This window comes from Corynebacterium sp. HMSC055G02, assembly GCF_001809065.1.
GTDB classification, from domain to species: Bacteria; Actinomycetota; Actinomycetes; order Mycobacteriales; family Mycobacteriaceae; genus Corynebacterium; species Corynebacterium jeikeium_D.
This window is the reverse complement of sequence record NZ_KV795633.1, coordinates 57672-114883: the sequence shown is the minus strand read 5'-3', so window position 1 is coordinate 114883 and position 57212 is coordinate 57672. Positions and strand designations below refer to the sequence as shown.

The window sequence follows — 57212 nt, the reverse complement described above, 5'->3', positions numbered from 1 at the left end:
AAGCGCTTGCCGACGAGGAGCTGGATGCACCTGCTCCTGCTGTCATTAACGTCCGTGCGGAAGCGGCCAACCCGTCCGGATTGAACCGCCTGCTCGGTTCGAAATAATTAGCCGCGATCGCGTCTGCCGAAGCGGTAGGTGACCATCGCAATCAATGCGATGACACCTACGATGGCAGCGCTGACAGTAATTTTTAGCCCGGTTCCTGTTGACTCGTTGTCCAGGATATCGGGCAATTTTTCTACCAACTTATCCTCAGTCGCTTCCGCTTCGAGGACACCGACAGAGCTGTCCTGCGGTGCCGCGAAGCCGGCGTCGAGAAGCGATGCCGCCTGCTCCCAGGGGCGCGGTGAATCCTCCACAGTGACGTCGAGAACGATGACGCCGAGACGACGGCCATCGCGCTCAGCCACCCCAGCGAAGGTGTGACGGGCATCGTCGGTAAAACCAGTCTTGCCTCCAAGGGCGCCGGGGTAGTCCTGGGCAATCAGCTGATTGTCGTTGGCGATTTCGAAGTCATCGACCTCGAGAGCCTTGTCTCCGGGGATGGTGGCCAGGCGGGTGGCCGAGAGCTTGCGATAGGTCTCATTGTTGAATGCGTGCTGGAAGAACAGTGACATGTCGTATGCCGACGTCATCTGTCCCGGAGCATCGAGACCAGTCGGGTTGACCACTCGCGTATCCGTCGCCCCCAACTTCTTTGCCAGGGCATTGACCTTCTCTGTGGTCTTATCCATGCCACCAAGTTCGCGAGCCAAGGCGTGGCCGGTGTCGTTGCCGGAGTTAAGCAACAGACCAGTCAGGAGCGTTTCTACCGAGTAGTTCACGTCCTCGACGATGCCGACACGAGAGCCCTCCATGTTCGCGTCCTCGAAGGTCGCCTTGACTGGGGTGTCGAGCTTCAAATTCTCGATTGCCTCCATCGCCAGCAGCACCTTAATAATCGATGCCGGACGGTAGCGGCCGTGCGGGTCCTTCGCCGCAAGGACATCGCCGGATTTCAAATCGAACACCGTCCATGCAGAGGCGGAGAGGTCCTTCGGAACGTCAAACCCCTCACCGCTGACAATGCCGCAGGCGGACATCTTGCTACCTCCAGCCGGCTTTTGAGGAACCGGAAGTGGAGCGGGAGATGTTTCGCCGGGAGCCGGAACCTCAGAGGAATCCACTGGTGCTGGTGGAAAGGTCTTGTAGGGGCAGCCCTCCGTGTCACGGATATCAGGTGCGGGACCGACAATCGGGGCGTCGTCGGTAAGCGAGGTGCTCTGCGCCATGGCTGCGGGGGCGGTGCTCGGCAGAAGCAGAGCGCTGGTAGCTAGCAGCGTAACGGCAGATGAGAAGCGGCGAGAGGGAAACATGATGAGATAAGGGTAGTAAAACGTCACCCGAAATGACGTATTCGTCGTGTGTGGATGGGGGAAAACGGGGGAGCGGAAGCCTTTGTACAAAGCAGAATTACGATTCACCGGCAGTGAAGTAGAAGCGGAGGGCACAATACCGATAGTCTGGCCATTATGACTAATTCTTTGCACAGTGATGCTCAGTCTCTGGACACACAGTCTTCGGCATCGAATCTCGATGAGATGCGCAAGGTTGTCGCCAGCCTGCCCAAGGTACTGCTTCACGATCACCTCGATGGCGGCCTGCGCCCGCAGACCGTTATCGACCTGGCCGCGGACTGCGGTTACACCGATCAGTTGCCCACCACCGACGTGGATGAACTGGAGAAGTGGTTCATTGATACCGGCAACTCTGGCTCGTTGCCGAGCTACCTGGCCGCCTTCGCGCACACCTGCGCCGTCATGCAGACCGCTGAGTCGCTGACGCGCGTGGCGCGTGAGGCCGTCGAGGATCTGGCCGCCGACAACGTCGTCTACGCTGAGCTGCGCCTGGCTCCGGAAAACCATTTGGAAAAGGGCCTGGATATGCAGGCTGTCATCGACGCGCTGGTCGAAGGCCTGGCGCAGGGTGAAGCCCATGCCGCCGCTGAGGGAAAGCACATCACCGCACGTCTGCTGGTCTGTGCGATGCGCCAGAATGACAATTCCAAGGAAGTCGCACAGCTGGTCATCGACAACTACGGGAAGAACTCCGACGGGTACGTTGTCGGTTTTGACATCGCTGGACCGGAAAACGGCTTCCCACCGGCTAACCATGCCGAAGCATTCACCATGCTGCGGGAAAACCTCATTCCGGTCACCATTCACGCAGGTGAAGACGCCGGTGTGGATTCGTTGCAGGACGCTGTCGTGCAAGGTGCTCGCCGCCTGGGTCACGGCGTGCGCATCTACGAGGACTTCGGTGCTTCCCTCGAGGGCATCGAATGCCAGGAGGTTGCCTCCGCTATTCGTGACCGCCAGATTCCGCTGGAAATCTGCCCGACCTCCAACGTTCAGACTGGTGTCTGTGACAGCGTTGCGGATCACCCGTTCTCGCTTCTCGACGATATGAGTTTCGCCTGCACGGTCAACACGGATAACCGTCTGATTGGTGCGACTTCCATGACCCGGGAGTGCATGGAGTTGGTGGAGAACTTCGGTTACGGCTACAGCGAGCTGTTCGAACTGACCTCGAATGCGCTAAACAATGCATTCGTGGATCTGCCGACCCGCGAGCACATCATGGACACCATTATTTACCCCGCTTACCTGCAGCTTATCGACAACAGCGACGAGGACATCGAAACTGATGTCAACGGTGCGGGTTTCGGTGCCGAAGATGAGCTGAACCTGACGCTGGACTAGCCAGCGCCGGCCAGCTTTGCTGGGAGGAGCTAGATCTTGGTCGTGAACCGAGCGGCCAAGTCCTTCTCCAGCTGCCTCCAGCCCTCGGCCTCATCGTCGTAAGGCGGAACTGGCTCGGACATTTCTCCGGTGTCCAGCAGGAAGTTCAGCAGCCACTGCAGCTGCTGGTTGCCCGCCAGTACCTCGTTCACGGCATCATCTCCAGCCCAGTCAGCGGCGTCTGCGAGTAGCTCGTACGCGCGGGCGAGCTGGGCGGTGTCCACGGCGTTCGGGCCCTTTTCAATGTCCTCGGCCAGACCGGTAAACGAGTACTCATTGTCCTCGTGCACTACGGCCTCCAGTTCACCTGCGTTGGCCGCGGTGATGATTTCATCCCACGTCGTCAGCGCCGACATGTCGTGATGCTTGTGCTCCAGCAGCCAACGCACCATCGTGCGGGGCTGTGAGAACGTGTGAATCTCACCGGCGCTGCCCAGGAATAGCGGGCGACGCCCCATGTAACAACGCAAGGTGTAGAGCGTGCGGCCAGCGATGGAGATCTTGATCGGGTCGATGCCAGCGTTGGCCCACACCGTCTGGTCGTACGGATCGCCGGCGGTCTCCTCTGCGGACTTCTTTTCCTCTTCGCGCTTCTTCTCCGCTGCTTCACGACGCTCACGCTCCGCGGCCTCCGCTTCCTTTAATGCGGCTGCAGCAGCGGTTTCAGACTCTTCATCGATGCTCGGAGTATTTGCGCCGATGGCGTCGATAGCGTCAATGCAATTGTCCCAGTTGGTCAAGATGACATTGCCGATAGCCGACCACTGAGCGGCGCCACTGCCCTGGAAGTGATCAGCACCATTTTGTGTGGCAGCCAGGACAGAGTGAGAGGCGAACATCTGGTTGATTGGAGTGAGATCCGCGATTGCACCAATCGAGCGAGTGATGGCAAGAATGCGATCTGCGCGCGAAACATGGTCGTAGTCGGCCCGGCCGGCCAGAATCTCTGGCAGCCCAATCAGGTCATAGCGGTGGCGTGGCGCCGCGATGGCAGCTCCCGGTAGCTGCTGGTTGAAGTTGCGCCAGCTGGGGTGCTGCGTGAAGTCGTGAGGAGCATCCGACTGTAGGAAAGCCAGGAGCTTTGCCGCCGATGAGAACAAATAGATGTCATCACCGCGGCCGAGCAGAGCCTGCCACTCGGAGCCACCCTCACGCCAGCTTGGAGCCCACAACGTGTAAAAGGTGCCCGAGGTCAGCTCGAGTTCGATAGGAACGATGCCTTTCCTGGCCATAGTTTTCGTCGCAGCCCTTCTGCTTGTCGGTGATTATTAAAACTCAAAAATTGTCATACCTGCAGCGCCCCCACGGGTGGCAAGTTTGCGTATTCCTATCTTAGAAGTTTTACGACGCAGATACCCACCGCACTATCCGGTCGGACGGTAGAACCCCTTAAACGGCATGCCGATGTTGGTCGTACGCACGGGGTTTACCTGCACCGGATCGCCCGCTTCGACCATCTTTCCGTCACCGATAACCATGGCGACATGGCCGTCCCACACTGCAAGATCGCCAGGTAGCAGTTCATCCTGGCTCACCTGTCTGCCGACGGCCTGTGCTTCTGCCGTGCGGGGAATATCAACACCAGCTTGCCCGTAGGCCCAGTGCGTTAAGCCTGAACAATCGAGCGCCTGCCCCGGAGTATTTCCGCCCCAACCATAGGGCGTTCCGACGGCACTGAGTGCAGCCTTCACCGCAGCTTGGGCCTCTGGTGTGGGCGCGCCAGCTCCAGCATCCGCAGGTACCGGCGCGCTGCCCGAATCGGACGACGCCTCCGAACCATCTGCAGCGTCGGTAGCGCTAGCCGATCCTGGGGTGTTCGTAGACGTAGAAGCGAGGGCGGCTTGAGTGATACCTGGGGCCTCCAACTGTGCCGAGTGAGGTGGGGTAGGGGTGTCCACCGCGGTACTCGCTTGCTGTATCAGCGACTGCACCAGAGGTCGCAGTTCTTGCTCTAGTTTCATGAGCCGCGCAATGGCCTGGGAGATCGCGGAACTGGCCGCTGAGGCTAGGCTGGCGCCGGTCGCGGCGAGACCAGCGGGCCCCGCAGCCGTCGCAGTCAACGAGCCCATGGCGGAAGTGACAAAATCCATGGCAATCCGGGCCAAATCAGTGGCCGCTGACATTACTGCGGCCAGCCCCTTGGCAATGTCACTGTCAATGGTTCCGGCGCGAGTTTCCAAGTCGGCTGCCGCATTTGCAGCCCGTTTGAGACTTGTTCCCGCGGCCCCTGCTCCGGAACCAGCACCATCGCCCCAGTTGCGGTCAACGGAATCTGCCACTGAGCGCCAGGCGGTACTCGCGGCGGGTATTGCGGCCCCAGCAAGTCCTGCCAGTGCGGGTGCGATGGCAGGACTTAGCTGTTGTGCAATCGCGGTGGGGACCTCCGTAAGTAGATTGGTGGGAAGCATCACGCACCGCCCATTCCGCGAGTTGCAACGGCTCCCATTTTCGGTGAGATGGACTGCAGCGCATATGCGCCGGCATCTTCAGCAGTGGACACCGCAGAGACAAGAGCGTTCAGTGCACGAGCAGCGCTGGTGCCGTACTCATTCAGCTCAGCTACATGCTCGTGTTGGCGCTGTAGAGCAGTGGCTACAGCGTGACAGAAGGGCCCAGCAAACGGGACGTCGCCAAGCGAGAGCAGTGCGCTGATGCCCAAGTCAGCGCCGCTGACCTGCTGCGACAACGCGTCAAGGCGAGTGGCATCGGCAGAAATAAGCTCTGGCACCAGCGTAAAGACTGAGTCATTCCCGCTAGTGGCCGGAGAGAGAAACGATTGGCTGTGGGAACTGTGTGGTGATGGACGGGACAATGTTGACGGCCTCTCTAGGAAATTCGCGTGTAGTTAAACACTCAGTGCTGTGGCAGAACGGCTAGCGGGGTTCGGACGGCGGCTGAGTGGCAAGTGGTTTGGTAGTAGGCGGGCTTGCGCAAATAGGGCGCAGTAAAAAGCCCTCGTATTGTTAGGCGCGAAAAAGGCCGATTCGGTTCCATCTTTTTGGGGAACGCGTTTTCAGAAACTTGCGATGCCGGCACCAGAGCAGCAAAAGCAAAGCAATGTATTTTGGAAGGCATGGAGATTACCGTTGTCAACCATCCCTTGGCACAGTCACGTTTGACCATTCTGCGCGACGCGCGCACTGATAACGCGGGCTTCCGTGCGGCACTCGCCGATCTGGGCGCAATGCTGATTTACGAGGCAAGCCGGGAGCTGCCCGTCGATAACTTCGATGTTCAGACCCCAATCACTACCGCGCCGGGTTACCGTCTGCAGGATCCGCCGATTATTGTTCCCGTCATTCGTGCGGGGCTTGGCATGATCGATCCGTCGCTGTCGATGATTCCGGATGCGCAGGTGGGCTTTATTGGCTTGGCTCGTAATGAGGAAACCCATGAGCCGGTGCCGTACCTCGAGGCGCTGCCGGAGGATCTGTCCGGGCGCACTGTCTTCCTGGTCGACCCAATGCTGGCAACCGGCGGTTCACTGCTGCATGCCCTGAAGCTGTTGGTGGATCGCGGAGCGGACAACATCACGGCCGTGTGCATCATTTCTGCACAGCAGGGTGTCGACGCCTTGAAGGAATCCGGTTTCCCGGTGCGTCTTGTCACCACTGTGGTGGACCCGGATCTCAACGAGGATGCCTACATCGTGCCGGGGTTGGGAGATGCGGGCGACCGCCTCTACGGTCCCCGCAACATTGATCTTTAAATTGATCTCTTAGGCAGTTCCCCAGGCTTCTGCCGCGTACTTCTTGACGACCTCGTTGTCCTTGGTCACAAGAACTCCGTCGGGGGACATCTGGTACTTGTACGAGCCGTTTTGTGCAACAACGCGGTCGCCCTCATCGACGATGATGTCCATCGATCCGGAACCCTGTGGTGTATCCGAGCGGTAGTACTTCTCGCCGGAGCGCGTCTCACAAGCAGCAGCCTTAATTCCCTGTTCAGCGGCGATAACAGCAAAGGCGCGGTCACCGTTGTCGCAGCGTGCGGAGCTGCCCACGAAGCCCAGGCCGTCTAAGTCGGAGCGGCCAGTGCCGAAGTCCTGTCCCTCCGGAGCTGTTGTCGGCTCTGAGCTCGTCGTCGTGGATGGCGAAGACGTGGTGCTCGGCGTGCTTGACGACGAGGACGATGTCGAAGTGCTCGGCGTGCTTGACGACGTCTCGGAGGACTTCGACGTAGTTGTGGTCGTGGTGGTCGACTTGCTCGTAGAAGTCGAACTCGTCGAGGACGGCGGTGTCGAACTGGGCGACGTCGGCTGCGAGGAGGAGGGGACCTCCGGACGCTGGGGCTCATCACTATTGTTCAGCGACAGGCCGATGGCGATGCCGATGACGACCACGAGTGCGGTGGCCACGATGATGATGGGGATGCTGAGAGACTTAGGTGTGCCATTGCCGGACATGCCTATTATCATCGCAGACTTCCTCAAAATGTGAAACATCTGATAATTGAAGAGGCCAAAGTTAAAGAAGTGACTCCTGGTCATGCGTACGTCTGGCGCTGACATTCAAGCGCTTGCCGGCCACTGCTGTCGCTGGCGCAGTCGTCGGTAGGCCTCTTGTTACGGCCTGTCGGTGGAGCGCTTACACTGGAGAGTTGTGATTGAGGAGTTTATTAAGCACTGGTGGGCCGAGCACGCGAACGAGATTCTCGAGTGGCGGCGGCATCTTCATGCGCACCCAGAGCTATCTCACATGGAGCACGCCACCACGGCTTTTGTGGAGGAGAAGCTGCGTGCTGCAGGGCTGAAACCAGTGCTGTTTCCCAACACCGGCCTGATGGTCGACATTGGTGAAGACGAACTCGCCGGTAGCGAAGCCGGAGGTGAACTCCCGGGACGTCTCGCTTTCCGCGGCGATATAGACGCGCTTCCAATTACAGAGACCACGGGGCTGGAGTTTGCCAGCACCAACGATGGCGTCATGCACGCCTGCGGGCATGATTTTCACACCACGATTACGCTCGCGACGGCTCTGGCTATGGCTGAGTACCACGAGAAGCACACGTTGCCGACGCCGCTGCGTTTCATTTTCCAACCCGCCGAGGAGGTCATGGTTGGCGGTGCACCCGAGGTTATCGCTGCCGGTGCGCTCAATGGCGTTGAGCGTATTTTTGCCGTCCACTGTGAGCCGAAGCTGCGCGTCGGTCACGTCGGCGTTCGAACAGGTGCCATCACCTCTGCGGCCGACACGTTGGAGATTCAGGTGCATGGCCCGGGCGGGCATACTTCCCGTCCGCAGATGACAGCCGATGTTGTCTATGCGCTGGGCAAATTGATTGTCGATTTGCCCGGCTTGCTGTCACGACGCGTCGACCCACGCACTGGCACCGTGCTCACGTTCGGCTCCGTTCACTCCGGGTATGCACACAACGCGATTCCGTCGGAAGGCAGCGTCAGCGGCACCCTGCGCACCGCGGACATCAAGACCTGGCGCGACATCGATCCACTGGTTCGCGAACTCATTGAACAAGTCCTCGCCCCGACCGGCGCAGAGTGCACCATCAATTACGAGCGTGGCGTGCCGCCTGTGCTTAACGACGAATACTGCACCGCCCTGATTGCGGAAGCAGTGCGACGAGTGGACGAGAATGCTGTCATTCAGGCCCCACAGTCGTCCGGTGGCGAGGACTTCGGTTGGTATCTCGAGCACGTCCCGGGCGCGATGGCCCGCTTGGGCTGCTGGTCCGGCCGCGGCGACAAGCACGATTTGCACCGAGATGACCTAATCGTGGACGAGCGTTGCCTGGGCGTTGGTGTGAAACTCTTCGCTGGCATTGTTGCTCGCTATGAGGACGGCGCGCAGTCAACCATGACTGTCCGTTAGACTATGGGGGCAAAGCGGGGAAAATGCCTCCCGCGGTAGTTACATTGTGATATCCACGGCAACTTTGGAGGATTTGTGGCACAGAGGATCGTAATCATTGGCGGCGGCCCAGCCGGCTACGAAGCAGCGCTGGTTGGCGCCAAGTACGGTGCTGAAGTCACTGTGGTTGAGGATGCCGGGATGGGCGGTTCTTCCGTCCTGTGGGATTGCGTTCCCTCTAAGGCCTTCATCGCGGCGACGGGCGTTCGTACCGATATGCGTCGTGCGGACGAGATGGGTCTGCGTCCGGACTTTTCCCAGCGCAAAATCGACTTCACTGCGGTCAACGAGCGCGTTAAGCGCCTGGCTCAGCAGCAGTCCGACGATGTTCGCGCGCAGATGGAGCGTGAGGGCATCAAGATGCTGCAGGGCCGCGGTCGCCTCGATGACCACGACCCGGGCCGTGTAACTCACTACGTCACCGTCGACTTGCTCGAGGGCGGCGAGGTCACTCTTGAAGCCGACCTGGTGCTGGTCAGCACCGGTGCGTCCCCGCGCATTCTGCCGGGTGCGATTCCTGATGGTGACCGTATTCTGACCTGGCGTCAGGTCTACGAACTGGAGGAGCTGCCGGAGCACCTCATTGTGGTCGGTTCCGGTGTGACTGGTGCTGAGTTCGTATCCTCGTTCACCGAGCTGGGTGTGAAGGTCACCATGGTCGCCTCGCGTGATCGCATCCTGCCGCACGAGGATGCCGACGCTGCAGATGCCCTAGAGGAAGTCCTACTGGAGCGCGGTGTGGACGTTGTTAAGAACGCCCGCTGTGATCTTGTCGAACGCACGGAGGATGGCGGCGTTCGCGTCGTCACTTCCGACGGCCGTGAGGTCTTCGGTTCCCACGCGTTGATGACCGTCGGTTCGATTCCGAACACCGCGGATATGGGCCTGGAAGCAAGTGGCGTAAAACTGACTCCTTCTGGCCATATTCACGTCGACCGTGTTTCCCGTACCAACGTGCCGGGTATCTACGCTGCCGGTGACTGCACCGACTTGTTCCCGCTGGCTTCCGTTGCAGCTATGCAGGGCCGTATTGCGATGTACCACGCCCTCGGTGAAGGCGTATCTCCGATTCGCCTGCGCACCGTTTCGTCGGCAGTGTTCACCCGCCCAGAGATTGCGACTGTCGGTGTTTCCCAGGCTCAGATTGAGTCCGGTGAGGTCTCCGCTCGCGTTGAGGTTTTCCCACTGGCAGGTAACCCGCGTGCGAAGATGCGCTCGCTGCGCCACGGTTTTGTCAAGCTGTTCTGCCGTAAGAACTCCGGCATGATTATCGGTGGTGTGGTGGTCGCTCCGACTGCCTCGGAGCTGATTCTGCCAATTGCGGTGTGTGTTTCCAACCAGCTCACCGTCGATGACCTGGCAAGCTCCTTCTCCGTCTACCCGTCACTGTCTGGCTCGATTACTGAGGCTGCTCGTCAGCTGATGGCACACGACGATCTGGACTAATGCTGGTATCGCGACTGGCAGCATGACCGGTCGTATTCATACTTAAAAAGCCGAGCCCCGAAAGTGGGGCTCGGCTTTTTAAATACTTAGCTTGTTAATTACTTGCCGGAAAGCTCAGCGTACTTAGCGGTGACTTCCTCAACCGACGGATTCGTGGCGTGCACACCATCGGAGTACAGCACGGTCGGAACAACGCGGTTGCCATCATTGACGGACTCAACCCACTTCGAAAGGTCGTCGTGCTTTTCGACATCCCAGGCCTCAAACGGAGTGCCGTTTTCCTTCAGGCCAGCAATAAGGTTCTGGCAGAAAGGACACCAGGCTGCAGCGTAAATGGTCACGTGTTCGGTGGTCTGTGGAGTCTTCACATCAGTCATGCTTCGTTCAACGCGCGGACCAAGGCCGATATTCCATTGGTATGCCGCGGATAACGAATTGCCAAAGAATCTAATCCTCTAGCCGCCGCCACGTGCAGAAGCGGTAGCGTAGGCCGGTCGTTGACGTCTGCCACGGACCATCCTCGACGCGAACCCAGTCGTAGAGGTCGGGAGCCATGACCGGTACCGGGACGCTGACATCAGTATCAATGTCGGTGACCACGCATTCGTCGGCAAGCGAAAGTGCGTCACGATAGACGCGCCCGCCTCCGATTACCCACGCTGCAGGTTCGTCGGCGACGGCTGCGAGCGCGGCTTCGAGGCTGGTTGCGGACTCGGCGCCGGGGAAATCGGACACGGAGCGTGAAAGGACGATGTTTCGACGACCGGGGAGTGGTCGGAACTTGGGATTCAGCGAGTCCCACGTGCGACGCCCCATGATGACCGGTGCGCCCATCGTCGTTGTTTTGAAATGCTGAAGATCTTCAGGCAGATGCCAGGGCATAGTCGCACCGTCGCCGATAATGCCGGCTCGAGACTGCGCCCAGATCATCCCTACAAACGGGGGTCTTGCGCTGGTGGAAGCGGTGGACTCGTTCATGTCGACACTCACCTTTCGCTGACTTAGACAGCCACCTGACCGCGAATCAGAGGATGCGGGTCGTAGCCGATGACCTCAATGTCCTCGTAAGCGTAGTCGAAAATGCTGTCGGCCTTCCGAAGCTTCAGCGTGGGGTAGGGGCGCGGCTCACGGGAGACCTGCAGTTCGCACTGTTCAATGTGGTTGTCGTAGATGTGGCAATCACCACCGGTCCAGATGAACTCACCAACATCCAAGCCCGCCTGCTGCGCCATCATGTGCGTCAACAGTGCATAGGAAGCAATGTTAAACGGCACGCCCAGGAACATGTCCGCGCTGCGCTGGTAGAGCTGGCAGCTGAGCTTGCCATCTGCGACGTAGAACTGGAACAGCAGATGGCACGGCGGCAGCGCCATATTGGAAATCTCGGAGACATTCCAGGCGCTGACGATGTTGCGGCGGCTATCCGGGTTGGACTTCAGAGTCTCCAGCGCTTGTGCGATCTGATCGATGTGGTGCCCATCTGGAGTGGGCCAAGAGCGCCACTGCACGCCATAGACCGGACCGAGGTCGCCGTTGTCGTCTGCCCACTCGTCCCAAATAGTCACCCCATGATCCTGGAGCCACCGGACGTTTGAATCGCCGCGGAGGAACCACAACAGCTCGTACACGATGGACTTCAGGTGCACCTTCTTAGTGGTGATCAGTGGGAAGCCCTCGCTCAGATCAAAGCGCAGCTGGCGGCCGAACACTGAGCGAGTGCCCGTGCCAGTGCGGTCTGATTTAGCTGCTCCGTCAGCGAGAATTTCGCGTAGCAAATCCTCGTACGGAGTCTTAATGCCCTGATGAGCCTGTGTCGTGATGTCAGTGGAGTCGGTCATAGCCGCCCTAGCTTACCTACTTCTGCTCTTGATCCTTGAATTCCTTTACCAGTGCCAGAATCTCCTCCGACAGGTCCGGTCGGCAGAACAGCATATCCGGCAGGAAAGTATCGACATTATTGTAGGTCGGCGCGGAGCCGTCTAGGCGGCTGACAAAAAGCCCTGCGGACTTAGCGACACCAACCGGCGCTGCCGAGTCCCACTCGTACTGACCACCGTCGTGGATGTAGGCGTCGTAGTCACCGAGCAGCACGTGCATTGCCTTCGCACCAGCGGAGCCCATCTCCACCAGCTCCATGCCTAGCTTGTCAGCGACGTACTTCGCCACAGCCGGTGGGCGAGTACGCGATACGACAATCTTGCCCGCACGCGGCCCCTGCACAGCTTTGGCCTCACCCGTGTGGAAAACCTGGCCGTGATCCGGCAGACCAACAGCAGCGTGGGTCGGCTGACCGTCCTCTACTAGAGCGACATGAACTGCCCAGTCCTGGCGCCCCGAAGCGAACTCACGCGTGCCATCGAGTGGGTCAATAATCCACACCCGCTTTGAGTCCAGGCGCTCACGGTTATCCGCGGCTTCCTCCGACAGCAGTCCGTCGTCCGGACGGTGCTGCTCTAGTACGCGGGCAATCCACTCCTGTGCCAGTGCGTCGCCGGCATCTCCCAGAATGCGGCCACGCAGCAGGCCTACGTTGCGGACACCCTTGAGAATTTCACTGGCGCCCACGGCAAGTCGATAGGCAAGAACATCATCTTCAATGTAGGCAGACATGACTTAGATACTATTCGCTTTTTCCCGACCCCGCTTTACGACGGGATGCCGCGCCCCATCCTCACTGCAACCGAATGGTCATATAAATAACAAAAGTCCGCCCGCAGCGAGAATCAGTTCAAGCCGAAGGCGGACTCTTAGCTATCTAGGCCAATTGGCCAGAAGACGTTAGCGCTTGTCGCGGTACCACGTCAGCAGCGCATCGGTAGAAGCGTCGCCAGAATCAGGCGCCACTTCACCGGTAACTGCAGGCAACAGGTCACCAGCCTGCTGCTTGCCCAGCTCGACGCCCCACTGGTCGAAGGAGTTCAGGCCCCAGACAATGCCCTCGACAAAAGTAATGTGCTCGTAAAGTGCAATCAGCGCACCGACAGCGTCCGGGGTCAGTTCCTCAGCCATGATGGTCGTAGTCGGACGGTTACCCGGCATGACTTTGTGCTCCACGAGCTCCTCAGCAATGCCCTCTGCGCGAATTTCTTCTGCGGTCTTACCGAAGGCCAGCACCTTGGTCTGTGCGAACAAGTTACTCATCAGCAGGTCGTGCATGGAACCTTCGCCAGATGCCGTCGGCAGATCCTGGCGTGGGCGGGCAAAGCCGATGAAGTCAGCCGGAACCAGGCGAGTTCCCTGGTGAAGAAGCTGGAAGAAAGCGTGCTGGCCGTTCGTTCCCGGCTCACCCCAGAAGATTTCTCCGGTGTTGTAGTCCACCCTCTTGCCGTCGGTACGCACGGACTTACCGTTCGATTCCATGGTGAGCTGCTGAAGGTACGCCGGGAAGCGAGAGAGATCCTCGGAGTAGGGCAGTACGGCATGCGACTGGGCGTCGAGGAAGTTTGAGTACCAGACATTCAGCATGCCCATCAGTACCGGCACGTTCTGCTCCAGCGGAGCGTTGAGGAAGTGCTCATCCATTGCTCGGAAGCCCTGCAGGAAGCGCATGAAGTCCATCGGGCCAACGACTGCCATGATGGACAGGCCGATGGCGGAGTCGACGGAGTAGCGGCCGCCGACCCAGTCCCAGAAGCCAAACATGTTCTCAGTGTCGATGCCGAATTCGGCGACCTTTTCGGCATTCGTGGAAACGGCAACGAAGTGCTTGGCGACGGCTTCTTCGCTACCCAGTTGCTGGATAAGCCAGCGGCGAGCTGCGTGAGCGTTGGAGAGCGTCTCCTGCGTGGTGAAGGTCTTGGAAGCGACAATAAACAGCGTGGACTCCGGATCGACCTCATCCAGAACCGCCTGCAGGTCAGATGGGTCAACATTAGAGACAAAGCGGGCATCAATGCCGGCAGTGGCGTAGGTGCGCAGCGCCTTGGTCACCATTGCCGGGCCCAAGTCGGAGCCACCGATGCCGATGTTGACCACAGTCTTAATAGTGTGACCCGTGTATCCCAGCCAGTCTCCACTGCGGAGGCTGCGAGCGAAATCGCGCATGCGGCCGAGCACCTCATGCACGTCGGCAGCGACATCCTGGTCGCCGACGGTCAGATTTTCCTCTGCTGGCAGGCGCAGCGCTGTGTGCAGCACGGAGCGGTTTTCAGTGGTGTTGATCTTGTCACCGCGGAACATCTTCTCGCGTGCTTCTTCGATTCCAGCTGCACGAGCGAGCTCAACCAGCTCGGCAAAACCGTCGAGGCACATCAAGTTCTTGGAGAGGTCAACGTGGAGAGTGCCAGCATCGAAAGTCAGCTTCTCAGCGCGGCCTTCTTCAGTTGCGAAGAGCTCACGCAGCGAGGTGCCGCGGACGTTGTCCACGCGCTTAGCCAGCTGAGCCCACTGCTCGGTTCCAGTGATATCTACAGTCATTCCTGCTCCCAGGTAATTTTTGACGAAATGCACTTTATACATCCCCAGACTAGTTGCGTTTTGGCGCTCTCGCCGGGCGGCTGGATTCGACCAGGCGTGACCACAATCTGCCAACAACTCGAGTCCGCTGTGCTTATGCGTCGCCCCATCCGCCACCTACGAGCCCCCCTAGCCCGCTTCAGCAAAGGCACCTACCCTGGAAAATATGACTGATTTCACTCCCGATTACGACAACATCCTCAAAGACGTCCCCACGGGTCTTCTCCTCGGCGGTGAGTTCCGTCCTGCGTCGAATGGCGAGACCTTCGACGTAATTAATCCCGCCACAGATAATCCGCTGGTCAAGGTCGCTTCTGCCACTGAAGAGGACGCGAAGCGGGCGCTTGACGACGCCGTCGCCGCCCAGAAGGAGTGGAAGGCAACCCCGCCCCGCAAGCGCAGCGAGATTCTTTACCGCGCATTTGAACTCATCCGTCGGGATGCAGACAAGTTGGCCCAGCTGCAGTCCCTGGAGATGGGCCGTGCGCTGCCGGATTCCAAGGCCGAGGTCGGCTACGGTGGCGAGTTTTTCCGTTGGTTCGCTGAGGAGGCCGTGCGTATCTCCGGCGATTACCGGATTTCTCCGAGCGGAACCTCGCGCGTCGCGGTGATTAAGCAGCCGGTCGGCCCGGTTTTGGCTATTACGCCGTGGAATTTCCCGCTGGCTATGGGGGCCCGCAAGATCGCCCCGGCACTCGCCGCCGGCTGCCCGGTCATTATTAAGCCCGCGTCCAAAACTCCGCTGACCATGCTCTACCTGGGCAAACTGCTTATCGAGGCCGGTGTCCCCGCAGGCGTGATCTCCGTGCTGCCAACAGGACACTCAGCAAACGTTTCGGCCCTGCTTTCCGATGACCGCCTGCGCAAGTTCACCTTCACCGGTTCCACCGAAGTTGGCCAGATGCTCGCTGCGAAGGCCGCGGAGACCTCGATGAAAGTCTCCCTTGAACTCGGCGGAAATGCTCCGTTTGTCATTCTCTCTGATGGCGATGTCGAAAAGGCTGTGCAGGCAGTCAGTGACGCCAAGCTCCGCAATGGCGGCCAGGTGTGCATCGCCCCGAATCGCTTTATTGTTCATGAAGCCAAGAAGGATGCGTTCGTCGAGGGCGTCGTCAAGCGTTTTGCGGAACTGAAGTTGGGCGAGGGCACCGACCCTGCGACGGACCTTGGGCCACTCGCGCTGCGCGATCAACAGGAAAAGGTTCGTGATCTGGTTGATGATGCGATCAAGCGCGGTGCGAAGGTCGAGTGCGGCGGCAAGATTCCAGATCTCGGCGGCGCGCTTTCCGACGGCTACTTCTTCGAGCCCACAGTTCTGACAGATGTGCCCGAGGATGCGGATATTGTCCGCGAAGAGATTTTCGGTCCAGTGGTTGCGGTGACGACCTTCACAGACGACGACCGTGCGATTGAGCAGGCAAATGACACCATCTTTGGCCTGGCTGCGTATGTGTTCAGTGAGAACCTGACCAAGGCGCTTAGTGCGGCAGAGGCGCTGGAGTCCGGCATGGTTGCGGTCAATAAGGGATCGCTGTCGGACCCGTCGGCGCCGTTCGGTGGTGTCAAGCAGTCCGGCCTTGGCCGCGAGGGTGGCTTCACCGGTATCGATGAGTTCCTAGAGGAAAAGCTGATTTCCCTGGAAGGCTAGACGGGCGAGTAGCTGGCGAGGGTTAGCCCAGGCGACCGCGTCCCATGCGCAGCAGCGCCGACGCGATCGCCGGGCCCTCTGGGCCAAGTGCGTCGCGGAACTCGTTGATGATCTGCACCTCTCGGCCGTGCACGAGACGTGTGCCGCCAGATCCCAGGCGGGTTTTGCCGACGGCCTTACTGATTGCGGTGCGGCGTTGAATGGCATCGATAATCAGCCCGTCAAGGCGGTTGATTTCCTTGCGGTACTGTTCGATCTCCGCGGAGCTCAACGGGTCATCGGTGCCGGTGGGGGTGCGGACTTCAAAAGGGGATACTGCCGCAGCTTGCTGGCTGTGCTCAGCGCCGTCGGTGTTATCGGTGTGTGCGGCGGGAGTGTCCGCAGGGTTTTCGCTCATAGTTCTTATTGTGCCAAAGGATTCGAACAGTCCAATCCGGGGGCTCGGCTACTGTAGTAGCCATCATGGGAAATGAAACTGGAATGCTGTTCGGGTCCTTCAATGCTGACGATGGCCGCAGTGGCGATAGCCATGCTGGTTCGAACCACGGTGAGTCGGGCGGTGCTACGCCTGGCCGCGGTGGTTTCGGCCACTTCGCCGGCGCTGGTAGCAATAGCGCGCCGAGTGGCGCTGCCAGCTTTGGCGGCGGTTTTGGCGGCGGCTTCGAGCCCAGTTTTGATTCAGAGTCGCTGCTAGAGGGGCTTAATCCGCAGCAGCGCCAAGCAGTGGAGCACATTGGTTCACCACTGTTGATTGTGGCTGGAGCTGGTTCGGGAAAGACGTCTGTGCTGACGCGCAGGATTGCATACCTAATCGGTGCGCGTGGAGTGCTGCCAAGCCAAATTTTGGCTATTACCTTTACCAATAAGGCCGCTGCCGAGATGCGCGAGCGTGTGGCCGGTCTGGTCGGTGACCAGGCGCAGCGTATGTGGGTGTCCACGTTCCACTCCATGTGTGTGCGCATCCTGCGCATGCAGCATGCGCTAGTACCGGGGCTTAATTCCAATTTCTCTATTTATGATTCGGACGACTCCCGGCGTTTGCTGTCCATGATTGCTAAGGACATGGACCTGGATGCCAAGAAGTTCACCGGCCGCGTGCTCTCGTCGCGTATCTCCAATCTCAAGAATGAGTTGATTGACCCGGAGAAGGCCATCGCGGATGCCTCGACGACGCGCAATCCTTTTGATGACGTCGTTGCACGGGTTTACCTGGAGTACCAGACCAGGCTGCGGGCGGCTAATGCCGTGGATTTTGACGATCTAATCGGTGAGGTCGTTCGGATCTTCACCAGTCACCCGCAGGTTGCAGAGTATTACCGTCGCCGCTTCCGGCATGTGTTGGTGGACGAGTACCAGGACACCAACCATGCGCAGTATGTTTTGGTCTCGACGCTCGTCGGCAAGCCCGGTGGAGATGTGCCTCCGAGTGAGCTGTGTGTGGTGGGCGATTCGGACCAGTCCATTTATGCCTTCCGTGGTGCGACTATTCGCAATATTGAGGAGTTTGAGAAGGACTATCCGGAGGCCACGTCGATTCTGCTGGAGCAAAACTATCGCTCGACGCAGACGATTCTGTCGGCGGCCAATGCGTTGATTGCGCGCAATGAGAATCGCCGGGAGAAGAAGCTGTGGACCGATCTCGGTGAGGGCGGCAAGATCAAGGGCTACGTAGCGGACAATGAGCACGATGAGGCTCGGTTTATCGCTAACGAGATTGAGCAATTGGTCGATTACGGGCCGTACTCGTACTCGGATGTGGCGATTTTCTACCGCACCAATAATTCCTCCCGTGCTCTAGAGGATGTCTTCATTCGTATGGGCGTGCCGTACACGGTGGTTGGTGGCACCAGGTTCTATGAGCGTAAGGAAGTACGCGATATTGTCGCCTACCTGCGCGTTATTGAGAACTTCGACGATGATGTTTCGCTGCGTCGCATTATCAATACGCCGCGGCGTGGAATCGGTGACCGTGCGGTGGCGCATGTGTCGCTCTATGCCGAAGACGAGCGGTGCTCGTTTGGCACGGCGCTACGTGCCGTAGCTGAGGGCAAGGTTCCGGCGGTGGCGGCGCGGAGTCGAAACGCGATGGCGGCGTTCGTCGAGATGATTGATGCTCTGGCGGCGGATATGGCATCCGGTGAACTGGCCGATATCGGTGACTTGGTCAACGGGATTATTGACCGCAGTGGATACAAGTCGGAGCTCGAGCGCTCCAATGATCCGCAAGATGCCACGCGCCTGGATAACCTCAATGAGCTCGTCAGCGTTGCGCGGGAGTTCTCTGCAGAGGCGCGGATGATGTCGTCGGTGGATATTAGCGCTGATGTAAATGAAGGCTCTGGCGCTGCAGCTGATGCTGAAAGCGGTGCTGATACTAGTGGCGAGTCCGCGGTGGAATCGGAGATCGCGAATGACCTCGCGCGTGATTTCACGGCCGACTTCGACAACGATGGGGAAGCGGAGCCGGGAAGTCTGCAGGCATTCCTCGAGCGAGTTTCTCTGGTGGCGGATGCGGACCAGATTCCGGATGATGACACCGGTGTAGTGACGTTGATGACGCTACATACGGCCAAGGGCCTGGAGTTTCCGGTGGTATTTCTCATTGGCTGGGAAGACGGACTGTTCCCGCACCTGCGCGCCCTGGGCGATCCGAAGGAGCTGGCTGAAGAGCGACGTCTGGCCTATGTGGGTATTACCCGAGCTCGCAAGCAGCTGTATCTCACGCGCGCTGTGACTCGGTCCTCGTGGGGTTCGCCGCAGAATAATCCGCCTTCACGTTTCCTGGGGGAAGTCCCAAGCGACCTGATCGATTGGCTGCGCGAGGCTCCGGCTCGCAGCTGGGGCGCCGGTTCTGGTGGTTTTGGTTCTGGTGGCTACGGCGCGGGCAGCGCGTTTGGTCGTGGCCATGGTGCCTCGTCGGGCTTCGGTTCCAGCTCGGGCTTCGGCTCTGGTGGATCCTCTAACTCTGGTGCGCCATCCCGAAAGAAGAATCAGGTCTTGCACCTAGAGCCCGGTGACAAGGTTGTTCACGACAAGTACGGCTTAGGCACTGTGCTTGAGGTCCAAGGGGCCGCGCCCCGGGCAACTGCGATGATTGACTTTGGATCCGCAGGTAAGGTCCGCATGATGCTTATCGGCGGCGTGCCCATGGAGAAGTTGTAAAAGAACAACCACCGCCCGACTGGCCGTCCCTACCCGCGGCCGTGCACGTGCCACTATCGCGTGGAGGCTACTTAGGCTTCTTCGCTGTCACCCAGCAGTTGATGGTGGCATCTTGTACTTCGGTGCCGTTGGCATCGGTCAGCACGATGTGGACGGGAAAATCTACCCCACCAGTCTCCGGTGTGATGGTGGAGAAGTCCGGCAACTCAGCCTTGGCCACAGCCGTCAGGCCACCAACGGAGATGCGCTTGTAGTTCGTCGTCATGCCCTTTGGAACCCAGCGATGCGTTGTCGGTACGCTGGCCTCACAGAGCATGCCCATCGCGAATTCAGCGAGGTTACACGCAGCAATCGCATGCACGGACTTAATGTGATTACGCACGCCCCACCAAGCGGGCATGCGCGCTACCGCCAGTCCAGGCTGCATCGTCTCTAGCTTGGGACAGATTGTGCGGAAATATGGCGCCGTCAATGCGGCGGTTAAGGAAAATAGACGCTTGCCGACGACTGGAGTCGCAGCCAACTTCTTCCACATGCGGAATGTTTGAGTCTCTGCCATGTGTCAAGAGTAAAGCCCCAGTACCGGCGGCGATGCCGGTTTCTGAAAAATTTAATCAGGGGAGGCTTGCAGCCGCGGTCAAACAGGGGCCGGTGCACAGGTAGGGCCTTCGCAGAGCGGCCAGGCTTGCTCGTACCTGTGCCGATACCTGATTAGTTCAGGTTCAGACCACGCTGGATGAACCAGGTCACCGGGTCGACCGGAGTGGTGCCATCCGGGTGGATCTCGAAGTGGAGGTGCGTACCGGTGGAGAAGCCGCGGTTGCCCATACCGGCGATGACCTGACCAGCTCGGACAGCTTCTCCGACAGCAACGTAGATGGACTCGATGTGGCCGTAGACGGAAACAGAGCCGTCGTCATGGCGAACGCGAATCCACTGGCCGTAGCCCTGAGCCGGGCCTGCATCGATAACAGTGCCGTCCATGACGGACATGATTGGGGTGTTGGTGACGTTAGCCAGGTCGACACCGTAGTGGAAGGTTCCCCAGCGTGAGCCGAACGGTGAGGTCAGCAGCCCCACGGTCGGGATGGAGAGTTTCGGAGCGCGGGCAGCCTGGTCGCGAGCAACGCGCTCCTGGTTGTACTGCAACGCCGTAGCGAGGTGGTCGCTGAGGTTAGTGCTCGGATTGAAGGAGCTGGAGGCCAGCACCATCGGAGCGTTGTTCTTCGGCTGAGCAGCGCGGGTCTGAGTCGAAGCTGAGTTCTCCGGAGCCTTATTCTCGGTCTCAGCTGCGTGGGCGACCGCGTTGGAGGAAGCGATCGTCGATGCGGACAGTGCGACCAGTGCTGCGCGAGAAGTTGCGGAAACCTCTACCTTGCGGTGCTTTCCGCCTCCGCGACGAGCATTGAAAAACGTCACTTCAATCTCCCTGCCAACGAAACTCTTTGTAACCCAACTGTTATCTAACTTCTGCGATAATAACGGTTCGATATAGGGCAAGCAACTTGTTTTTAGAGAACTTGTTCGCTGATTCGTCAGTTTCAGTTCAATAGGGCCGTGCTGTGGCCGTGGGGCTGTTGTCTTGTATCACGGATCCGGTGAAGCGCAACCGGTGTGTTGCCAGGGGATTTATGGCGGATGCCCCTTAATCGAGGGGCTGGGTAGGGGGATCGGCAAGTAGTTTCCGGGTGAACTAAGGGTGTGGTCGCGGGGGTGGCAAAAAGTAACCCATCGGCGTTGACAAATGGAAACCAAAGGTGAAGCCACTTTGGGGGGAGGGGGCAAAAGGAGATCGGACTCAACGGATACCGTCCGTCCTGGGATCCGTACCTTCAAATTAGACTCTGCAATGCCTAAACAAAGAGGCGTTGTATGTATGGCACTATATGGCCATGGCTGTGACGCACCCTTGCGTGGCACCCTATCTATATAGGTGGGCAATCAGCTGTCAATGATTAGACGCGGGAAGGACGATGTCACTGTGAAAGGCGCGGATTCGCGGAGAGGTTCCTCCGGTAGCGATCGAAATCGGCGAAGCCGCACCGGTGCCGGTGGCAGCGGCGGGGGTTCCCGTAGCGTCCGCAGCGAGCGCACTGCCCGCGCATGGCAGAATACGCAGGCCGGTCAGACTGGCGGTGCGCGCAGCGTCGGTGCCGACAGCAATCGAGCCGCCACGACGAAGATGAAAGCGGGGGGCTCCGGAACGTCGTCACGCAAGGGGCGTCCCTCGGGGTTCCGTCGTTTCATTAACTCGCCTCGTACACGCCGGTTTGGGCTGTCTGTTGCCGGTTCTTACGGCGTCGTATTGCTGTTCATCATCTCGGTAGCTCTGATTGGCGTCATCGTCAGTGGCGCTGGAATGTCTCCGCTTCCAGCGAGTATCGCGTCGATGTGGATGATCTTTAACCTCGCGCCGTTCCGTTTTAACGGCACGACGCTGGGGCTCACACCAGCACTGCCCGCGGTGCTGATGGTGTTGTTCATCGCCTGGCGTGTACGCCGCGAAGTCGCTGACCGCATCAGCATCAAGGATGTCCGCGCGTTGGTCGGCGCGTATCTGGGCACGCCCATTGTTCTCACCATCATCGCGTGGCTCATGCTTTACGACGCGTCGAAGGTGTTTCCCCGCGTTCAGACCCCTAGTTTCGGCCTTGCGATTGCAGCCGCGCTGCTTGTAAATCTCGTGGCCTTGGTGCTGGGAATGGGGCAGCGGTTGCTGCGTGCACTACTGCTGCGCCGGAAGCTGCCGGAGTGGTTGCTCGGGTCGGCCCGTCTGGCGGGCAGCTACGTGGCATGGCTGTGGCTGGCCGGTGTTGTGGTGACACTCGTTTCGCTGATTTGGCATCGAGAGTTGCTGGCAGAGACATTTGCAATCACGGATACCGTCGGTGAAAGTGTTGCGGTCAGCGGCCTCTCGCTGCTGTACCTGCCAAATGTGGCCTTCGGTGCTGTCGGTGTGCTGGTGGGCGGAAAATCGACGTTTGGGCCAGCGGAGGCTGGGCTGTTCGCAGTGCACCCGGCTCAGCTGCCACCGCTGCCGATTTTGGCTGCCATGCCTCAGTCGCTGGTGCACTGGGCTTTCGGAGTGCTGATTGTGCTACCGCCAGCCGTTGCGGCTTGGCGCGTCGTGGCATTCCTGAAGAAATCTGCACCGAAGCAGCCCTACCTGGTCGTCGTTCTCGCTGCCGTGTGGTCGATCATCTTCCTCATGGGGCTGGCTTGGCTGCTCGGCGGTGAGGTTGGCATCTTTGGGTGGGCCGGTGCCTCCTGGTGGCTGACTGGACTGCTCGGCTCGATGTGGCTGGTTGTTCCGGGGGCCATCGTGGTTGTTGCGATGACCGGTGTGCCGTCACTTGGTAGGAACAAGGGAGTCTCGGAAGTGGCCGCCGAGAAGTTCCCGCCGAAGCCTGCGGGAGATGGAAACGGTCATGCTGAGGCTGAGGATGCCGGCGACGCCGATAAGTCCGACAATGACGGGAGCGGTTCGGAGGAGTCGGAGGAGATTGTCGACGGGGAAGTCGTAGCGACCTCCGAAGATGAAGCGACCTCCGAAGACGAAGCCGAGTCCGACACAGAGGAGGAATCAGAGTCCGGTGCTGAGTCTGAAGACACTTCAGAAGACGCTGAGGAATCGGACGACTCTGAAGAGGATTCAGAAAGCGCCGCAGGCGGAGAAGCATCGGGCGAAGTAGATGCGACCGACGAGGACGAATCCGATGAGGACACCGAAGACTCGGAGGAAGGCGGCGACGGGGAACCGTCGTCAAGCCAAAAGAGCTAAGCCAACTTAGGGGGAGCGGAATTTGGGGTCTCTGCCGGGCTGGGTAAGCTAAACGCCGTGACTGAAGCACAGCCCGTCGCAGAAATTTCGCACAATAATTCCTCCAGCAAGCAGCTCCGCATCGTAGTCCTGGCCTCTGGCCTGGGCTCCCTTTTGCAGTCGATGCTGGAACTGCTGGACGCTGAAAAGGTTCAGATTGTCGCGGTTGGTTCGGACAAGGATTGTCCGGCGCTGGAGAGGGCTCAAAACCTCAATATCCCAACTTTTCGGGTGCCTTTCGATGCTGAGGCAAAGAAGGACCGAGAAGGTTGGGATATTCGTGTTTTAGAGGCCGTGAACAGTTTTTCGCCGGATATCGTTGTCTCGGCGGGTTTCATGCGCATTCTGGGGCCATCATTTGTGGAGGCCTACAGCAATCGCATCATTAATACGCACCCAGCGCTGCTGCCGTCCTTCCCAGGGGCGCGTGCGGTACCGGATGCACTTGACTACGGGGTGAAGGTCACCGGCACGACCGTGCATATCGTTGATAATGGAGTGGACACCGGGCCGATTCTGGCGCAACAGCCAGTGGCCGTCGAGGACGACGACACGGTGGAGACCCTGCACGAACGAATCAAGGTTGTCGAACGCCGACTCCTGGTTGATGTATTGCACTCGATTGCCGATCACGGAATTGAGCGTGACGGACGAAAGGCTTATCTGAAATGACCAACGACAACACGCAGCGTAAACCGATCAAGCGCGCTCTGATTAGCGTCTACGACAAGACTGGGCTCGAGGAGCTGGCTCGCGACCTGCACGAGGCTGGCGTGGAAATCGTTTCCACCGGTTCCACGGCTGGCAAGATTGCTGCAGCTGGCGTGCCTGTGACCCCGGTTGAGGATCTCACTGGTTTCCCGGAGTGCCTCGAGGGCCGCGTGAAGACGCTGCACCCGCGTGTTCACGCCGGCATTCTGGCTGATACCCGCAAGGAAGACCACCTGGCTCAGCTGAAGGAGCTCGGTGTGGAGGCTTTCCAGCTCGTTGTCGTTAACCTGTACCCGTTCCGGGAGACCGTTGCCTCGGGCGCTTCCTACGACGAATGCGTGGAGCAGATCGACATTGGAGGCCCGTCGATGGTTCGCGCTGCGGCGAAGAACCACCCGTCGGTTGCCATCGTCGTCGACCCGGCTCGTTACGGCGATGTCGCTACCGCCGTGAAGGAAGGCGGCTTCACCCTCGAGCAGCGCCGTGAGTTCGCTCGCGACGCATTCCTGCACACCGCTGATTACGACGCAGCTGTGTCCAACTGGTTTGTTGAGCAGCTCGGTGGCGCTGAGGGATCCACTCCGACTCCGCTGCGCTACGGCGAGAACTCTCACCAGTCGGCAACTCTGACCCGCATTGGTACCAAGGGGCTGGCAAACGCCAAGCAGCTGAACGGCAAGGAGATGTCGTACAACAACTACCAGGATGCCGACGCCGCATGGCGTGCCGCCTGGGATCACGAGCGCCCGTGTGTGGCAATCATCAAGCACGCTAACCCGTGCGGCATCGCAGTCTCGGATGAGTCCATCGCCGCAGCTCACCGCGCAGCTCACGCATGTGACCCGATGTCCGCATTCGGCGGTGTCATTGCCGTCAACCGCGAGGTCTCCGTTGAGATGGCCGAACAGGTCAAGGACATCTTCACCGAGGTCATCGTCGCTCCGTCCTACGAAGACGGTGCCGTTGAGGTGCTGAAGGCCAAGAAGAATCTGCGTATTCTCGTCGCCGAGTACGAAGCACCGACCACCGAGAACAAGTTTATCTCGGGTGGTCTGCTCACCCAGGATCCGGATACTTACCAGGCAGAGGGTGATAAGCCGGAGAACTGGGAGCTGGCCACCGGCGAGGCATTGAATGCTGAAGAGCTGGCTGAGCTCGAGTTTGCATGGCGCTCCGTCCGCGCTGTGAAGTCCAACGCCATCCTGCTGTCCAAGAACAACGCCACCGTCGGCGTCGGCATGGGCCAGGTCAACCGCGTGGACTCCGCAAAGCTCGCCGTTGAGCGCGCAAATACGCTTGCCGACGGAGAAAACCGTACTCAGGGGGCCTACGCTGCGTCCGATGCCTTCTTCCCGTTCGCTGACGGTCTGCAGGTCCTGATTGATGCCGGTGTGAAGGCAGTTGTCCAGCCAGGTGGTTCCATCCGTGACGAAGAGGTCATAGCTGCTGCCAAGGAAGCTGGCGTCACCATGTACATGACAGGTACTCGTCACTTCTTCCACTAATTCCTTACTGGATTAGGGGCTAACCGCCGCGGTGCTAACTGTCACCTCGGCGGTTTTTCTCTACCCGGACGTGTGGGGACCTGTGGGCGAGGATGTGTGTCTGTTGTCGAGCCGTGGTCTATGTGAACACACGCTGAGGGCAGGCGCTGGTGATAATTATGCAGACGAAATGGCTCCAATGCGTTTAACATAAGGGCTTATGTCACGTAGAACCGAAGCGCGACGGCGTCGAGAAGCAGAGATTCTCTCCGCTGCTGCTGCGATCCTGGCCGACCGAGGGTTTCATCAGACTCGGTTGGAGGATGTTGGCTCCGCTGTCGGCATTTCTGGCCCAGCTCTTTACCGTTACTTCAGCGGCAAGGAAGAGCTGTTGGCGCAGATCCTCATCGATATTTCTATCCGACTTGTCGATGGTGCGCGAGCAGTTCTCGATCGAGCAAAGAGCAATGATTGGGAGCCAGAGGAGACTCTTCGGGGCCTCCTTGCGCATCACGTGCATTTTGCAGTCACGGAGCCCGATCGCATTCGTGTCCAAGAGCGCGAAGGGGGAAATCTGGCGCCAGAGCAGAGCGCAAAAGTGCGTTCCTTGCAGCGTCTTTACATGGTCTTATGGGTGGACGCTCTGCGTGAACTACAGCCCGAACTCACCTCCGACGAGGCGCAGCTTAAAGTCCAGCTCACCGCTGGGTTGATTAACTCTTCCAGGCATGTGCTCAAATGGGCGGGCCCCGAGGCGACAAGGGAAAATGCCTTTGAGATGGCCCTCGCTGCGCTGGGCATTAACAACCAATAATCCGTATTCATTCTTCTGCCGTCTGGCCTCACTGTGCTCAGCAGTGTGAGGTCAGGCGGCTTTGTTGTGCGGTGCAGGGCGCTCACATTCAGTTGAATTCACCCCCGAAACAGATTTCTAGGGGAAACATAAATCTCTATTGGAAACATGTTGCGACCTCGGGGAGAGGTGTGTATTTCAAGCTGCATAAAAGACTTCCGGGGGTGAAAGTGTGGTCTAAGAAACAAAATTTGTTGTGAGGTGACTGGGGTCACATTAATCTTTTCGTCAAGAAAGTTAATAGTCATTAACGGAAAGTATTTCGCCCATGACTCACGCTCCAGCATTGACCAACCGACAGCGCCACGAAGAGCTCGTCGCAGAGCTCAAAGAGCTGCTTAGCACAACAGCACGCGGTGGTTCCGAACGTGCCCGTGCTCGCCATATTTCCCGCGGTAAGCTGCTGCCACGTCAGCGCATCAACCAACTGCTTGACCCCGGCAGCCCTTTCCTTGAGGTCGCACCGCTAGCGGCCCACGAAATGTATGGCGGCAAGGTTCCGGCTGCTGGCGTCATCGCCGGCATTGGCATCATCGAAGGTCGTCGCTGCCTGGTTGTAGCCAATGACGCAACCGTTTCCGGCGGAACGTACTACCCGTTGACTGTCAAGAAGCACCTGCGCGCACAGGAGATTGCCAGCCTTAACCACTTGCCGTGCATTTACCTGGTCGACTCCGGCGGGGCCATGCTTCTCAACCAGGATGAAGTTTTCCCTGATCGCGATCATTTCGGTCGCATTTTCTACAACCAGGCCAACCTTTCCGCTCGCGGGATTCCGCAGATTGCCGCCGTGATGGGATCCTGTACCGCCGGTGGCGCCTATGTGCCGGCGATGAGCGATGAAGCGGTCATTGTGAAAAACCAGGGCACCATCTTCCTGGCAGGCCCGCCACTGGTTAAGGCTGCAACTGGTGAAGATGTCACACCAGAGGAACTCGGTGGCGGCGAACTGCACTCCAAGACCTCCGGCGTTACTGACCACCTCGCGGTTAACGATGCCGACGCACTGCGTCGTGTCCGCGATATCGTCGCAACGCTCCCCAAGGACCCGGAAGTTCCGTGGGACACAGAATCCACCGTCTCGCCGACTCGCAACCAGACCGATCTTTACGATGTCGTCCCCGTCGATGCCAAAGTGCCTTACGACGTTCACGAGGTTATTGAAATTATTGTGGATGGAGGTCAATACCAGGAGTTTAAGGCCGAATTTGGTACGACCCTGGTCACTGCTTTCGCCCGCATCCACGGCCACCGCGTCGGCATTATCGCCAACAACGGCATTCTCTTCGCGGAATCTGCGCAGAAGGGCGCGCACTTCATCGAGCTGTGTGATCAGCGCGGCATCCCACTGGTATTCCTGCAGAACACCACGGGCTTCATGGTTGGTCGCGAATACGAGGCCGGCGGTATCGCAAAGCACGGCGCCAAGATGGTCAACGCCGTGGCTACCACCCGCGTGCCCAAGTTCACCGTAGTCATCGGTGGTGCCTTCGGCGCCGGCAACTACTCCATGTGCGGTCGCGCATATTCGCCGCGCTTCCTCTGGATGTGGCCGAATGCTCGCATTTCCGTCATGGGCGGTCCACAGGCGGCGATGACGCTGTCGACGGTTCGTCGCAACCAGATTGAACGCTCAGGTGAGAGCTGGTCGCAGGAAGAGCAGGAGGAGTTTGAAGCTCCGATCCGCGAGCAGTTTGAGCGCCAGTCGCACTGCTATTACTCATCGGCTCGCCTGTGGGATGACGGTGTCATCGATCCCGCAGATACCCGCCGAATTCTTGGCATGGCCCTCGATGTGGCAAGTGGCGCGCCCCTGGATGAACAGGGCTTCGGCGTCTTCCGCATGTAGTAACCAGCTAAAAACTCTCGACACCGCATTTTCTGGAAAGGAAACACAGGGCACATGACAGCGCACAACACGCAGCCCCACGCAGCTGGCGGCAGCCTGAGTACCGTATTGGTCGCAAACCGCGGGGAGATTGCCTGCCGCATTATTCGAACCCTTCGTGACAACGGAATTCGCTCCGTCGCGGTCTACTCGGATGCCGATGCCGACGCCCCTCACGTCCGCATGGCGGATATGGCCATCCACATTGGCCCATCTCCGGCACGTGAGTCCTACCTGGTTATCGACAAGATTATCGATGCCGCTCGCCGCTGCGACGCAGACGGAATCCACCCCGGTTACGGCTTTCTGTCTGAAAACGCAGACTTCGCGACCGCCTGTGAGGAAGCAGGTATTGAATTCATTGGCCCACCGGCCAGTGCCATCAACACCATGGGTGACAAAATCTCCGCCCGCGCTGCCGTCGAAGCCCGCGATGTTCCCACCGTGCCGGGTCTGTCTCGCCCCGGGCTTAGCGACGAGGACCTCATTGAGGCAGCCCCATCGATTGGCTTTCCGGTACTGATTAAGCCGTCGGCAGGCGGTGGCGGCAAGGGGATGCACCGCGTGGAAAACGCTGCTGACCTGCCGGCTGCGCTCGCGACGGCCCGTCGTGAAGCGGCGGGTGCCTTCGGCGATGACTCCCTGTTCATCGAGCACTTCGTCGACACCCCGCGGCATATCGAGGTGCAGATTCTCGCAGATAAACACGGCAATGTAATCCACTTGGGCGAGCGTGAGTGCTCGCTGCAGCGACGCCATCAGAAGGTCATCGAGGAAGCACCGAGCCCTCTGCTGGATGAGGAAACGCGCAGCGCAATTGGTGAAGCGGCCTGTGACGCGGCCCGCTCGGTCGGCTACGTCGGCGCGGGCACGGTGGAGTTCATTGTGCCGGCGAAGGACCCGTCGTCGTTCTTCTTCATGGAGATGAATACGCGCCTGCAGGTTGAGCACCCCGTGACTGAGCAGGTCACCGGCCTGGATCTGGTGGCGCTGCAGGTTGACATTGCCTCGGGACGCCCACTGCCGGTTGCTCAGGAAGATGTAACTCTCACCGGTCACTCGATTGAAGCTCGCGTGTATGCCGAAGACCCGGCGGCGGGATTCCTGCCCACCGGTGGCACGGTCACACGTGTCGTCGAGCCGAGCGGGGCGGGAATCCGGGTGGATTCCGGCATTGTCGACGGTTCCGAGGTCTCATCTCTCTATGACCCGATGTTGATGAAGATCATCTCCCATGGGGAAAACCGTGAGCAGGCGCTCGAGCGGTTGGACCGAGCGCTCGGAGACACCGTTGTCGCAGGTGTCGGAGTCAATATCGACTTTTGTCGCTACCTGCTGAACGTCCCCGAGGTTCGCGCCGGCGATCTTGATACCGGTCTGCTCGACCGCGTGGCGGAAGGCTTCGCCACCTCCGAAACACCGGACGATGTCTACCTCGCCGCTGCGATGGACTGGCTGACTTCCCGCTTTGAACAAGCCACCGACTCACCGTGGCTGACCCCGGATGGCTGGCGTGCCAGTGCGCCTGCCGCGCAGCGCATTCGCTTTGGGGCAGGGGAGGACTCGCGTCTGATCTCGATTGTGGGCACCCCGGCGAGTGCTGACGTCGTTGTCGGTGACGTAGTCGCAGGTCTGTCGGCCGAAGCGGAGAACGAAGATATCGACGTTCCAGAACCGCGAAATTACAAAGTTTCGGTCTTTCGCGACGGGGAACATCTGCGCATCGTCCGCGACGGAGTCGCACAGCACTTCCTGGTCGAGACCATCGACAATGCGGGGTCGGCGAACCACGAAGAGTACGTCGTCGCCGGTGCCCACGGCACCTGGGTATTGCCCCGCACCGAGGTAGTCACCACCGGTGCCGAAGCCGATGCAGGTGGCTCTGGCGTCATCCAAGCTCCGATGCCCGGCGCGATTATCGCGTTGGCGGTGGAGGAGGGAGCCCGCGTCGAAGCTGGTGAGGCTCTGTTGGTCATGGAGGCCATGAAGATGGAGCACACTCTCACTGCCGAAATTGCAGGTGAGGTTAGCTTCACCGTCGCGCCGGGCGATCAGGTCACCGGTGACCAGCAACTGGCGGTCATCACTGTGGCCGAAGCCGAGGAATAAAAACCCACACGAAACGCACCAACCAGGTCTAACGCCAATCAAGTCCCACACCTACAAAATCTTTTAAGGAGCACTCATCATGTCCGAAAGCACCAAGATTGCAACCGCCATCCTCGACGACGAATACGTGGAACTGCAGAAAGTAGTTCGCGAATTTGCCAACGAAGTTGTCGACCCGGTTTCCGCCGAGCACGACCGCAACCACACTTTCCCGTACGAGGTTGTCTCGCAGATGGGCGAAATGGGCCTGTTCGGTCTGCCATTCCCCGAGGAAGTCGGTGGCATGGGCGGTGACTACCTGTCCTTCGGTATCGCCCTGGAGGAGCTGGCTAAAGTCGATCAGTCGGTCGCTATCACCCTGGAAGCCGGCGTTGGTTTGGGCGCCATGCCAATCTTCCACTTCGGCAATGACAGGCAGAAGGAGATCTACCTGCCCGAGCTGACTGCTGGTAAGAAGCTCGCTGGCTTTGGTCTCACCGAGCCGGATGCAGGTTCCGACGCCGGCGCCACCCGCACCACAGCCCGTGAAGACGGCGATGATTTCGTCATCAACGGCGCCAAGCAGTTCATCACCAACTCCGGCACGGATATTACTTCGCTGGTTACTGTCACCGCAGTCACCGGCCAGAAGGAAGATGGCAAGAAGGAGATTTCTACCATCATCGTGCCGAGTGGCACGGAGGGCTTTGTCGCGGAACCGGCTTACGACAAGGTCGGTTGGAATGCCTCCGACACCCACCCACTGACCTTCACCGATGTTCGCGTCCCGCAGGAGAACCTGCTGGGCACCCGTGGTCGCGGCTTCGCTAACTTCCTGTCCATCTTGGCCGAGGGGCGTGTCGCAATCGCAGCGCTTGCCACCGGTGCTGCGCAGGGTTGTGTTGATGAGTCGGTCCGCCACGCCAAGGAGCGCCACTCCATGGGCCGTGCGATTGGTGAGTACCAGGCCGTTTCCTTCAAGATCGCACGAATGGAAGCGCGTGCGCATGCCGCACGTATGGCGTGGTACGACGCAGCCGCAAAGATGGCCGCGGGCGCAGAGTTCCGTCGTGAAGCGTACATCGCCAAGATGATTGCCTCGGAGGCTGCGATGGACAACGCGCGCGACGCGACGCAGATTTTCGGCGGCTACGGGTTCATGAACGAGTACCGCGTGGCACGCCACTACCGCGACTCCAAGATCCTGGAGATCGGCGAGGGCACCACAGAAGTGCAGCTCATGCTGATCGCGCGCGGATTGGGGCTGTAAAAATGGCTGACAACAACGCAACCGAAGTCACCCACGACGTCGTCCAGCGCGGACTGTGGTTCGAAGAGTACGAGGTTGGCGCGCGTTACCTGCACCGTCCGGGGCGAACCGTCACTGAAACCGATGACGTCCTCTTCACGACGCTTACCATGAACACCCAGCCACTGCATCTGGATGCGCACTGGTCGAGCCAGCAGCCGGGATTCGGAGGCGAGCGCCTGGTCAATTCGATGTGGACGCTGTCGACGGTTGTCGGGCTGTCTGTCGGGCAGCTGACGCTCGGCACCATCGTCGCCAACCTCGGCTTCACCGAAGTGGCGTTTCCCGCACCGATGTTCCACGGCGACACCCTGTACGCAGAGACCGTCTGCCGTAACAAGCGCCTGTCCAAGTCCCGCCCCAACCAGGGCATCGTCGAGCTCGAGCACATCGGACGCAACCAGGACGGCACCGTCGTCTGCCGCGCAGTCCGTTCCACGCTCGTCCAATGCGCACCGACTTCGCTTGACGACGGCTCCGAGAACGCAGCTTCAGCGGGGAAGTGAGTGGCTCATGTCTACGCATAACTCCTGGCAGCCGCTGGGCCCTGCAATTCTGTTTGCGCCGGCCGATCGGCCAGAGCGATTCGGCAAAGCTGCTGACCGCGCCGACATGGTGATTCTGGATCTGGAGGACGGCTGTCGCGCAGAAAACCGTGAGGCTGCCCGCGAGGCTATCGTCTCCTGTGACCTCGATCCGGCCCGCACCATTGTGCGTGTCAATCCACCGGAGGTTGAGGACTACGCAGCGGATATTGACATGCTGCGTGGCACCGCTTTCCGCCAGGTGATGCTGCCCAAGGCTTCCTCGGCGCAGCAAGTGGATGAGTTGGTAGCGGCACTGGGGGAGAAGACCCAGGTCATTGCCCTTATCGAAACTCCGCTTGGGGTCATGCGCGCCGAAGAGCTGGCGCAGGCCGATGGCGTCGTTGCGCTGTTCTGGGGCGCAGAGGACCTGGTGGCGGGCTTGGCGGGAACGTCATCACGCTTTAGCGAAGCAGAGGCTGCACTCGCGCCGGGCCGTATCTATGCGGGCAGCTACCGCAGTGTGGCGGTACATACCCGCAGCCACGTTCACCTGGCGGCAGCGGCGCACGGTAAGGCCAGTCTGGATTCCATCTACGTCAATATCTCCGACGCGGATGGGCTAGCTGCGGAGGCAGCCGATGCCGCTGCGTTGGGATTCGCTGCCACCGTCTGTATTCACCCAGGTCAGGTCCCGACAATCCGCCAGGCTTATCGCCCTAGCGACGAGGAGATTGACTGGGCGCGTCGGCTCTTGGCGGAAGCGGAAAAGAACACCGGTGCCTTCAGTTTAGACGGCCAGATGGTGGATGCGCCGCTCTTCCGTCAAGCAGAAGCCATTGCTCGGCGAGCCGCTGTAACCGGTTAGTCCCACAGCCGGTAACTACCACTGATTTATCCCCCCTAAAGAACACAATTCCCTCTCACACTCCGCACTATGCGGAGTCACTTAAACCAAGGAGATCTCCCCATGACCGCGACATTGAAGAACCACGCAGAACAGCGCACTGCTGATCCTTCGAAGCTGCCGGAGGGCTTCACCACTGTGCCGGCACCATACGGCAAGGATGTTGTCGATGCCGATGGCAACAAGATGAGCCACGTGTTCGGCGCCGGTGTCGAGCAAGGTGCCGCTCCACTTCGCGATGAGACTCTCGGTGAGAACCTGCGTGCGATTGTGGAGAAATTCCCGTCTCGCGACGCCGTCGTTGACGTCTACGCGGATGTCTCCTTTACCTTTGAGCGTTTCTACAACCGAGTTCTGCGTCTGGCCAGCGCTTTCATCCGTGAGGGCTACCGTCCAGGAGATCGTATCGGCATTTGGTCCACCAACCGCTGGGAGTGGACCGTGGTGCAGTACGCCTGCCACCACATCGGCCTGGTGCTGGTCAACATCAACCCGGCTTACCGCCAGCACGAGCTGAACTACGTGTTGGAAAAGGCAGGTGTGCGTATGGTGTTTGCCGCCCGCCGCTACAAGGACTCCGATTACCGAACCATGCTGATCGAGGCCTCCAAGCAGCGCGGTGTGCGCCTGGACAAGGTCATCTACTTCGGCTCCTCCGAGTGGTACGAGCACATGCACAGCGAAATCGATGACCTGAGCGAGTACACCTCCCAGCTGAAGCCGGATGATCCGATCAACATCCAGTTCACCTCGGGCACGACAGGCTTTCCCAAGGGCGCTACGCTGACGCACCGCAACCTGCTGAACAATGGTTACTTCATCGGTGAGCTGTTGGGCTACACCGAGGCCGACCGCATCTGTGTGCCGGTGCCGTTCTTCCACACCTTCGGCATGGTGATTGGCACCTTCGCTGCCTTCACCCACGGTGCCGCTATTGTCATTCCGGCTCCGTCGTTTAAGGCGCGTGAAACGCTCAAGGCTGTGCACTCGGCTAAGGCCACCAGCCTCTACGGCGTGCCGACGATGTTCATCAATGAGCTTGAAGAAGCCCACGACCAGGAGGAATACGGCTCCCCTTACGACCTGTCGCTGCTGCGCACAGGTGTGATGGCAGGTACCTCGTGCCCGTCGAAGACCATGCGTGATGTGATGGACAAGCTCAATATGCGTGAGATTGCCATCTGTTACGGCATGACCGAGACTTCGCCGGTGTCCTTCCAGACCCGCGCGGATTCCCCGCTGGAAAAGCGCGTCAACACCGTCGGGCAGATCATGCCGCACCTGGAAGCCCGCATCATCTGTGAAGAAACCGGCGAGACCCTACCACGAGGTGAACAGGGCGAGGTCGTCGTCCGTGGATACTCCGTGATGAAGGAGTACTGGGAGCACCCGGAAAAGACTGCCGAGGCCATCGACGCCGACGGCTGGATGCACACCGGCGACTTGGGTGTGCTTGACGACGAGGGCTACCTGTCCATCACCGGACGTATCAAGGACATGCTCATCCGCGGTGGTGAGAACATCTACCCGCGCGAGATTGAAGAGTTCCTGTTCACTCACCCGGCTGTTGTCGATGCACAGGTCATCGGCGTGCCGGATGACAAGTATGGCGAAGAAATCATGGCATGGGTAATTCTGCACGACGATGTGGAAGACCTCACCGCTGAGGACGTGGCGGCCTTTGCCCACGGCAAGCTGTCGCGTCACAAGATTCCGCGCTACGTCCACGTCGTCGAGGAGTTTCCGATGACCGCGTCGGGCAAGGTTCGCAAGGTTGAGATGCGTGAGATGGCTCCGCGAATCCTGGGCTGGGTGTAGAACAATGTCAAAAACAACTGATCAGACCGGTCGCGAGCTTGTCGCAGGCCTCGTCACTGATGGAATGACCCTGGCAGTCGGCGGTTTCGGCCTTTGCGGTGTGCCATATACCCTCATCGAGGGCGTGCGCGACTCCGGGGCAAAAGACCTCACCATCGTGTCCAACAACATGGGCATTGACGGTACTGGGCTCGGCATTCTGCTGGAGAACAAGCAGGTGGCAAAGGTAGTGGCCTCCTACGTCGGCGAGAACAAGGAGTTTGCTCGCCAGTACCTCGAAGGAGAAATCGAGGTGGAGTTCACCCCACAGGGCACTCTGGCAGAGCGTCTTCGCGCAGGTGGCGCAGGTATTCCCGCGTTCTACACCGCAACCGGCGTCGGCACGCTCGTTGCAGAGGGCAAGCCCCACGCCGACTTCGACGGACAGACCTACGTGCAGGAGCGTGGCATCGTTGCCGACATCGGCCTGGTGCACGCCTACCACGGCGATATTGACGGCAACCTTGTCTATCGCCGGACCGCGCAGAACTTCAACCCGCTGTGCGCAGCATCCGGCAAGGTGACCGTTGCAGAGGTGGAGTACTTGCTTGGCCGCGGCGAGATCGACCCGGATCTGGTGATGACTCCGGGTGTGTATATCCAGCACATCGTTCGCGGTGACGGACGCGAGAAGCTCATTGAAAAGCGCACAACTCGGCCACGCAATACCGATTCCAGCCACGATGCCGGTGACGCGGCAGCAGGGGAGGAGATTTAAATGGCACCTGCGAAGACAATTATGGACAAGGGCTGGAGCCGTGACGAGATGGCACAGCAGGCCGCTGAAGAGCTGCGCGATGGCGACTATGTGAATCTGGGTATCGGCATTCCGACACTGGTGGCAAACCATATTCCCGAAGGCGTGCGCGTTCTGCTGCAGAGTGAAAACGGAATTCTGGGAATGGGTGCCTTCCCATATGAAGGCGAAGAGGATGCTGACCTCATCAATGCGGGGAAGCAGACCGTGACATTGGTGCCGGGCGCGGCAATCTTCGACTCCGCCACCAGTTTCGGCATGATTCGCGGCGGTGCCGTGAAAATGGCCGTGTTGGGTGCGATGGAGGTGAGCCAGTGCGGTGACCTGGCCAATTGGATGATTCCGGGAAAGATGGTCAAGGGCATGGGCGGTGCGATGGACTTGGTCGCCGGTACCCCTCGAGTGGTGGTTTTGACCGATCATGTTTCCAAAGATGGCAAACCAAAATTGGTAAAAGCCTGCGAACTGCCCCTCACAGGTGCAAAAGTAGTGAAAAGGATTATTAGCAACCTGGGAAGCTTCGATGTCGCTGATGATCACCTGGTGCTACGCAGGCTGGCACCTGGGGTGACGCTGGCAGATATCGAGGCCAACACCGAAGCCGCATACGTGGTTGACCTCGAGAATTAAATACGCAGCAATCATGGTCAGTCCACACTCATCAGTTTTGACTTAGGAGAATCCATCCATGAGTAACCTTCCAGCTCCCAGCCCGAATGATGTCGTTATCCTCGCTGGTGCCCGCACCCCGCAGGGCAAGCTGCTCGGTCAGCTGGCACCGCTTACTTCCGTCGAACTTGGCGCTCATGCTGTCAAGCACGCTGTCCAGCGTTCCGGTGTTGCCCCGGAAGAGGTTCAGCACGTCGTTCTGGGCCAGGTGATTCTCGCAGGTGCTGGCCAGAACCCGGCTCGACAGGTCGCCATTAAGGCGGGTCTGCCATGGAATACGACTGCTGAGATCGTTAACAAGGTCTGCCTCTCGGGCCTAAACGCTGTCATTCACGCCGCTCGCTTGATTCGTCTCGGTGATGCAGACGTCGTTGTTGCAGGTGGTCAGGAGTCCATGACGCACGCTCCGCACGTTGCACGCGGTGTTCGTCAGGGCAAGTCCTTCGGTGCGCTGAAGCTGGAGGACACCTTGGAGCGCGACGGTCTGGTCGACTCCTTCGATGGTGTGTCCATGGGTACGCTTACCGACGGTCCGAACAGCGACCTCGGCCTTAGCCGCGAGCAGCAGGACGAGGTTGCGGCCGCTTCTCACCAGCGTGCGGCTAAGGCGCAGGAAGACGGTATTTTCGCGCAGGAAATCGCTCCAATCGAGATTCCGCAGCGCAAGGGTGACCCGGTAGTTGTCGACACCGACCAGGGCATTCGCCCGGAGACCACGGTGGAGACCCTGGCTAAGCTGCGCCCGGTCTTCCTGAAGGAAAACGGCACCATCACTGCCGGTAACTCCTCGCCGATTTCCGACGGTGCCGCAGCAGTTGTGCTGGCATCGCGTGCTTACGCAGAAAAGCACGGACTGGACTACCTCGCAGTTGTGGGCAAGGCTGGCCAGACCGCAGGTCCGGATAACTCCCTGCACGCTCAGCCTGCGGACTCTTTGAAGGAGGCCCTGCGTCGCGCTGAGTGGGACGCGCAGGAGCTCGACTTCATCGAGATCAACGAGGCATTTGGTGCGGTGGCCGTCAAGTCCCTGCGTGAGCTGGACTACCCGCTGGAGAAGACCAACATCCACGGTGGCGCGATTGCCCTCGGCCATCCGATTGGCTGCTCTGGTGCCCGCCTGACTCTGACCGCTGCGATGGAGCTGAACCGTCGCGGTTCGGGTCGCGCTGGTGTGTCCCTGTGCGGTGGCGGCGGTCAGGGCGATGCGCTGCTGCTGTACCGCGACTAATCGCGAAAGGCTGAAAAACTCAGCAAGCCCGCGTTGTGGTTTCCACTCTATGGATGCCACAACGCGGGTTTTGTTGTCTCCTGGGGGAGCCCCTGCGCGAAGGTGATTCGAGTTTTCAATTAGGTTAGGAGCTATGACAGGCTTTAGCTCCCTCGATGGTGAACAGACCTTCCCTTGGCTTCCCTCTGGCCCGGCGCTACTCTTCGCCCCGGCTGACCGTCCGGAACGTTTCCAGAAAGCTGCTGAACGATCGGACATGGTCATCATTGACCTGGAAGACGGCGCTGCCGTTGACAATCACGAGCAGGCACGTGCGAACATCATCAACAATCCGCTCGACCCGGAGACGACTATTCTTCGGATCACCGGTCCCGGGACTCCGACCTTCGCGGAGGATGTCGCCTTTGCCCGTGCATGTGATTACGACATCGTCATGGTGCCCAAGATTCGAGACTCCATCCCCGCAGAGCTCGAGGGGTTGAAGATCATCGCGATGATTGAAACCCCGCAGGCCATGATTAATATCCAGCAGATTGCCACCCACCCGGACGTTGTGGGTCTGTTCTGGGGTGCCGAAGACCTGACCGCCGAACTCGGCGGGGTGTCCTCGCGGCAGAGTGTGGATGAAAACCCACGTCGCCACTACCGAGACCCGCAGCGTCTGGCGCGAGCACTTGTTCAGGTCCATGCAGCTGCGGCGGGTATTGCCGCCATTGATGCCGTTCATACTGACTTTCGCGATGAGCGCGGCCAGTACCTAGAGGCTCTCGATGCCGTGGGGTGCGGATTCCTGGCTACTGCCTGTATTCACCCGGCGATGGTGCCACCGGTGCGTAAGGCATACAAGCCGTCGGACGCAACGCTGGCCCGCGCCCGGGAGATTGTCAAGCACGCTGGAACGCATACCGGCGCCTTCCAGCTCGATGGTGAAATGATTGACGCGCCCGTCGTAAAGCAAGCCGTGGCAGCGCTCGCGCGAGCGGGAATTACGGAGTAACTAGCGGCGAGATTTCGCCAGGTTCTCGGTGACCTTCCGATCGATGCGGCCGAAGTTGTAGTACGCCGCACAAGCGCCTTCGGGGGAGACCATGCAGGTGCCGATGGGGGTCGCCGGGGTGCAGGCAGTGCCGAAGACCGCGCACTGCCAGGGCTTGATGTGGCCGGTGAGCACAGAACCGCATTCGCAGGTCACGGGATCTGGGATACGGCGCCCCGGCACCTGGAAACGACGCTCGGCGTCGAATGCCGCGTATTCCTCAGAGATGCCGAGGCCGGAGTTTTCAATCCAGCCGAGGCCACGCCACTCGAAGGTGTCGCGGAGAGAAAAGACGCGGTCCATAAGTTTCTGCGCGGTGGTGTTGCCGGAGGAGCGAACGACGCGCGCGTACTGGTTGTCCACCCGCGACTTACCGGCAGCAACGTCGCCGCTGACGAATTGATCCAGCAGCATGACGACGGCCTGGAGCACATCCAATGGCTCAAAACCGGTGACCGCCACTGGCAGATTAAACTCGCGCGGCAGGAACTCAAAGGCGTCCGTGCCGGTGGTTGTAGCCACGTGACCTGGGCCGATGAAACCATCGACCTTGGTTTCGCCGCCGTTGACGATGGCGCGCAGTGGCGGCTCGATGAGTACGTGGTTGGAAAATACGGAGAAGTTTTCCACCCCCTGCCGGCGCGCGGCCTCAACGGTCACGGCAGTCGACGGGGCGGTTGTCTCAAACCCGACGGCGAAGAAAACGACCTGCTTATCGGGGTTATCGGTGGCAATCTTCAGCGCGTCGAGAGGCGAGTAGACAAAGCGCACATTGGCGCCGCGCGCACGTGCCTGCATCAGCGACGTTTCGGACCCCGGAACACGCATCATGTCGCCGAAGGTCGTGAAAATGACGTCTTCTTGCTGTGCCAGCCAAATGGCATCGTCGACGCGGCCCATGGGGATGACGCAGACGGGGCAGCCGGGCCCGTGGATCAGCTCGATGTTCTCGGGTAGGAGGTTTTCCAAGCCGTAACGGTAAATGGTGTGCGTGTGCCCGCCACAGACTTCCATCAGCGCGATGGGCTTTTCCAGCTTGGTGGCCTCGCGTTCAATGCGTGCGAGCAGCTTCTTCGCAGCGGCGGGGTCGCGGAATTCGTCAACGTATTTCATGGTGCCGTCCAGCCCCTCAGTTGATCTGTGACGATGAGAAGGATTCCAGCTCATCCTCGTAAGTGTCGCCGCCTAGCTGTTTGATTTGCTGGAGCGAAAGTCTGGCTTCTTCCTCGTCGATCTTGCTCATGGCGAAACCGACATGTACGAGAACCCAGTCACCGGCGGTGAGGTTCTCGTCAACAAGTAAATCGGTGGAAATCATGCGTGCGACGCCACCAATTTCCACTGTTGCACGGGCAGCATCGTGGACTTCTGTGATGACGGCAGGGACACCAAGACACATACGCTTCTCCTCGTTTGCAATACTTATCGAGACTACCATCAGAGGCAGCGAACCTCGTTTTCGAAGGACGAGTGACGCAAGCAGTTTTGTCCGCCACCAGCTGTGAAGTTAGGGATAGTGAGCATGCAGCCGAAGAATCGTCTGAACACCAACGAAGCCAAGGTAAACACCAATATTGGTCGCGTTCGGGCACGTCCGTTCAGGCTTCTCGACGATTACGTCACCTTGCAACACGGCTCCGGTGGAAAGGCCTCCGCAGCTCTGGTTGAACAGGTCTTTTTCGACGCCTATGGCAATGAAATTTTAGGGCAGGGTGGCGACTCCGGGCTGTTCGCTGCCGAAGCCGTCGTCGAGGCTGCGGCAGCTTCTGCACATGGTGGGGCGCGGTTGGCAATGTCCACCGACTCCTATGTGGTCAATCCCATCGAGTTCCCGGGCGGCGACATCGGGGATTTGGCCGTCAACGGCACGATTAACGATCTGGCGGTAGCTGGAGCCAGGCCCCTGGCGCTGACCGCATCGTTCATTCTGGAAGAGGGGCTGGAGATTGCGACTCTGCGCCGCATTGTGGCGAGTATGCGCGTCGCTGCCGATGCCGCAGGGGTGAGCATCGTCGCCGGCGACACCAAGGTTGTGCCGAAGGGCGCAGGTGACCAGGTCTACATCACCACGGCCGGGATGGGCGTGGTCCGCGGCGACTACGCCGGTGCCGCTACGAAAGGATCTGTCTACGCAAACATCGAGGCCGGAGACCGCATCCTCGTCTCCGGTCCAATCGCCGATCACGGCATGGCCGTCATGCTCGCCCGCGGCGACTTGGCTCTGGCCGCGCCTATCGAGTCCGATACCCGTGCCGTCAACGGCCTGGTCGAGGCACTACTTGAAGCTGCCCCCGGCACTCGCTGGATGCGCGATGCCACTCGTGGCGGCCTCGGCACGGTCGCCAACGAGCTCGCCCGTGGCACCGGTCTTGGTGTCGTACTTGACGACGATTCCATTGCGGTCCGTGAAATGACCCGTGGCGCCTGTGACATGCTCGGCATAGATCCGCTCTACGTCGCCAATGAAGGCACCTTCGTCGCCGTTGTCCCCGCCGGGCAATCCGAGGCAGCGCTCAGTGCGCTCCACGCAGCCGGGGCTTCCGAGGCTTGTGATATCGGCTCCATCGAGGACGAGCCCGCCGCTTCCGTGGTACTGGTCACCGGATTCGGTGGCACCCGCATGGTGGACATGTTGGTCGGCGACCCGCTGCCGCGCATCTGCTAGACATCCATGCCCGTTGCCGCCAGCAGGCGGCCGGCCACCGCCTGACCAAGACTCAATCCGCCATCGCCCGGCGGCACAATTTGATGCTGCAACAGAGTAATGCCCTCAGCTGCAACTTCGCGCCGCAGCAGCTCCATCAACAGCGCATTATTCGCGCAACCCCCGCTGACGCCGACAACATCGGTGCCGGCTTCCTCCGCAGCCTGCACCAATCGCTTGCCGACGACACCCGCGACCCCACCGTGAAACACAAATGCGGCCTGCTCAGCGTCAGGCGAAGCTACCGCTTCCCGAATGACGTCCTGGAAGGGCACTGGCTTGGTCTCTGAACTGACCGCTCCAAGCGCTTCCGCATGTGACCTCACGTAGCGAGTCGCCGCTGCCTCCAACTCCATGGCCGCTTGCGCCTCGTAGCTGATGGCTCCGCCACCGCGCCAGCGAGGAAGCAGCAGTGCTGCGGCGGCATCGAATATGCGGCCGAGAGATGAAGTTTGCACTGTGCCAACTCCCGTCGCCAACTGGCTTTTAACCAGGGCTACTTCGCGCTCGTTGGAGAGGTTGCGCACAAGGTGGTCGTCGTTAAGCTCCCATGCGTGAGTGAGACCGAGGGCGAGCCGCCACGGGTGTGTGACGGCGCGATCTCCGCCGACCAACGGGAAAGTGGGGCAGTGCCAGGTGCGTTCCCAGTTTGCGGAACTGCGACTGAGCGTGAGGATCTCGCCGCCCCAGATGGTGCCATCAGTGCCGTAGCCGGTGCCGTCGAGGGTGGCGACGACGGCGCGACCCGCATTGGGGGAGAGGAGACGGTGCTCCGCGAGTAGGGAGAGCGCGTGTGCGAAGTGGTGCTGAACTGCGAGGAGTTCGATGTCGTGCTCGGCGGCGAAGCGTTCGGCGAAGGCGGTAGTGGCGTAGCCCGGATGAAGATCGCAGACGACAAGATCCGGGGTCGCATCGCGCATGGAAAGGAGCTGGTCAACTGCTCTCTGGTAGGCCTTCTGGCTGGCCCACGAACCCATGTCGCCAATGTGCGCGGAGACGTGAGCGAGGTCCCCATGCGCGATAGCGAAAGTGTTCTTCAGCTCTCCGCCGGTCGCGAAAATGGTGGGTTGGGACGTGTTCCGGGCGCTGGTGCCAGGGCCAGTGTCAGTGCCAGGGCCAGGGCCAGTGTGGCTACGAGAATCGGTGGGCGTGATTGAAACGGGGACGGGAGCGAAGCCGCGGGACCGGCGTGATGGGGCGGTGCCGATGAAAACCGAATCTTCAACGGGTACGTGGATTTCGCGGTCGTGGAGGATGAAAGCGTCGGCGATGTGACCGAGTTTCTTCAGCGCATCGACATTGTCGGTACACACGGGCTCGCCACTGAGGTTGCCGCTGGTGACCACGAGCGGGCGATCGCAAAGCAGCAGGTGAATGCCTGAGTACGGAAGCATAATCCCGAAGCTGTCGAGGCCCGGTGCGATGAGATTGGAAAGCGGCCCCGACCGCTGCTTCGGTGCAATCACAATCGGTGCCTCAGGGGAGTCGAGGAAACGCTTCTCCTGCTCAGTTAACTCAACCAGTTGGGCAGCAGTGTCAACAGTGGGGGCCATTACCGCCAACGGTTTGTCGGGTCGACGTTTGCGCATCCGTAGTTTCTCGCAGGCAGCGTCATTGGTGGCATCGCAGACCAGGTGAAAACCACCAATACCTTTGACGGCGAGCAGGGCGCCGTCGTCAAGCAGTGCGTGTGCGCGACGAAAGAGCGCGAGAACCTCCTCGCGGGAGGTGGCGGTGGTGGTGCCGCCTGCATCGTGCCAGCTCAGACGCGGGCCACAGTCGAAGCAGCTGATTGGCTGAGCGTGATAGCGGCGGTCGGTGGGGTCGGTGTACTCGCGCTCGCACGGGGTGCACATCGGAAAGGCCGCCATAGTGGTGCGCGGGCGGTCGTAGGGCAGTTCAGTGATGATGGACAGGCGCGGTCCGCAGTTGGTGCAGGAGATGAAAGGGTAGAGGTAGCGCGGGTTGGTAGGGTCGAAAAACTCACGGCGGCAGTCCGGGCACAGTGCAGTGTCGGGCGGAAGCAGTGCGCGGCCGGAGTAGCTGTGGCGAGAGGGCACGATGGTGAACTCGCGCTCATGGCCCAGTGTCGCGATGTGCTCGGCGGAGTGATTGATGATGCGGGCAAGCGCCGGCAGTTCGGTGAAAAGCTGGCTGCGGAAGGCAGCGAGGGCGTCCGACGTGCCTTCTACCTCGATGAATACGCCCTGCTCATCGTTGCCACAGAAGCCGACGAGACCCGCGCGCCGGGCGATGGTGGCGACAAAAGGGCGGAATCCGACCCCCTGGACGATACCTTCGATACGCCAGCGAATGCGTTGAATGCTCGTACCCATCCCCGCCCCGGTCGCGCCTGCCTTTTCCATGCATTCAACTTTACGTAAGCGGCTCGGGTCCGTTCGCACTGCTAGTTTGGAGATTGTGCACGAAGTAGCGTTGAGCATGCAGTTAGCGAAGGTTGTCACGAGAGCAGCCGAAGGTCGAACTGTACGCACTGTGCACCTGCGGATAGGCGCTCTACGGCAGGTTGTGCCAGAAACCCTTTCATACGCGTGGGATTTCGTCAGTCGCGATACCGGTTTGGGGGACGCGAAATTGGATATTGACTGGGTACCTGCGGTTGTCGAATGCGCGCACGGGCATCGCGAACAGGTGGGGCCACTCGACGGCCTGCTGTGCCCCACGTGTGGAAAGCCGGGACGCGTAATCTCGGGGGAAGAGTTCACAATCGTCGACATCGACGTCGACACGCACAAGTAGGAAAGACGGTTTTATCATGGGACGTTTCCACCGGCATGACGGCGATGACGCACACCACCATCACCACCATCATCATGACCACGACCATGACCACCATCACGGCCATGACCACGTTCATCTCGCCGATCCCGATGACACTAGCCACGGCGACCACTCGGGTTATGAAACCGGCGTGGAACGCGTGACCATCCTCGAGGACATCTTCAGCGAGAACGACCACCGCGCGGAGCATAATCGCGAGCTGCTTGCTGAGCATGGCGTGGAAGCCATCAACCTGATGAGCTCCCCGGGTTCAGGCAAGACTGCGCTGTTGGAGAAGACACTGGCGGCTGCGCAGGGAAAGCTGCGCGTCGGCATTATCGAGGGCGATATTGAGACGGCTCTCGATGCCGACCGCCTGGAGGGTTATGGGGCACAGATTTCGCTGCTGAACACGGGCAACGGATTCGGTGGTGAATGCCACTTGGACGCCCCGATGGTCTCCCGCGCGCTCGAGGGGCTGGATCTGTCCACGCTTGACCTGGTCATGATTGAAAATGTGGGAAACCTTGTCTGTCCGGCTGAGTTTGAGGTCGGTGAGACTCGCAAGGCAATGGTCTACTCCATCACCGAGGGGGAGGATAAGCCGGTCAAGTACCCGGTGATGTTCCGCTCTGTACAGGTGGTGGTTATCAACAAGATGGACCTTGCCCCGTACCTTGACTTCGACATGGAGCTCTTCCGCGCCAACCTGGAAAAGGTCAATCCAGGCGTGAAGGTGATTGAGGTCTCCGCTAAGACCGGGGAGGGCATCGACGAATGGCTCCGTTGGGTCAACCCTGCGCTGGTTGATTAAGCGCGCGCCGGGGGCCGTCGTGAAGCAATGGGGGCGTCACAGCATGCTTGACGACGGCCCCGTTACCCCCCCCTCGCTTCGCTCCACCTTAGTGGGGGATAGGTGATATCCCGCTGTAATCTGCGGCGGTTTTTCACGTTCACTACCTGTACCTGGAGCTATATTTACGCAACATTTATCTTGCATATTATTTTGTTATAACCGCAGCGCAGCACCATTATTCAGGTTGTTCTTAGGTCGCTATACTTGGCCATGTATAGGCAATGGGCCTTGGTAGTTGTAAAACCTCGAAACCAATATTCCTAATAACTAAGCAGAAGGCGCAGCGAAAAAATGATTAGTGGCGCGAATTGGCAGGAAGGGACCCTCGGCGAAAACCTCGCTAGAGCTGGTGTCTCACGGCGCAGTTTCATGAAGTTTTGTGGCACTATGGCGGCAATTTTTGCCGCCGGAACTCCGAATGTCGGTGAGGCTGCGGCGCAGTCACTGACTCCCTCGGCGGAGGAAATCGCAGATAAGCTCTCGGCTGTAAAGAAGCCGAAGGTGGCTTGGCTGCAGTTGCAGGAATGTACCGGATGTATGGAATCCGTATTGCGTTCCGGAGGCACCACTGCTGAAGATGTGGTGCTGAACCTGGTTTCGATGGACTACAACGAGCTGCTCATGGCACCGTCCGGGCATGCGGCTGAAAAGGCTTTGGACGACATGAATGCCGAGGATCACATTCTGGTGGTCAATGGCTCGATTCCGACCGGCGAGAACGGTGCGTACTGCACCATTGGCGGTAAGTCGGCAGAACAGGTGCTGCTCGAGGCTGCTGAGAAGGCCACGGCAATCCTGGCCGTTGGTGCCTGCGCAGTCTGGGGTTCTGTCCAGGCTGCTAAGCCGAATCCGACCGGTGCCAAGGGTGTCGATGAGATTATCAAGGACAAGCCGGTGATTAACGTCTCTGGTTGTCCGCCGATTGGTGAGGTGATTACGGCCACCCTGACGTACGTACTCACTTATGGCAAGACACCGGAGGTCGACGCTGAGGGGCGGCCAAAGTTTGCCTATGACCAGCGTATTCACGACTCCTGCCCGCGTCGCGCGCATTACGATGCCGGTCAGTTCGTGAAAACCTTCGACGACGAAGGCGCACGAAACGGCTGGTGCCTTTACGAGGTCGGCTGTAAGGGGCCATCCACGTTTAGCCCATGCCCAATCGTGCAGTGGAACCTTAAGTCCGGTTGGCCAATTGGTGCTGGTCACCCATGTATTGGCTGTACTGAGAAGGACTTCTTCGACCAGTTCACTCCGTTCTACGACAAGCTGCCGGGAATCCCGGGTATTGGAGTGGAGTCCAGCGTGAACACGGTCGGCGTTGGACTGCTGGCTGCCACTGCCGCAGGTGCCGCGGTCCATGGCGGACTCACACTGGTGAAGGAACTGAAGATAAGGCGCTCCAACGGCGAAGAAAAGGTGTTGGCTGCGTTTGGTGGTGTGGAAGGCCGGAAGCCACCGATGGTCGACCTTCCTTCAAACGCACCAGGCACGCAGAGCGAGACAGCATCCGATTCGAAGGACAACTAAGGGGGCATAGGACATGGCTACGGAAAAAGTTGTAATCGACCCGATTACCCGAATCGAGGGACACCTTCGCATTGAGCTGGAACGCGAGGGAGACCAGATCAAAACCGCGTGGAGTGAGACTACTCAGTTCCGCGGTATCGAAACCATTGTGAAAAACCGCGATCCTCGCGATGTCTGGGCATTCGTTGGTCGTATCTGTGGTGTGTGCACGGGTACTCACTCGGTGGCGTCCATTGCCGCTGTCGAAGATGCCATTGGCTCGACACCGCCCCCGCAGGCACGTCGTATTCGCGACCTGGTGATTGGCTCGCAGGAGATTCACGACCACGTCGTGCATTTCTACCATCTTCACGGTCTGGACTGGATTGATGTCACGAAGGCTCTCGAGGCCGATCCGAAGAAGACCGTTGAATTCGCGCAGTCGATCGGTTCGACGTGGAAGGGCAATAACGAAGAAACCTTCGCCCGGGTCAAGGAGACCGTGCAGGGCATTGTGGACTCCGGCCAGCTGTCCATCTTCACCGGCGGCTACTGGGGACATGAGGACTACCGCTTGCCGCCCGAGGCCAACCTGATGGCAGTGTCGCACTACCTCGACGCCTTGGCTTTCCAGCGCTCTATCATCCGCATTAACACCGTCTTCGGCGGTAAGAACCCACACCCGAACTTCCTGGTCGGAGGCATGGCGTGCTCCATCGACCCGGAACGCTCGGAGACTGTCAACCAAGTCGGCATTGATCAGATCAAGTCCTGGATCGACGAGATCGTGGAGTTCGTCAATGACTGCTTCTACCCAGATGCAGTCGCCATCATGAGCGTTTACAAGGACTACTTCGACATCGGTCGCTCCTCCGACAGCTTCCTGGCGGTAGGCATGGCCGGCGCCACTTACTCCGGCGACCCGGCTAAGTCCCGTGTCCAGACCGTGCATCCAAACATCAAGCCCGGTGTCATTCTCGACGGTGACTACACCAAGCTCCACCCATTCCAGCCGGAAAAGATCGAGGAATTCATCAACTCCGCCTGGTACACGCAGGAAGCCGGCGATGATGTCGGCCTCAAGCCGTACGACGGCGAAACAACTGTGAACTACACCGGCCCGAAGCCGCCGTACGAGTGGTTGTCGGACAATGAAAAGTACACCTGGTCGAAGGCGCCGCGTTACGACGGTCGCGCTGTTCAAGTTGGCCCGGTTGCTCGTGTGCTGTTGGCATACCTGCAGAAGGAGCCGGAGACAATGCGCCTGGTCGACGAGGTCATGGATAAGCTCGACCTGCGCATTGAACAGATGAACTCCACTGCGGGACGCACCTACGCACGTGCTGTGGAGTCTGTGACCACCGCCAATTACTTGGCAGATCACATTTTCCCGGAGTTCGTTGAGGCCCTGAAGAACGGCGACATCGATGTCTTCGACAACAGCCGTTGGGAGCCGACCACGTGGCCGGAAAAGTGCCAGGGCGTGGGCTTCCTCGAGGTCGCTCGTGGCATGCTCAGCCACTGGGTCAAAATTGAAAATGGCAAGGTGACCAACTACCAAGCCGTGGTTCCCACCACGTGGCTGGCCGGTGGCCGTGACCCGAAGGGGCAGCTTGGCCCATACGAGCACGCGCTGGCTGGCGATGGCACACATCCGCTGGTTGATCCCGAGCAGCCGCTTGAACCACTTCGCACGATTCATTCCTTCGATCCATGTATGGCCTGCGCAGTCCACATTTTGGATCCGGCTGGTCAGGAAATGTTTAAGGTGACGACGGCATGACACCCCCAGTGAGTGAAAATCCGGAACTGCGACTAAAAGATTCCAAGGGCAACCCCCTGGTTATTGCGGTTATTGACGCACACACCAGCCACTGGTTGTCGCCATCCGAGGTCATTCAGGCCGCAGCAATTGTCCCGGACGACTCCCGCGATCCTGTCGACCTTGCGCTGAAGGTCAGTTTGCGTCGTCGTCGTGACGATCTTTTCCATCTCGACGGCACGCCACTGATGAAACTGACCCCGGATTCCTACGACCCGGCAACACCTGACCGCCGTTACTCCATCGCCAAGGTGCACGGCCTCAACATTGCGGATCAAACGGTCGATGTCGCCATCATGCGCGGTGAATTGAATGCGGTCGTTGAGGCATCCACGATGTCCCGTGAGGAAGGCGTTCTACTTCGTCGTAACGCGAACATGCACCATGGTCGCGGGCACCGCAGCATGGGCGTCGCGCTTGCTCCCATTGACAAAGACGGAAATATCATCGGAGAGTTCATCTTCGAAGGATTCGTGGCAATGGGGCTGCGGAAACTCGACGAGGCCATTGCGGAGAACAAGAAGGGCTCCGGTTCGTGGGTCGAGGTTCACCTGTGGGGATGGGCGCTGCGCGTTCAACATTGGTTGAACCTGGCGCTGATGTTGGTGATGACCTTTACTGGCTGGTACATCATGCAGCCCTATTTGACTGAGCGCACCTATGACGGCTCGGCCGCGGGATTCGCGATGGGATATGTCCGTTTCGCGCACTTCTTAGCCGGATTCCTATGGATCGCGGTGGGGCTATGGCGTGTCATTCTGCTGTTTGTTACCCACGACCGACAAACACGATGGCGTGCGCTATGGCCGATTTATAACAAGCAGGATGTTAAAGACCTCTGGCACACGATGCAGTACTACCTCTTCCTGCGCAAGGAAGGGCCGTTCTACTTCGCTCACAATCCGCTGCAGCAGCTGGCGTACACCGGCATTTATGTGATGTGTTTCATTCAGATGCTCACAGGCTTGTCGCTATACGCGATGATGGATCAGTCCAACTGGTTCTTCCAGCTGCTGGCTATGCCGACGCACTGGATTGGCATCGGCTACTTCCGCCTGATTCACACAATCATCATGTACCTGATTTGGCTCTTCGCCATCATTCACGTCTACCTGGTCATCCGCTCCGATGCGGTGCACAACCACGGTGGTCTGTCCTCGATGATTGGTGGCTCTGTCTGGCTACCGCGCGGCACGCAACCGGTTGACTCTCCACGCATTGGATAGGAAATCATTGGGTAACGATAAGGTGTCCGACGCAGTCACCGGTGCTGATGCTGGCACTCCGTTGGTGACGGTTCTTGGCATCGGCAACCCCGTCATGGGCGACGACGGCATTGGTCTCGAGCTGCTGAGGCGTCTTGCCCCAGAACTGGAATCTGCAGGCATGGGGCAGACAACGCAGGCTGGGGATTCTGCGCATCTGGTCTGGTCGCCCTCCAACCTCGATGATCCTGCGAACCTCGCCGGGCGAGGGGACGAATGGACGGGTGCGGTTGCCTACATCGATGGTGGCACCTGCGGTATGGAGTTGCTGCCCATCGTGCAGGAGGCCAAGAACCTATTGTTGCTCGACGCTCTCGCTGGTCCGGGGGATCCCGGTACCGTCGTCAAGCTCGTCGGTGACCAGATCCCTAGACTATTGGCGGCAAAGCTGTCCGCGCATCAGGTCGGCTTGCTGGATTTGCTCACCGCGGCGCGACTGCTGGGACAGGAGCCTGAGCGCGTCGGTGTGGTGGGAGTGGTCTACGAGTCTGCCGACATGGTGGTGGGGCTCAGCAACACGGCACTTGGCGGCATTGAGGAGGCGACTGAGGTTGCGCGCGAGCTCATCGACAGCTGGCTTGCCGACGAGCGCGAAAGCGACGTCTAACTCTCGCCCTCAGCGTTGACCTCAACACTGGAGATTTCAAACTCGCGGCCGTGCCGCAAATCCGCAGTTGGGGTGCCGCAGACAGGGCAGGTTAGAGCATAGAATTCATCAATTTCATGCTCGGCCTCGCAGGTGGGGCAGTAGACCGTCGAGACAATGAGCTCGGCATCTAACTCGGCGCCCTCACACTGCGTCGCGGCACTGGCCACAGGCCATGCGGCGATGAGGGAATCGTAGACGACTCCGGAGCGGTCGCCCACACGCATTGACACCTTTGTCACGGTACGTCCCGGGCAGACCTCGGCAATCTTTTCCACCACGCTGGTCAACAATCCAAGTTCATGCACAGATACCATTATGGCGAAGCACTCAGCGCGAAGGAGGCGCAGGCGGACCATGTCATCCAAATCCGTTCCGGCTACCCAGCACATCCAGCTCGATGAGCTTGTTGACCCATTCGAGGCACGACTGGATGTCTATCGCGATGACAACGGTGCCATCACACAGGTGTCCTTCGACCTTTCAGGGCTGCCGCGTATCGACGGGATGCTCGTGGGCAAGCAGGCATTGGATGTGCCAGATATCACCAAGCGGCTGTGTGGCCTGTGCCCGGTTGTGCATCATCTTGCAGGCGTACGGGCGGTGGAGGACCTCTACAGGATTTCCGACATTCCCCGAACCGCACAGTTGATTCGAGAGCTGCTGGTGGCCGGGTCGACCTTGGATAATCTAGCGACCAAGTTTGTGGCCGTCGACCGCGAGGGGGCGCGGACAATGAAGCGTGCCGGAAAAGCTCTGATGCGTGCAGCGGGGGCACCGTCGCATTTCCCAGATGTCGCCGTCCCCGGCGGTGTGCGCGCGGCAGTGGATAAGACGCTTGTTTCTGAGGCAGAAAGTGCCCTAGAGGCGCTAGCTGAGACGGCGGTAATCAAGGAAGTGGAGCTTCTTGCCGCCCCCGATGCTTCTGATGCTTGGACGGATACTTTTGACGGTCTCGACGTCGCAGTCGTCGACGCTGACGGTGAGCTGGCTCCGCTGGGAAATTACCTGGCAGTCGCGCGGCACGACACCGATACCGCAGCGCAGATTTTCCCGGCTGCTGATTGGCCTACACGTGTTCGGGAATCCCGTCCGGGCGATGCCGCTCCCAGACCGGTGTTTGATGCCTCGAAGGAGCTGGGCAAGGATGGCTGTGAAGGTGAGCAGGCCGATTTCTACCGGGTGGGGCCGGTCTCCAGGCAGGTTGTCGTCGATAAGCGTGGAATCAGCCCACGCGACGCCCAACGCCAGCTTCTCGCCGACACCGTGGCCTGGGCGAAGCGGGTGCTTGCCGACGGGGAGCTGCTCGGCGACCATGTGTGCAATCCGAATGCTGCGACGGCGATTGAGAATGCTGACTTTGAAGAACCTCGCAGCGGTGTCGGGATGATTGACGGGCCACGTGGGCTGTTAGTGCATCGTTATACGGCAGGAGCTGACGGCATCATTACGGATTGTCAGATTATGACACCGACTGCGCAGAATGAACCCTGGCTGACGCGTATGCTTACCGAGCAGCTGTGCGGTGGCGGGGAGACTGCGGGGGTCGAGAAGTCGATTTGGGCCGCTGATCCGTGCCTACCGTGTAGTTCGGCACCTGCGGGAGTGATGACATTCACGATGCAGGAACATGCCGGTGCACCTGCGGACAATATAACAACGGATAGCCCTGGTTCGGCGGACGCCCCGACTGTAGTGGAGAGGACGAAGTAACACGATGTGTCTTGGAATTCCTGCCCGGGTTTTGGCAATCGCCGATGGTCCATTGCCGATGGCGACGGTGGATATGGCGGGGCAGAAGCGGCAATGCTCGGCAATGTACGTGCCTGAGCTGGTGGCAGGTGATTGGGTGTTCGTCCAGAACGGGTTCATCATGAACGTGCTGGACGAACAGGAGGCCAAGGAGGCCTTGGCCGCAATTGAGGAATATAACCTCATCGAACATGTCGCTGAGGTCTCCCCGAAGGGACGGGCCTAGTTCACGCAGGTCACGCCGGCGGCGTCGATAGCGGGGCGATCTTCCTGCGGAATTGCCCCGCCTTCCTGGCCGATGACATCGCCATTGGAACCATCTTCGACTTCAGGCGCGGGTTCGGCACCGTCGCCCGAATCAGCGGCCATTCCCTCTGATGTCAATCCCGGGCCTTCGTAGTCACCGGCAATTGTCACTGAGATGTGGTGCGGATCGAGGTATGGATCGTGGACAATCGGTACGCCACCGAGTGCCTCAGAGATGGCCTGCGCTGCCGGATCCTCTGGGTCAGCCGCATTGATCTGGCTGGAGGCAACGCCGGCGAACTCAGCGTTGCCGACCTCGCCCTGGGTGTAGCCCTTTTCCGTTAAGAAGCCTGAGACGCCGCTGGCCAAACCTTCAATGCCTGTGGCGTTGTAAACGCTGACCGTAGTTTCAGCCGCGTTGGGGTCAGCCTTCTTTTCGTCTTCTTCCTTCGCCGGAGCTTTTTCTTCCTTGGTGCCCAGCAGGGTCTCGAAGTACTTGTGAACCTGGCCCTTATCGATTGTGACCACCGACTCGCCATAGTCACCGACACCGTCAATCGAGGTCACCGGGATAGTTTCAAACTTCACGTTGCCACCACTGAGGCCCTGCATCTGGGTAGCAAATCCGGTGACATCCCAGTTGTCGTCGAGTACCACCGAGCGCTGGACAGCATTGCCCAGTTCAGACAGCTTCGCGGGATTAGACAGCGTGCCAGCGCCGAGCAGCTTATTGGTGAACGAGGCCATGAAGACCTGCTGGCGAGTAATTCGGTCGAGGTCACCGCGGGGCAGACCATGGCGCTGGCGGACGAATGAGAGCGCGTCGGCACCCTTCAATGTCTGTGAGCCCGCTGGGAAATCTGCACCCGAGAACTCGTCGTAGACAGCCTCATTCAGACATACATCGACACCACCAATGGCATCGGTGAGCAGGACAAAGCCGAGCAGACCAACTTCTGCGTAGTGGTCAACGGTGATACCGCTGAGATCGCTAATGGTTTCAATCAGAGCTCTACGTCCGGCCTCGGTCGAGCGACGCTCAATGTCTTCCGGCGAGGCCCCGCTTCCTGCGAGTTCTTCTTCCACCATCTGCTTTGTATTGCCGTAGACACCATTGATCTTTGTGTTGCCTAGGCGATTGGTGTGGACATAGGTATCGCGCGGAATGGAAATTGCCGTCGCTGAAGAACCATCGGCAGGAACACGAATCACAATAATCGTGTCTGTATTCGTGGCTTCTTCGTCGCCGGCACGCAGAAGCTCAACTTCTTCCGGAGTCAGCGGGTTGCCCTGGGCATCGGTGCGGGAGTCGGAGCCGACGAGCAGAATATCGGTTGCACCGTCCTTCTCACTGCCCAGACCGAAGTCGCCACCCGAACCCAAGTTGTCGGTGGTCCTACCGAGTGTCCACCAGCCAACTGCGGAAATAACCAGGATAATGGCCGAGAGCAGCACAAGCGCATTGCGCAGCATCGGCGGCCAAGCTTGGGCGGTACTCTCTGCAGAGGACGGTGGCGCTTGAATATCGCGTGCGTGACGCGCGCGTGGCGTGTGGCTGCTCAAACCGGGGCTCCTCTTAAACCGTTTTCGAAAATATAATTTGTGCTGCATGTCTGCGTGGGCATTCCACACATCGTGGAGAGCAGTAAGCAGCTGCGGAAACTACATAAACCTTAACCGTCCAACCGTGTGCGGTGGCACCTCAACACAGTGTCAATCCGTATCCGGTTGCACCTCAACACAGTGTCAATCGTATCTACGATAGTGATAAAGAAGAATATGTCTGAAATATCAGTCTCGCATTTCGCCACTCATGGACCAACCCACAGCAATTCGCGGCGTCCCATTGTCGCCATAACTGGTGCTGCTGGACAGCTGGGTACTGCGCTTCAGCGTGATTCTTTCGCCGCCGATGTTGAGGTGCGCGCTCTCACTCGGGCACAGTTGGATATCACTGATTCGGATGCTGTGGAGGCAACGCCTCTGCTTGACGACGTCGACATCATCATTAACGCGGCAGCGGCGACCGATGTCGATGGTGCAGAATCCGATCCCGGTTCGGCACACCTAATCAATGCACTCGGACCGAAGTACTTGGCGGCTCGGGCGAAAAAGGAAGACGCGTATCTCATTCACATCTCCACCGACTATGTCTTCGGTGATGTAGCAATCGATGAGATGACGGGGCAGCGCCGAGCGCTGCGAGTTGATGATTTCACCGCACCTCAGACTATGTATGGACGTACCAAGTTAGTGGGGGAGAACAATGTGCGTGATTCGGGCGCGCGTTCCGCTATTTTGCGTACGGCGTGGGTCTGGTCGGGCCCCACACAGCCAGAGGCCAAGGACTTCGTCTCCACGATGATGCGTCTGGCGGAGACGGCGACTGATGACAAGGGCAATCCGGCAATTATTAAGGTCGTTGACGATCAGCACGGCAACCCCACCTTTGTTGGTGACCTCGCCGGAGCTATCTGGGAGTTGTGCGATCGCGTGTTGTCCGAACCGAGCAGCGCACCGACCGGCACCTTCCATGTCACGGGCAGCGGTGAGTCAACATGGTTCGAAGTGGCTCGCGAAGTGTTTCGGCTCATCGGTCACGATCCACAGCGTGTGGTGGCGTGTACCAGCAGTGAGTTCCCTCGTCCGGCCCCGCGTCCGGCCTGGTCCGTGTTGGATGGTTCCGCATGGAGTGAGGTAGGTCTACATTCACTTCCGGAGTGGCAGGACACTTTGCGGGCAGTCCTGACCTAGGGTCTAGGTTTGTGAATGCAACCTCGAATTCCCCGCAACCCTCGCAGCTTCCGCTCGGTGTGGTCACCGTGACCTTTTCGCCCGGTGAGCACCTGAGCAAGCTGGTGGATTCGCTGGGCTCCGCCGCCAGTGCCTCCACGCGTCTGATCATGGCCGACAACGGCTCGACGGATGGTTCCGTGGAGAAGGAAGAAGCTCGGGCTAAGGAGACCGGAGCGGATGTTCAGCTTCTGCGCACCGGCGGCAACATTGGCTATGGCGCGGCCGCCAACCGTGGCATTGCGGAGCTGGGACGGGCTCGCCGTGCCGGTGAGATTAATCCTGACTACGTCATGCTGGTCAACCCTGACGTGGTGTTTGCCCCTGGCGCAATCGATGTTCTGTTGGAATGCGCGCAGCGCAATCCCAAAGCCGGAGCGATTGGTCCGCTGATTCGCGAGGCGGATGGCAGCGTGTACCCGTCGGCACGCGCGGTTCCTGAGCTTGTCAGCGGTATCGGACACGCGCTGCTCGCCGACATCTGGCCTACTAACCCTTTCTCACGGCGCTATCGGGATGACGCGGATATGGATCGCCAGCGACCGGCCGGCTGGTTGTCGGGCGCATGCCTGCTGCTGCGATGGGATGCGTTCGACCAGATTGATGGCTTTGATACCCGCTACTTCATGTACATGGAGGACGTGGATTTGGGCGACCGACTGGGCAAGGCTGGTTGGAGGAATATTTTCTGTCCTCGTGCAGAGATTCGTCACGCGCAGGGGCATTCTGCCAGTAAGCACCCAGAAATTACTGTAAAGGCCCATCACGAGTCGGCATACCGTTTTATGTCAGATCGCCTGCCGGGGCCGGCGCTGGCACCTGTGCGACTGGCATTGCGTTTGGGGCTGTTCCTGCGTGGCAAAGTCATAATCGCGGTCAAAAAGCGTAGGAATTAATTAACTGTTGGAATAATCCATCGAAGAAAGTTACCGATTTCATGACTACCGAAGTTCGTCCGAGTGCTGGGAATGGCTCCGCCTTCCAGCCGGGAGCGGATGCTGCACAGCAGGCGGGAGCCACGTTGGCTGAACAGACTGACGCTGTCATTCTGGTCGGCGGGCAAGGTACGCGTTTGCGCCCCCTTACTGTGAATACGCCGAAGCCGATGCTGCCCACGGCAGGGCATCCATTCCTGGAGCACCTGCTTGGCCGCATTCGTGCAGCAGGTATGAAGCACGTGGTATTGGGTACCTCCTACCGAGCTGAAGTATTTGAAGAACACTTCGGCGATGGTTCGGATTTGGGTCTCGAAATTGAATATGTCTTTGAAGCTGAGCCGCTGGGTACCGGTGGCGGTATCCGAAACGTCCTAGACAAGCTGCGCTATGACACCGCGATGATTTTCAACGGCGATGTCCTCGGCGGTACCGACTTGCGTGCGGTGTTGGGTACTCACGCGGAGAAGGATGCGGACGTCACGATGCACCTCGTACGTGTGCCGGATCCACGCGCGTTCGGCTGTGTCCCGACCGATGAGGATGGGCGCGTCCTGGAGTTCCTGGAGAAGACCCAGGATCCGCCAACCGATCAGATTAATGCCGGTATCTACGTGTTCCGCCGCGAGATTATCGAATCGATTCCGGCTGGTCGTCCTATTAGCGTTGAGCGTGAAATCTTCCCAGCGCTGCTTGACCGCGGTATGAACGTCTACGGTCACGTTGATTACGCCTACTGGCGTGACATGGGGACTCCGGGTGACTTCGTCCGCGGCTCCTCCGATTTGGTCCGCGGTATCGCGCCGTCACCGCTACTAGAGGGTAAGCACGGCGAAGCGCTTGTCGACGAATCAGCGTCGGTCGGTGGCGGCGCTCTTCTCTACGGTGGCTCTGTCGTCGGACGTGGGGCGGAGATTGGTGCGGGAGCTCGGATTGATCAATCGGTGATCTTCGACGGCGCACGCATCGGTGCCGGTGCTGTGATTGAGCGCTCTGTGATTGCCGATGGCGCCGATATTGGCCCGCGGACGGTCATCAGTGATGCCATTATCGGCGAGGGTGCCGTCGTTGGTGCGCGCTGTGAATTGATCAACGGTATCCGTGTGTGGCCGGGTGTCCAGATCCCCGATCACGGAGTACGTTTTTCGACGGATGTCTAGTCTGCAGCCTTCGGCGTGTCAGACTTTTGTCGGCAATATCTGATTAGAATTGCCGAAGTGTCGCCAAAGGTGCTGGTGAGAGGCATGTGGCGAATGTGATTGAGTTCAGGTGGCAGGTTTAGAGTCCGGGGGCCATCCTTCAACCTGAACTTAATCCCCAACGCGGGGGGAGGGGCTTCAGGGGCAATGAAAAGTATTGGGGCAAATTCTCTATTCGGCTTGACCGATGGTGGGTTACACGTGTGTAATCA

The 57212-nt window shown here is 59.5% G+C and carries 51 protein-coding genes (1 of these 51 only partly in view); 33 read left to right on the top strand and 18 right to left on the bottom strand.

The annotated features are described in order from the left end of the window. Positions 1-107 carry the 3' end of a YhjD/YihY/BrkB family envelope integrity protein gene (locus HMPREF2547_RS00825; protein WP_016422146.1) on the top strand. It extends 919 nt beyond the left edge of the window, so the window shows 107 of its 1026 coding nt (coding positions 920-1026); its start codon lies off the left edge, out of view; its stop codon occupies positions 105-107. Here the strand turns inward: HMPREF2547_RS00825 and HMPREF2547_RS00820 are convergent, their stop codons facing one another. Further along, positions 108-1358: a D-alanyl-D-alanine carboxypeptidase family protein gene (locus HMPREF2547_RS00820; RefSeq protein ID WP_193394157.1), complete on the bottom strand. Its 1251-nt coding sequence runs from the start codon at positions 1356-1358 to the stop codon at positions 108-110. A gap of 156 nt (positions 1359-1514) precedes the next feature. On the opposite strand from HMPREF2547_RS00820, the gene HMPREF2547_RS00815 reads away from it, so the two are divergent. Further along, positions 1515-2744: an adenosine deaminase gene (locus HMPREF2547_RS00815; RefSeq protein WP_070604435.1), complete on the top strand. Its 1230-nt coding sequence runs from the start codon at positions 1515-1517 to the stop codon at positions 2742-2744. A 29-nt stretch (positions 2745-2773) separates the two neighbouring features. Here HMPREF2547_RS00815 and HMPREF2547_RS00810 read toward each other — a convergent pair whose 3' ends face one another. From HMPREF2547_RS00810 to HMPREF2547_RS00800, 3 genes are all read right to left on the bottom strand, one after another. Beyond that, the gene (locus HMPREF2547_RS00810; RefSeq protein WP_016422149.1) at positions 2774-4015 is read right to left on the bottom strand and encodes a hypothetical protein; all 1242 of its coding nucleotides are present in this window, start codon (positions 4013-4015) and stop codon (positions 2774-2776) included. A 132-nt stretch (positions 4016-4147) separates the two neighbouring features. Then, positions 4148-5191, bottom strand: a complete 1044-nt coding sequence (locus tag HMPREF2547_RS00805; protein WP_070429887.1) for a C40 family peptidase — start codon at positions 5189-5191, stop codon at positions 4148-4150. After that, positions 5191-5511: a hypothetical protein gene (locus tag HMPREF2547_RS00800; RefSeq protein ID WP_070439064.1), complete on the bottom strand. Its 321-nt coding sequence runs from the start codon at positions 5509-5511 to the stop codon at positions 5191-5193. The genes HMPREF2547_RS00805 and HMPREF2547_RS00800 overlap by 1 nt, the downstream gene beginning before the upstream one ends. Positions 5512-5856: 345 nt before the next feature. Between HMPREF2547_RS00800 and upp the strand changes: the two genes are divergently transcribed. Continuing rightward, positions 5857-6492: a uracil phosphoribosyltransferase gene (gene upp / locus HMPREF2547_RS00795; RefSeq protein ID WP_016422152.1), complete on the top strand. Its 636-nt coding sequence runs from the start codon at positions 5857-5859 to the stop codon at positions 6490-6492. 9 nt (positions 6493-6501) lie between these two features. Here the strand turns inward: upp and HMPREF2547_RS10685 are convergent, their stop codons facing one another. Then, on the bottom strand, positions 6502-7188 hold the full coding sequence (locus tag HMPREF2547_RS10685; RefSeq protein WP_141744319.1) for a hypothetical protein: 687 nt from the start codon (positions 7186-7188) through the stop codon (positions 6502-6504). A gap of 196 nt (positions 7189-7384) precedes the next feature. Between HMPREF2547_RS10685 and HMPREF2547_RS00780 the strand changes: the two genes are divergently transcribed. After that, entirely contained in the window at positions 7385-8611 is a 1227-nt protein-coding gene (locus HMPREF2547_RS00780; RefSeq protein WP_049171968.1) for a M20 family metallopeptidase, read from the top strand. 75 nt (positions 8612-8686) lie between these two features. Then, entirely contained in the window at positions 8687-10096 is a 1410-nt protein-coding gene (locus HMPREF2547_RS00775) for an NAD(P)H-quinone dehydrogenase (RefSeq protein ID WP_016422155.1), read from the top strand. A gap of 98 nt (positions 10097-10194) precedes the next feature. Here the strand turns inward: HMPREF2547_RS00775 and HMPREF2547_RS00770 are convergent, their stop codons facing one another. From HMPREF2547_RS00770 to pgi, 5 genes are all read right to left on the bottom strand, one after another. Then, entirely contained in the window at positions 10195-10473 is a 279-nt protein-coding gene (locus tag HMPREF2547_RS00770) for a mycoredoxin (protein WP_070603498.1), read from the bottom strand. A 70-nt stretch (positions 10474-10543) separates the two neighbouring features. After that, complete coding sequence (locus HMPREF2547_RS00765) at positions 10544-11074, bottom strand: dihydrofolate reductase (RefSeq protein WP_049190304.1); 531 nt, start codon at positions 11072-11074, stop codon at positions 10544-10546. A gap of 23 nt (positions 11075-11097) precedes the next feature. Beyond that, positions 11098-11934, bottom strand: coding sequence for a thymidylate synthase (locus HMPREF2547_RS00760; RefSeq protein ID WP_049190301.1), 837 nt, complete (start codon positions 11932-11934; stop codon positions 11098-11100). Between the two features lie 16 nt (positions 11935-11950). Next, positions 11951-12706, bottom strand: a complete 756-nt coding sequence (locus tag HMPREF2547_RS00755) for a 3'(2'),5'-bisphosphate nucleotidase CysQ (RefSeq protein ID WP_049190299.1) — start codon at positions 12704-12706, stop codon at positions 11951-11953. 168 nt (positions 12707-12874) lie between these two features. Then, positions 12875-14512, bottom strand: a complete 1638-nt coding sequence (gene pgi, locus HMPREF2547_RS00750; protein WP_070604431.1) for a glucose-6-phosphate isomerase — start codon at positions 14510-14512, stop codon at positions 12875-12877. Between the two features lie 205 nt (positions 14513-14717). Here pgi and HMPREF2547_RS00745 point away from each other — a divergent pair, with 205 nt between their 5' ends. Continuing rightward, positions 14718-16199, top strand: coding sequence for an NAD-dependent succinate-semialdehyde dehydrogenase (locus tag HMPREF2547_RS00745; RefSeq protein ID WP_070604429.1), 1482 nt, complete (start codon positions 14718-14720; stop codon positions 16197-16199). 22 nt (positions 16200-16221) lie between these two features. Here HMPREF2547_RS00745 and HMPREF2547_RS00740 read toward each other — a convergent pair whose 3' ends face one another. After that, positions 16222-16596, bottom strand: a complete 375-nt coding sequence (locus HMPREF2547_RS00740) for a chorismate mutase (RefSeq protein WP_005509925.1) — start codon at positions 16594-16596, stop codon at positions 16222-16224. 65 nt (positions 16597-16661) lie between these two features. On the opposite strand from HMPREF2547_RS00740, the gene HMPREF2547_RS00735 reads away from it, so the two are divergent. Next, positions 16662-19361: a UvrD-helicase domain-containing protein gene (locus HMPREF2547_RS00735; RefSeq protein ID WP_070604426.1), complete on the top strand. Its 2700-nt coding sequence runs from the start codon at positions 16662-16664 to the stop codon at positions 19359-19361. Positions 19362-19428: 67 nt separating this feature from the next. On the opposite strand, the gene HMPREF2547_RS00730 is transcribed toward HMPREF2547_RS00735, so the two are convergent. After that, positions 19429-19920: a hotdog fold domain-containing protein gene (locus HMPREF2547_RS00730; RefSeq protein WP_038627827.1), complete on the bottom strand. Its 492-nt coding sequence runs from the start codon at positions 19918-19920 to the stop codon at positions 19429-19431. Between the two features lie 152 nt (positions 19921-20072). Further along, on the bottom strand, positions 20073-20780 hold the full coding sequence (locus HMPREF2547_RS00725; protein WP_016422164.1) for a M23 family metallopeptidase: 708 nt from the start codon (positions 20778-20780) through the stop codon (positions 20073-20075). A gap of 532 nt (positions 20781-21312) precedes the next feature. Between HMPREF2547_RS00725 and HMPREF2547_RS00720 the strand changes: the two genes are divergently transcribed. The 14 genes from HMPREF2547_RS00720 to HMPREF2547_RS00655 all read left to right on the top strand — a co-directional run bounded on the left by HMPREF2547_RS00720 (position 21313) and on the right by HMPREF2547_RS00655 (position 38453). Further along, a complete protein-coding gene (locus HMPREF2547_RS00720) occupies positions 21313-23142 on the top strand; it encodes a cell division protein PerM (protein ID WP_070604424.1) in 1830 nt (609 codons plus the stop codon). Positions 23143-23199: 57 nt separating this feature from the next. After that, positions 23200-23853 (top strand): phosphoribosylglycinamide formyltransferase, encoded by a 654-nt coding sequence (gene purN, locus HMPREF2547_RS00715; protein ID WP_016422166.1) that lies wholly within the window; start codon positions 23200-23202, stop codon positions 23851-23853. Further along, positions 23850-25397 (top strand): bifunctional phosphoribosylaminoimidazolecarboxamide formyltransferase/IMP cyclohydrolase, encoded by a 1548-nt coding sequence (gene purH, locus HMPREF2547_RS00710; RefSeq protein WP_016422167.1) that lies wholly within the window; start codon positions 23850-23852, stop codon positions 25395-25397. The genes purN and purH overlap by 4 nt, the downstream gene beginning before the upstream one ends. A gap of 199 nt (positions 25398-25596) precedes the next feature. Continuing rightward, positions 25597-26190: a TetR/AcrR family transcriptional regulator gene (locus HMPREF2547_RS00705; protein WP_016422168.1), complete on the top strand. Its 594-nt coding sequence runs from the start codon at positions 25597-25599 to the stop codon at positions 26188-26190. A 307-nt stretch (positions 26191-26497) separates the two neighbouring features. After that, positions 26498-28078 (top strand): carboxyl transferase domain-containing protein, encoded by a 1581-nt coding sequence (locus HMPREF2547_RS00700; RefSeq protein WP_049172754.1) that lies wholly within the window; start codon positions 26498-26500, stop codon positions 28076-28078. Positions 28079-28132: 54 nt separating this feature from the next. Beyond that, a complete protein-coding gene (locus HMPREF2547_RS00695) occupies positions 28133-30226 on the top strand; it encodes an acetyl-CoA carboxylase biotin carboxylase subunit (protein ID WP_069359441.1) in 2094 nt (697 codons plus the stop codon). A 79-nt stretch (positions 30227-30305) separates the two neighbouring features. After that, complete coding sequence (locus HMPREF2547_RS00690; protein ID WP_069359442.1) at positions 30306-31475, top strand: acyl-CoA dehydrogenase family protein; 1170 nt, start codon at positions 30306-30308, stop codon at positions 31473-31475. Between the two features lie 2 nt (positions 31476-31477). After that, entirely contained in the window at positions 31478-32020 is a 543-nt protein-coding gene (locus tag HMPREF2547_RS00685) for a MaoC family dehydratase (RefSeq protein ID WP_069359443.1), read from the top strand. Positions 32021-32027: 7 nt separating this feature from the next. Continuing rightward, entirely contained in the window at positions 32028-32906 is an 879-nt protein-coding gene (locus HMPREF2547_RS00680; RefSeq protein WP_069359444.1) for an HpcH/HpaI aldolase/citrate lyase family protein, read from the top strand. Positions 32907-33008: 102 nt separating this feature from the next. Then, a complete protein-coding gene (locus HMPREF2547_RS00675) occupies positions 33009-34763 on the top strand; it encodes an AMP-binding protein (RefSeq protein ID WP_016422174.1) in 1755 nt (584 codons plus the stop codon). A 4-nt stretch (positions 34764-34767) separates the two neighbouring features. Further along, positions 34768-35520: a CoA transferase subunit A gene (locus HMPREF2547_RS10940; protein ID WP_016422175.1), complete on the top strand. Its 753-nt coding sequence runs from the start codon at positions 34768-34770 to the stop codon at positions 35518-35520. Next, positions 35521-36189: a CoA transferase subunit B gene (locus tag HMPREF2547_RS10935; RefSeq protein ID WP_005509864.1), complete on the top strand. Its 669-nt coding sequence runs from the start codon at positions 35521-35523 to the stop codon at positions 36187-36189. It abuts the gene before it with no gap. 58 nt (positions 36190-36247) lie between these two features. Then, complete coding sequence (locus tag HMPREF2547_RS00660; RefSeq protein WP_070604422.1) at positions 36248-37456, top strand: acetyl-CoA C-acetyltransferase; 1209 nt, start codon at positions 36248-36250, stop codon at positions 37454-37456. A gap of 133 nt (positions 37457-37589) precedes the next feature. After that, a complete protein-coding gene (locus HMPREF2547_RS00655) occupies positions 37590-38453 on the top strand; it encodes an HpcH/HpaI aldolase/citrate lyase family protein (protein ID WP_070604421.1) in 864 nt (287 codons plus the stop codon). On the opposite strand, the gene hypD is transcribed toward HMPREF2547_RS00655, so the two are convergent. Both hypD and HMPREF2547_RS00645 read right to left on the bottom strand, forming a co-directional pair. Next, positions 38454-39605 (bottom strand): hydrogenase formation protein HypD, encoded by a 1152-nt coding sequence (hypD, locus tag HMPREF2547_RS00650; RefSeq protein WP_049172770.1) that lies wholly within the window; start codon positions 39603-39605, stop codon positions 38454-38456. A 16-nt stretch (positions 39606-39621) separates the two neighbouring features. Next, positions 39622-39891, bottom strand: a complete 270-nt coding sequence (locus HMPREF2547_RS00645) for a HypC/HybG/HupF family hydrogenase formation chaperone (protein ID WP_049172773.1) — start codon at positions 39889-39891, stop codon at positions 39622-39624. Between the two features lie 123 nt (positions 39892-40014). On the opposite strand from HMPREF2547_RS00645, the gene hypE reads away from it, so the two are divergent. After that, positions 40015-41157 carry a hydrogenase expression/formation protein HypE gene (hypE, locus tag HMPREF2547_RS00640; protein WP_049172775.1) on the top strand — a complete coding sequence of 381 codons (1143 nt, stop codon included), beginning with the start codon at positions 40015-40017 and terminating at the stop codon, positions 41155-41157. On the opposite strand, the gene HMPREF2547_RS00635 is transcribed toward hypE, so the two are convergent. Further along, on the bottom strand, positions 41154-43562 hold the full coding sequence (locus tag HMPREF2547_RS00635) for a carbamoyltransferase HypF (protein ID WP_083296837.1): 2409 nt from the start codon (positions 43560-43562) through the stop codon (positions 41154-41156). The two genes, hypE and HMPREF2547_RS00635, sit on opposite strands and share 4 nt — an antisense overlap. On the opposite strand from HMPREF2547_RS00635, the gene HMPREF2547_RS00630 reads away from it, so the two are divergent. The 6 genes from HMPREF2547_RS00630 to HMPREF2547_RS00605 all read left to right on the top strand — a co-directional run bounded on the left by HMPREF2547_RS00630 (position 43519) and on the right by HMPREF2547_RS00605 (position 50036). Continuing rightward, complete coding sequence (locus HMPREF2547_RS00630) at positions 43519-43956, top strand: hydrogenase maturation nickel metallochaperone HypA (RefSeq protein ID WP_318155792.1); 438 nt, start codon at positions 43519-43521, stop codon at positions 43954-43956. The genes HMPREF2547_RS00635 and HMPREF2547_RS00630 overlap by 44 nt on opposite strands. Positions 43957-43972: 16 nt before the next feature. Next, positions 43973-44791, top strand: a complete 819-nt coding sequence (gene hypB / locus HMPREF2547_RS00625) for a hydrogenase nickel incorporation protein HypB (RefSeq protein WP_049193294.1) — start codon at positions 43973-43975, stop codon at positions 44789-44791. A gap of 333 nt (positions 44792-45124) precedes the next feature. Next, positions 45125-46363: a hydrogenase small subunit gene (locus HMPREF2547_RS00620; protein ID WP_016422185.1), complete on the top strand. Its 1239-nt coding sequence runs from the start codon at positions 45125-45127 to the stop codon at positions 46361-46363. Between the two features lie 13 nt (positions 46364-46376). Beyond that, positions 46377-48125, top strand: coding sequence for a nickel-dependent hydrogenase large subunit (locus HMPREF2547_RS00615; protein WP_070438472.1), 1749 nt, complete (start codon positions 46377-46379; stop codon positions 48123-48125). Continuing rightward, on the top strand, positions 48122-49390 hold the full coding sequence (cybH, locus tag HMPREF2547_RS00610; protein ID WP_083296836.1) for a Ni/Fe-hydrogenase, b-type cytochrome subunit: 1269 nt from the start codon (positions 48122-48124) through the stop codon (positions 49388-49390). Before HMPREF2547_RS00615 ends, cybH begins: the two co-directional genes overlap by 4 nt. 61 nt (positions 49391-49451) lie before the next feature. After that, positions 49452-50036, top strand: coding sequence for a hydrogenase maturation protease (locus tag HMPREF2547_RS00605; protein ID WP_070566238.1), 585 nt, complete (start codon positions 49452-49454; stop codon positions 50034-50036). On the opposite strand, the gene HMPREF2547_RS00600 is transcribed toward HMPREF2547_RS00605, so the two are convergent. Continuing rightward, a complete protein-coding gene (locus HMPREF2547_RS00600; protein ID WP_187403833.1) occupies positions 50033-50392 on the bottom strand; it encodes a hydrogenase maturation nickel metallochaperone HypA/HybF in 360 nt (119 codons plus the stop codon). The genes HMPREF2547_RS00605 and HMPREF2547_RS00600 overlap by 4 nt on opposite strands. 40 nt (positions 50393-50432) lie before the next feature. On the opposite strand from HMPREF2547_RS00600, the gene HMPREF2547_RS00595 reads away from it, so the two are divergent. Both HMPREF2547_RS00595 and HMPREF2547_RS00590 read left to right on the top strand, forming a co-directional pair. Beyond that, positions 50433-51788, top strand: coding sequence for a nickel-dependent hydrogenase large subunit (locus HMPREF2547_RS00595; RefSeq protein ID WP_070604417.1), 1356 nt, complete (start codon positions 50433-50435; stop codon positions 51786-51788). 4 nt (positions 51789-51792) lie between these two features. Next, positions 51793-52053 (top strand): HypC/HybG/HupF family hydrogenase formation chaperone, encoded by a 261-nt coding sequence (locus HMPREF2547_RS00590; RefSeq protein ID WP_016422191.1) that lies wholly within the window; start codon positions 51793-51795, stop codon positions 52051-52053. Here HMPREF2547_RS00590 and HMPREF2547_RS00585 read toward each other — a convergent pair. Next, complete coding sequence (locus HMPREF2547_RS00585) at positions 52050-53684, bottom strand: LCP family protein (protein ID WP_370449627.1); 1635 nt, start codon at positions 53682-53684, stop codon at positions 52050-52052. The two genes, HMPREF2547_RS00590 and HMPREF2547_RS00585, sit on opposite strands and share 4 nt — an antisense overlap. A 168-nt stretch (positions 53685-53852) precedes the next feature. On the opposite strand from HMPREF2547_RS00585, the gene rfbD reads away from it, so the two are divergent. From rfbD to HMPREF2547_RS00570, 3 genes are read left to right on the top strand one after another with little or no spacing between them, the layout of a single operon-like run. Beyond that, positions 53853-54827, top strand: coding sequence for a dTDP-4-dehydrorhamnose reductase (gene rfbD / locus HMPREF2547_RS00580; RefSeq protein ID WP_049172786.1), 975 nt, complete (start codon positions 53853-53855; stop codon positions 54825-54827). 11 nt (positions 54828-54838) lie between these two features. Further along, complete coding sequence (locus HMPREF2547_RS00575; RefSeq protein ID WP_049193297.1) at positions 54839-55762, top strand: glycosyltransferase family 2 protein; 924 nt, start codon at positions 54839-54841, stop codon at positions 55760-55762. A 41-nt stretch (positions 55763-55803) separates the two neighbouring features. Next, positions 55804-56961 (top strand): mannose-1-phosphate guanylyltransferase, encoded by a 1158-nt coding sequence (locus tag HMPREF2547_RS00570; protein WP_049191147.1) that lies wholly within the window; start codon positions 55804-55806, stop codon positions 56959-56961. The last annotated feature ends 251 nt before the right edge of the window (positions 56962-57212 follow it).

What these genes read in the sequence shown, in the direction of transcription:
- HMPREF2547_RS00815 (WP_070604435.1), top strand. Translation starts at nt 1,515, where the DNA reads ATGACTAATTCTTTGCACAGTGATGCTCAGTCTCTGGACACACAGTCT.
- HMPREF2547_RS00755 (WP_049190299.1), bottom strand. Translation starts at nt 12,706, where the DNA reads ATGTCTGCCTACATTGAAGATGATGTTCTTGCCTATCGACTTGCCGTG.
- hypB (WP_049193294.1), top strand. Translation starts at nt 43,973, where the DNA reads ATGGGACGTTTCCACCGGCATGACGGCGATGACGCACACCACCATCAC.
- HMPREF2547_RS00760 (WP_049190301.1), bottom strand. Translation starts at nt 11,934, where the DNA reads ATGACCGACTCCACTGACATCACGACACAGGCTCATCAGGGCATTAAG.
- HMPREF2547_RS10935 (WP_005509864.1), top strand. Translation starts at nt 35,521, where the DNA reads ATGGCACCTGCGAAGACAATTATGGACAAGGGCTGGAGCCGTGACGAG.
- HMPREF2547_RS00615 (WP_070438472.1), top strand. Translation starts at nt 46,377, where the DNA reads ATGGCTACGGAAAAAGTTGTAATCGACCCGATTACCCGAATCGAGGGA.
- HMPREF2547_RS00805 (WP_070429887.1), bottom strand. Translation starts at nt 5,191, where the DNA reads ATGCTTCCCACCAATCTACTTACGGAGGTCCCCACCGCGATTGCACAA.
- HMPREF2547_RS00685 (WP_069359443.1), top strand. Translation starts at nt 31,478, where the DNA reads ATGGCTGACAACAACGCAACCGAAGTCACCCACGACGTCGTCCAGCGC.
- HMPREF2547_RS00630 (WP_318155792.1), top strand. Translation starts at nt 43,519, where the DNA reads ATGCTCGTACCCATCCCCGCCCCGGTCGCGCCTGCCTTTTCCATGCAT.
- HMPREF2547_RS00590 (WP_016422191.1), top strand. Translation starts at nt 51,793, where the DNA reads ATGTGTCTTGGAATTCCTGCCCGGGTTTTGGCAATCGCCGATGGTCCA.
- HMPREF2547_RS00770 (WP_070603498.1), bottom strand. Translation starts at nt 10,473, where the DNA reads ATGACTGATGTGAAGACTCCACAGACCACCGAACACGTGACCATTTAC.
- HMPREF2547_RS00680 (WP_069359444.1), top strand. Translation starts at nt 32,028, where the DNA reads ATGTCTACGCATAACTCCTGGCAGCCGCTGGGCCCTGCAATTCTGTTT.
- HMPREF2547_RS00720 (WP_070604424.1), top strand. Translation starts at nt 21,313, where the DNA reads ATGATTAGACGCGGGAAGGACGATGTCACTGTGAAAGGCGCGGATTCG.
- HMPREF2547_RS00675 (WP_016422174.1), top strand. Translation starts at nt 33,009, where the DNA reads ATGACCGCGACATTGAAGAACCACGCAGAACAGCGCACTGCTGATCCT.
- HMPREF2547_RS00645 (WP_049172773.1), bottom strand. Translation starts at nt 39,891, where the DNA reads ATGTGTCTTGGTGTCCCTGCCGTCATCACAGAAGTCCACGATGCTGCC.
- HMPREF2547_RS00745 (WP_070604429.1), top strand. Translation starts at nt 14,718, where the DNA reads ATGACTGATTTCACTCCCGATTACGACAACATCCTCAAAGACGTCCCC.
- HMPREF2547_RS00695 (WP_069359441.1), top strand. Translation starts at nt 28,133, where the DNA reads ATGACAGCGCACAACACGCAGCCCCACGCAGCTGGCGGCAGCCTGAGT.
- HMPREF2547_RS00700 (WP_049172754.1), top strand. Translation starts at nt 26,498, where the DNA reads ATGACTCACGCTCCAGCATTGACCAACCGACAGCGCCACGAAGAGCTC.
- pgi (WP_070604431.1), bottom strand. Translation starts at nt 14,512, where the DNA reads ATGACTGTAGATATCACTGGAACCGAGCAGTGGGCTCAGCTGGCTAAG.
- HMPREF2547_RS00660 (WP_070604422.1), top strand. Translation starts at nt 36,248, where the DNA reads ATGAGTAACCTTCCAGCTCCCAGCCCGAATGATGTCGTTATCCTCGCT.
- rfbD (WP_049172786.1), top strand. Translation starts at nt 53,853, where the DNA reads ATGTCTGAAATATCAGTCTCGCATTTCGCCACTCATGGACCAACCCAC.
- HMPREF2547_RS00820 (WP_193394157.1), bottom strand. Translation starts at nt 1,358, where the DNA reads ATGTTTCCCTCTCGCCGCTTCTCATCTGCCGTTACGCTGCTAGCTACC.
- HMPREF2547_RS00585 (WP_370449627.1), bottom strand. Translation starts at nt 53,684, where the DNA reads ATGCAGCACAAATTATATTTTCGAAAACGGTTTAAGAGGAGCCCCGGT.
- HMPREF2547_RS00735 (WP_070604426.1), top strand. Translation starts at nt 16,662, where the DNA reads ATGGGAAATGAAACTGGAATGCTGTTCGGGTCCTTCAATGCTGACGAT.
- HMPREF2547_RS00765 (WP_049190304.1), bottom strand. Translation starts at nt 11,074, where the DNA reads ATGAACGAGTCCACCGCTTCCACCAGCGCAAGACCCCCGTTTGTAGGG.
- HMPREF2547_RS00600 (WP_187403833.1), bottom strand. Translation starts at nt 50,392, where the DNA reads ATGGTATCTGTGCATGAACTTGGATTGTTGACCAGCGTGGTGGAAAAG.
- HMPREF2547_RS00620 (WP_016422185.1), top strand. Translation starts at nt 45,125, where the DNA reads ATGATTAGTGGCGCGAATTGGCAGGAAGGGACCCTCGGCGAAAACCTC.
- HMPREF2547_RS00730 (WP_038627827.1), bottom strand. Translation starts at nt 19,920, where the DNA reads ATGGCAGAGACTCAAACATTCCGCATGTGGAAGAAGTTGGCTGCGACT.
- hypD (WP_049172770.1), bottom strand. Translation starts at nt 39,605, where the DNA reads ATGAAATACGTTGACGAATTCCGCGACCCCGCCGCTGCGAAGAAGCTG.
- HMPREF2547_RS00810 (WP_016422149.1), bottom strand. Translation starts at nt 4,015, where the DNA reads ATGGCCAGGAAAGGCATCGTTCCTATCGAACTCGAGCTGACCTCGGGC.
- HMPREF2547_RS00570 (WP_049191147.1), top strand. Translation starts at nt 55,804, where the DNA reads ATGACTACCGAAGTTCGTCCGAGTGCTGGGAATGGCTCCGCCTTCCAG.
- HMPREF2547_RS00635 (WP_083296837.1), bottom strand. Translation starts at nt 43,562, where the DNA reads ATGGAAAAGGCAGGCGCGACCGGGGCGGGGATGGGTACGAGCATTCAA.
- HMPREF2547_RS00655 (WP_070604421.1), top strand. Translation starts at nt 37,590, where the DNA reads ATGACAGGCTTTAGCTCCCTCGATGGTGAACAGACCTTCCCTTGGCTT.
- upp (WP_016422152.1), top strand. Translation starts at nt 5,857, where the DNA reads ATGGAGATTACCGTTGTCAACCATCCCTTGGCACAGTCACGTTTGACC.
- cybH (WP_083296836.1), top strand. Translation starts at nt 48,122, where the DNA reads ATGACACCCCCAGTGAGTGAAAATCCGGAACTGCGACTAAAAGATTCC.
- HMPREF2547_RS00705 (WP_016422168.1), top strand. Translation starts at nt 25,597, where the DNA reads ATGTCACGTAGAACCGAAGCGCGACGGCGTCGAGAAGCAGAGATTCTC.
- HMPREF2547_RS10940 (WP_016422175.1), top strand. Translation starts at nt 34,768, where the DNA reads ATGTCAAAAACAACTGATCAGACCGGTCGCGAGCTTGTCGCAGGCCTC.
- HMPREF2547_RS00690 (WP_069359442.1), top strand. Translation starts at nt 30,306, where the DNA reads ATGTCCGAAAGCACCAAGATTGCAACCGCCATCCTCGACGACGAATAC.
- hypE (WP_049172775.1), top strand. Translation starts at nt 40,015, where the DNA reads ATGCAGCCGAAGAATCGTCTGAACACCAACGAAGCCAAGGTAAACACC.
- purH (WP_016422167.1), top strand. Translation starts at nt 23,850, where the DNA reads ATGACCAACGACAACACGCAGCGTAAACCGATCAAGCGCGCTCTGATT.
- HMPREF2547_RS00595 (WP_070604417.1), top strand. Translation starts at nt 50,433, where the DNA reads ATGTCATCCAAATCCGTTCCGGCTACCCAGCACATCCAGCTCGATGAG.
- HMPREF2547_RS10685 (WP_141744319.1), bottom strand. Translation starts at nt 7,188, where the DNA reads ATGTCCGGCAATGGCACACCTAAGTCTCTCAGCATCCCCATCATCATC.
- HMPREF2547_RS00740 (WP_005509925.1), bottom strand. Translation starts at nt 16,596, where the DNA reads ATGAGCGAAAACCCTGCGGACACTCCCGCCGCACACACCGATAACACC.